Source organism: uncultured Azonexus sp. (assembly GCF_937982035.1).
GTDB lineage: Bacteria > Pseudomonadota > Gammaproteobacteria > Burkholderiales > Rhodocyclaceae > Azonexus.
Map to the genome: position 1 here is coordinate 1 of NZ_CALJNI010000004.1, position 56973 is coordinate 56973.

Here is a 56973-nt window from a genome sequence, read left to right on the forward strand (position 1 = left end):
CTCGATCGCCTCGACCTCGCCGCCGGGCGCTTCTGCGCCGCGAGTGTCCTCTTCCAGGGAGGGAGTGCGGGTCGCGGAGGGTGGCGGGAGTGGACTCGCTCCGTGGCACCGTTCCGCACAGGCCTGCATCTGCACGATTCCGCAAACGTCTGCTATTGTCGCGAGCCGCGTGCGCGGACCCCCAGAGGTCGACGCCACGTCGGATCATCCGTCTCGAACCATTGAATCCTAGGGGGCCCCCGTGGCAACGGACTCGATTCCTTCCCGCCTGCTCGAACAAGCCAACCTTCGCCCTTCGGCGCCTGCCTACTACGTCCGCGAGAGCGGTGTGTGGCGGGCCACCAGCTGGGGCACCTATTCCGACCTGGTCAAGCAGGCCGGCCGCGCGCTGATCACCCTCGGCTTCGAGTCGGGGCAGCATGACGAGGTTGAGGCGGTGGATCGGGCCGAGGCGGCTGCCGCCAACGGCGAGCCATTCGATGTGATTCTGCTGGACATGCAGATGCCGGTGATGGACGGCTACGAGGCCACCCGGCGCATCCGCGAGGAGCTCGGCCGGAATGAACTGCCGATCATCGCCATGACCGCCAATGCCCTCGCCGCCGACCGGGAGCGCTGCCTGGCCTGCGGCATGAACGACCACATCGCCAAGCCGATCGACATCGCCAACCTGCGCAGCACCCTGGACCACTGGCTGGGCCAGTTGCCGCCGGTCGCCGAGACCGAAACCGGCGATCCAACCCCATTCACCGACGACGAACATATCGACAGCGCCACCGCCATCGCCCGCCTGGGCGGTAATCAGGGGCTGCATACCCGCCTGTTGGGACGCTTCGTCGAGGATCAGGGCAATTTCATCGCCCGCCTGCAATCCGCCCGGGCGCGGGCTGCGGTCGACGAGATGATCTTGCTCAGCCATACCATGCGCGGCCTGGCCGGCAACATTGGCGCCGACAAGCTCGGCCGCCTGGCCGGCGAACTGGAACAGACACTGAAGCAGCAGCCCGGCAATGGCGAACGCATCGAGCAGCTCTGCCAGGCCCTGAGCGTCGCCCTCGACGGCGTCCTCGCCACCATTGCCCGGCACACCGGCACGCCAATCCCGAAACCCGCCGCCGGAGCCGAACTCGACCCCGCCGAACTGGCCCGCCTGCGCGAACTGCTCAGGGACGACGACGCCAGCGCGGTTCAGGTCTTCGACGACCTGGCCGACGCCCTGCGCAACCGTCTCGATCCGCAGGCCATCGACGACCTGACACGGGCCATCGGCAGCTATGATTTCGAAGCCGCCATCACCCTCCTCGACACGCTTGTCGCAACACTCCCGCCCCGAGCGCAACAAACATGACTCCACTGCTGCCCAAGCAAAGCATCCTGGTCGTCGACGACAGTCCGGAAAACATCACCATCCTCAGTGACGTGCTGTCCCACGACTACCGCATCCGCGTCGCCACCTCCGGCGAGAAGGCGTTGAAGATCGTCTATTCCGACGAACCGCCCGACCTGATCCTGCTCGACATCATGATGCCCGGCCTGTCCGGCCTGGAAATCTGCCGCCGGCTCAAGGCCAACCCCGACCGCCGCCGCATCCCGATCATCTTCGTCACCGCCATGAGCAGCACCGAGGACGAGCAGCGCGGCCTCGAACTGGGCGCCGTCGACTACATCACCAAGCCGATCAGCCCGCCCATCGTCAAAGCCCGCGTACGCACCCACCTGGCGCTCTACGACCAGTCGCGCGAACTCGAACGCATGGTCCGCCAGCGCACCGCCGAACTGATGACCACCCGCCAGCAGATCATCCGCCGCCTGGGCCGCGCCGCCGAATTCAAGGACAACGAGACCGGCAACCACGTGCTGCGCATGAGCCACTACGCCCGCCTGATCGCCGAAGCCCACGGCCTGGGCGACGAAGCCGCCAGCATCATCTTCAACACGGCGCCGATGCACGATATCGGCAAGATCGGCATTCCCGACGCGATCCTGCTCAAACCCGGCAAACTCAATGCCGAGGAATGGAAGATCATGCACCAGCACCCGATCATGGGTGCCGAAATCATCGGCAAGCACGATAACGAGCTGCTCGAAACCGCCCGCATCATCGCCCTCTCCCACCACGAGAAATGGGACGGCAGCGGTTATCCGCGCCAGCTCAAGGGCGAGGAAATCCCGCTGGAAGGCCGCATCGTCGCCATCGCCGACGTTTTCGACGCCCTGGTCTCGGTCCGTCCGTACAAGCCGGCATTCGCGCTCGACGACGCGCTGCGCCTGATGGACGAGCAAACCGGCAAGCACTTCGATCCGGCGTTGATGGAAGCCTTTCGCAAGACGCTGCCGGAAATCCTGCGTATCCGGGAAATCTACGCCGACGAAAACGGCGCCCTCACCGATCTCGAATTCCAGATCCGCGAGATCTACGACCACCGGAACGATCCGGCCGGTTATCCGGGTGTCCTGACCAGCCAGAAGGAAGGCAACTGATCGGCTATTCCGGCTGGCGCGAGTCGATGCTCAGCGTCACCGGCCCGTCATTGACCAGCGAAACCTGCATGTCGGCGCCGAACACCCCGGTCGGCACCGGCTTGCCCAGCGCCGCCGCCAGTTTGTCGACAAAGGCGGCGAACAGCGGCCCGGACACATCGCCGCGGGCAGCCCGGCCCCACGACGGCCGGTTGCCCTTCTTCACCGACGCGTAGAGCGTGAATTGCGACACCGCCAGGATATCGCCGCCGGCCTCGGCAACGCTGCGGTTCATCACCCCTTCTTCATCGGAAAACAAGCGCAGGCGCACCAGCTTGCCGGCCATCCAGTCGAGGTCGGCCGCACCGTCGCCCTCCTCGAAGCCGGCCAGCACCAGCAGACCCGGCCCGATGCGGCCGGTGACGGCGCCATCGACGGCCACTTCGGCCGACTTCACGCGTTGAACGACGACCCGCATCGCCTCACTCCGCGGCGATGGCGGCGCGCAACTTCGCCGCGTACTGTTCCAGCACCTCGCGTGCCGGGTCCTTGCGCGGCCACGACAGGCCGATGCCGTCGTCGCCCCAGCGCGGCAGCACGTGCATGTGGAAATGGAACACCGTCTGGTCGCCTTCCTTGCCGTTGCACTGCAACAGCGTCAGCCCGGGCGGGTTGTACGCCTTGCGGATCGCGTGCGCCACCCGGTGCGCCGTGCGCATCGCCGCGGCGGCCTCGTCCGGCGTCAGTTCGAGCAGGTTGTCGGCGTGGCGCTTGACGGCGACCAGCGTGTGCCCCGGGTTCAACTGGCCGAGATCGAGGAAGGCAATCGTCTGCTCGTCCTCGTACACCTTCGACGAGGGAATCTCGCCGGCCACCAGTTTGCAGAAAATGCACTGTCCCGGCGGGGAGGTATCGACGAACATGGGCATGGCGGTCTCCTGAAGCAAAAGGTCCGATTGTATGCGAGCCACTGGCGTCCGCCGCCCATTCGGACTACCTTCGTCATCTGTCGAGAATTCAACCCCCGCAAATGAAGACGCTCATCCTGCACACCGGCGGCACCATCGGCATGGTCGCCGCCGCCGACGGCTACCGGCCGACGCCCGGTTTCCCCGCCCGCCTGCGCACCGCGCTCGCCGCCCGCGACGGCAAGCGCCTGCCCGACGTCGACATCGTCGAACTGCCGCCGATCGACAGCGCCGACCTGCGCCCCGGCCACTGGCCGACCATCGCCCGCGCCCTGCTCGACCGCTGGGACGACTACACCGGCTTCGTCATCCTGCACGGCACCGACACCATGGCCTGGAGCGCCTCGGCGCTGTCCTTCATGCTGCGCGGCACCGACAAGCCGGTGATCCTGACCGGCGCCCAGATTCCGCTGGGCGAGGCCGGCAGCGATGCCCTGGCCAACGTCGACGGCGCGCTGCACTTTGCCGCCGTCGACCCGGTGCCCGAGGTCGCCATCCACTTCGGCGGCCGACTGCTGCGCGGCAATCGCAGCCGCAAGCTCGCCGCCACCGAATTCGCCGCCTTCGACTCGCCCAACTATCCCCCGCTGGCCGAAGCCAACGGCCCCGCCCACCGCGACCGCATCCTCAGCCCCGGCGAAAAGTGCTTCGTCGTGCCTGAATTCGACGACCAGGCCGTCGCCGTCCTCACGCTCCACCCCGGCATCGCTGCCGGCACGGTCGATGCCGTCACCGCCAATCCCCGCGTCCGCGGCCTGATCCTGCAAACCTACGGCGTCGGCAACGCGCCGCAAGGCGACCGCGAGCTGATGGCCGCGCTCGAACGCGCCGCCGCCCGCGGCATCGTCCTGGTCAACACCACCCAATGCCTGGTCGGCGGCGTCAGCCAGGAAACCTACGCCACCGGCTCCGCCCTCGCCCGCATCGGCGTCGTTGCCGTCGGCGACATGACGCTGGAAGCCGCTTTCGCCAAGCTGCATTGCCTGCTCGCCAGCGAAAACGACGCCGCCAAGGTGCGCCAGGGGCTAAGTCAGCGCTGGTGCGGCGAGAAAAGCTGAGGTTTCACGTGGAACCTGAGGTCTGGCCTCAATCGCCCCGCCAGGCAATCAGGCGCTGCCTGAATGCGTGGTCGGCCCCCTGGTAGTAGGCAATCGCCCGGCGCACCAGCGGATCGTCGCCAGCAACTTCACGTTCATCCTCGCCGACGCTGCGCATCTGCCGGCGCGGGCTGAGGATGGCCAGGCGCTCGCCGTCGTACAAGCCGAGATGCTGGTAGTTGCCGATCAGCGCCCGCCCCTGCCAGTCGCCGTCACGCAGCATGTCGCGGCCGTAGAAGGTCGAAGTGTAGTCAAAGCCGAGCAGGCCAAGCAGCGTCGGCGCGATGTCGATCTGGCTGGCCAGGCGGTCGATGCGGCGGGGCTCGATCAAGGCCGGCGCATGGATGAACAAGGGAATCCGGTAGTTTTCGACCGGCAGGTCCTGCTGGCCGGCGCTGCCGGCGTTGTGGTCGGCGACGAAGACGAAAACTGTCTGGTCGAACCACGGCTTCTGCCGGGCCGCCTCGAGGAAGCGGCCGATGGCGTAGTCGGTGTACTTGACCGCGCCGGCACGGCCCTCGCCCGACGGAATGTCGATCCGTCCTTCCGGATAGGTGTAGGGGCGGTGGTTCGAGGTCGTCATCAGCTGCAGGAAGAACGGCTTGCCGGCGGCATGCTCGGCATCGGCCAGCTTGACCGCCTGGCGGTAGAGATCCTCGTCGGACATCCCCCAGGCATTCTCGAATTCCATCTCGGCCTTGGGCAACGCGGCCTGGTCGACGATGCGGTAGCCGTTGCCGCTGAAGAAGGCGTTCATGTTGTCGAAGTAACCGCGCCCGCCGTAGAGGAAGGCCGGGTCGTAGCCCTGCGCCCGGAACTGGCGGCCGAGGCTGGCATAGCCCGATTCGCGGCCGACCCGCTTGACCACCGAGCGGCCCGGCGTCGGCGGCAGCGACAAGGTGATCGCTTCCAGGCCGCGGTCGGTGCGCGTGCCGGTGGCGTAGAAATTGGTGAAGAACAGGCTGTCGCGGCTCAGCCGATCGAGGTTCGGCGTCAAGCCGCGCGGGTCGCCGAAGGCGCCGAGGTACTTGGCGCTCAGGCTTTCGATGGTGACCAGAACGACATTGAGCCGGCGCGGTTCGCCCGGATTGTCGATGCGCCGGCGGATGTCCTGCGCCTCACTGCCGACGAAAGCGGCGACCGGTTCGGCGACCTCGCCGTGCAGCAGGCTGGCGACATCGGCGGCGGGCAACGTCGCGTAGAACTCGCCGTACTTGATCTCGTTGTTACGAAAGGCGGCGAAGAACTGGTACGGCCCGTTGGCTGCCAACTCACGCTGGTAGGTATTGCCCTCGCGGGGCCGCGGAAAGTCCTGGCCGACCGTTGCCGCGACCAGCGCCGCAACCACACCGCCAACCGCCAGCAGCAGCCCGCGCCGACGCCAGCCGAGCGCCGGCGCCGGTACCGACAACACCCGCCGCAACCGGTACACGACCAGCAACGCCAGCGCGCCGATGGCGCCAAGCAACGGCCAGACCGGATAGGACTGGAGGATGTTGTCGACGACTTCCTTCGAATAGACCAGGTAATCGACGGCGATGAAATTGAAGCGGACGCCGAATTCGTCCCAGAAAATCCATTCCGACAGCGCGACAAACAACATCGCGAAACAGGCGGCGAACAGCAGCAGTTGCGGCACCCGGCGCGCCGGGCCGCTGCCCCAGCACGATTGCGGCAGCAGGAAGACGACCGCGGCCAGGGCCAACCCGGCATAGGCGAGGAAGGCCAGGTCATAGACCAGGCCGCCGGCGAAGATGCCGAGGATCGCAGCCGGCGTCGCCTCGGCCTGGGCAAAGCTGGCAGCCAGCAGCACCAACCGTGTCGCGGCAAACACCACCAGCCAGCTGCCGAGCAGCCAGAGCAGGAAACGGGTCTGAGCGTATTGAAGCCAGGGTGAAAGCTTGGGCGAGGCTGTTTTCTGATTGTCGTCGGGCATGAAGAAATGGCGCAGATGCGGGAAAATCCCGCGAACGGGCGCCATTCTTCAGCTTCCGGGTTAACCGGAGATTAACGGTCCCACCAGCCTGGCGACTGTTGCCTGGCAAATACCTCGTCAGGCGGGTTTTTTCAGCGTCCCAAGCAGCCAGTGGCCCAGCGAAGCGACGATCAGCAGCACCAGCGCACCCAGGCCCCAGATGACCCAGATCAACGGGCTGAGCCAATTGATCGCGGAAGCCAGGAAAGGCGCGCTCTGCGAAACAACCTCGATGAAATTGCCGAACCCGGCCTGGAAAATCTGCGCCCAGGCAGGATCAACCCAGACCGCCAACCAGGCCGGCAAGGGAATGGCTTCGGCGACTGCGCCAAGTTCCTGGGCGGTCGGCAAGGTGTTGCCGAAAGTCTGGACCGTCCAATCGACAAAATGCACCGCAACCAGCGCCGTGCCTGTCCAGAGAAGCATAACCAGGGCAAACAGGGACCAGATGATCATTCTCATGTTGGGGTTTCCTTTTCTAGACGACGGGAAAGTGGATCGGTTTTTTTCCGTGCAGGATAGTGGGAAAGTCGCGCGCATCCTTCCGGAAAAACCAGATACATGGCCCCTGAAATCAAGAAGGCCGCTCTTTCGAGCGGCCTTCTTGTTCTACGTGACGAACAGCGATAAAGACATCGCCATAAAATCCCGTGTAGGATCCCATCGAACCGGTCAAATACTACCCTATAAAAACAGCACCTTACTGAACACAAATGGGAACAGCCACTACCTTTATCCCATCTGACGCGACAATCCTACGAAGCGTCACTGAGTCCGAGGCAGCTGACCAGCTTAAATGAGACCGGCGACGACCCCGTTACCTGAGCAAGAAAGTGCTGGAGTTCTTCGCTGTGCGCATAAATGAGTTGGCGGCTCGCCTGGCAACCATGCGCGCGCAGCGGATAAATTCCTTGCTCCGCTAGCATCCGCATCGCCTTCGGCGATGACGTGCCGATGATCGCCGCGACATCCCGTCCGAAAACATGAGACTGCCGGAAGCGCTCCAGTTCCTCCCGACGTACTCGAGAGCCGATACCTTTGAGGGTCCCCAATCGCTCAGCCCGGACAAAACCATGCTGGGTCAGCCAATAGGCTACCTGCTGCTTCACCCCGAGGATTTTTGCCATCTCGGGGATGCTTACCCAGTTCGAGCGACCGCTATTCATGCCTTTTTGCAGCGCACGCAACTGCGCCACATCGAAGATCCAGCGGCCGATACCCCGCGCGTTGTCGAGCATGGCCTGCAACGCGATGGTGCCAGCCTTGGTGGCCTCGATCAGCGCCACGATCTCGTCGCCGGTCCAGTTCCAGTATTTTAGAAGGTGCCCCAACGAAACCTGGTGCTCCTCTGGAATACAGACGACCGGAACATGGCTGCCCAAGAGCAACAGTGCATCCACCTCTCGTCGCGGTACACACCACGGTAGATACGGCAGATCGTTGATCCTCCGAGCCGACGGGAAAAGTAGGCGCAAAATCCTCTGCATCCGCACCTTGCCGATGCCCAGGAGCTCCATAGCTTCCGACATCGTCAGTTCACCTGCAAGTTGGGCGCGTATCTGATCCAACGGGTCACGCCGAACGATGGTGAAGCGCCGACCGGAGGTACTGAAGGATTCTTGGCCTTCAAGCGTCCCCTCATGAATGAGGAATCGAAGCCGAGCCATCGAAATGCCCAAGGTCTCGGCTGCCACATTACCTGGAATCCATTGGACCTTTTCCAGCAACTCGGCACTCAAGCGTCGATTGCGCCGAGCGACTCCACCTTTCCAGTGGGCAGCCAACCACGTCTCAAACGTCTCTCGAATTGGAGCAAAGGCACTCTCGCTGAAGCCTTTGTACAGGTAACTGTAGGCCTGTTTGAATACCCCTTTGAGCCCAGCTTTTCCGTCGACCGATGCCGCCTGTAGGCAGTCCAAAGTGCGATGGAGTGCAATTGGCCAATCAAAGACTATTTCAGCCGCCAACGACGATATCGGCCAAGAGACTTCCAGCCGGCCAGCGTTGCGCAGCTTCAACGGTTTAGGGTTCGAACCCGGATCCATATAGCCGCCCAAGTATCGGATCAGGCGTTGAACCTGATCGACATTCAAGCCCACGAAAGGCGGCAAAGCGTTGGCTTCAGGGCGACATAGCAGTTTGTCTTCGAGGACCGCCGACAGTCGCCGTACATTGTCTGGGGCATAGCCGGGCAACTCTTCGCGCAAGTCGGAGCCACACTGACAACGCAACAAGGATTCCCGGCTCCAGCGTACCGATTCACCGCAGGAACTGCATATATCCACAAGCCAGACCCCATGGCGCGGGCAGGCATCGTGAAAATACAGCTCCCAACTCGCTCGCCAGGTCGAGTCCTCGGCTAGGCACTGCGGACAGAAACGGGCATAACGCTGATTCCATATTCGGCCACTGGTTTCGAGCAAGAAATCCAAGCGAGCGACATGGGCGTGGAGATCAGGATCCAGCGCTACGTCGGGTAGTAGGCGCTGCCGCGTCAGGCAGCCCAAGTCGTAGCGGACTCCAAGTCCGGATAGCTCATGCAGCGTCATGCAATTGGCTTCCGCAAGACGCAGCAAGTAACCGAGGGGGCCTTCGGACCGTTCTGGAGGAGGCCGTACCAGCAGGTCTGGTTCCGAAATTGGTGCAAGGAGGGAAGCGTAGTCGGCCATGTCATTTTCCTCCCCGCGACAGGTTCATGCCCAGCTTGCGGGCCACAGGGGAGCCAACCGGATCCTGACGGTTGTGCAGGAAAAACACCTCCCCCGCTCGATCCAGCGGCCGAAGGGGGGACTCCGGATGAAACGGATTCAGGCGATCCGGCACATCGCGCCACACCCGCTGCCGGAAGCCGGCCGCGAGCGTATCCAGAACGAGGCTTTCCCTTCCAGCCGAGGCGGCGACGAAAACTGCCCCTTCCAGGGTTTTGACGACATAGTCGAGCAGACCGTAGCTGGCGACATGGAGGCGCCGCGCGAGGTTCGCTTCGTAGAGGGGCGTTTCGACCGGCAAGGGTAACCGGCCCTCAAACACTCTCAAGATGCCGCGGAATTCCCGAAAATCATCTTCGTCATCCATGGAAAACGGCGTCAGATGCAGCCGCTCTGAAAACCGCCGCCGCAACTGCTCGTTGCTATCGACCACCATTTCCGCAGCCGGCAGCCCACACGCCACCAGGCAAACCTTCGTTTCCTCCAGGAAGTTCTTAAGCCAATCGGTCAAATCCCGAAAAGCGCTGACAGTCGGCGAGTAGAACAGGTGCTGAGCCTCATCGAGGATGACCATTTCCACACCGCATTTAGTAAACAACTCGCAGATGACGGCAGTTTTCTCCGGCGCGCTGCCCCGGTGGACCTTCCGGAGAGCCAGCGCTTCCAGAATGGCACCGGCCAGGCTGCGAGACGTGGGCGACGACGGCACCGAGACGAGCAACACCGGAATGTAGGTCCGCTCGGCCTGCGCCTCTCGCGGAAAACTGCTGTGGTAAGCCCGGCCCAAGGTACTCTTGCCTGCCCCGGAAGCCGCCTTGATCAGCAAGCCTGCCCCAACCCCATACTTCCGGCGCCGGAGATGGAGTTCGGCGATGCTGAACATCGCCTCCTTGTAGCGCCGATGCGGGATCGGGTCGGCCACCAATTTGAACCCGATCACCGACTCGTCACGCATTTGAGCCACCGACGGCGCAAACTGCGCCATGATTGATCGCGGATCCATGCTTAGGCCTCCCCAACGTCGAAATCGGGCAAGTCGTCGTCGAGACCGCCCGGCAACTCCGACGGAGGGTTTTCCTTTGTGAGTTTCCGAGGACGCATAGCAGCCTGTAGAGGATCCTCGCCCCTCAGAACCGACTCGCTGTCATGCATCAGGTAGCCTGCACCGGCCTTACGCGACCCCATTCGCTTATCTTTGAGGGCTTGCTTGACCAAGGCTTCGATCTCAGCGCGGGCTTCGAGCAACTGCGGCGACAGACAATGATCCCCGTAGCGCTTACGCGCATGTTCCCGCACCAGCCGGTGGATGTCCCGAGGTAGGCTCTCGGCGTACTCCATCAGTTTTGCCGGAACGTTGATGTACTCTTCGGCGTACGGGTCAAAAACGTGAATGTGTTCGACCGTGTTCTCGTAGTATTTGAGCTGCACCGGGCGGTTTTCGCCGGCACGTCGACGAATGGCTTGCAGCAAATCCGAGTTGTATTGCAGGCCATCCAGTTCAATTCCATAGTGGAACAGCGTACGTTTCGCTGGGATGCCCGTGATCACCTCTAGTTGCTGCGGATATACCGGCAGCTCAATGATTCGGCGGGCCGCCGACTCGCTCCAGTGATCAATCGGCCGGGCGCCGATACCGCGATGCACGCTGACGTTATAGACATCGACGATCCATTTGGTCAGCAAGTGAACCAACGTCGCCATGTCGATGACGGCCTTGTCCTCGGAAGGGTAGTCCCCACGCTGATCGACGTTTGAAAATACGGTCCCCGGCAATCGATGGATCAGGCCCATGTTCATGGTCCGGAAAAACCGCTCAATGGCTCCTTTGTGCTGAGGCGTCTTGGCACCGCAAAAGAGAATCTGAATCCCCATTTCCATACAGGCGGCTTCCAGTGCACCTGAATGGAGATCAGTACCGTTATCCACGGCAATCAAATCCGGGATGCCGTAGGCAGGCCACGTTCCCTTTATATCGGGGAAGCGAGCCAGCCATGCTTCCTTCGGCAGGATGGCCCGACGCAGGCATTGCAGGACACCATGTCCCGATGGCGCGTTAAAACTCACGTAGAAGCCAACCACCATCCGGGAATGCACATCGATGGCCATGGTGAGCCAGGGCCGCCCCAAAGGAAGCTTGGTGAGCGTGTCGATCACGATCAGATCCAGTGGTGTATGGTCGATTTCTATGCGTTCGAGGACACAGGCCACCTTCACGTTGCCGATGGCTGCCCGGTACTTGATACGGGCAGCTTCGGCCCCTTCGCGGGAGGCATCGACCAGATCCTGCTGGAGGCTTTCCAGCCATCGATAAATGGTGGATCGTGCAGGCCGCTTGATTTGCTCTTCGGCCGGTAGTCCGCGGTTAAACCCGTCGATACGCCGGAATACCTCTTCCGCTACCGCCAGCTTGGGCAATTGCTGATTGGAGAGGTAGACCGACGCGATCACCTCTTCAAATACTTGATATCGCCGCTTGGCCTTTGGTCCGCTCGAAGGCTTGTTGTGTGGAATTAGACAGCTGATACTTTTGGTGAGGCGGTAGCGGCGCCACCAAGATTGCACCGTGGATGGACATGGCGGGTAGCGATCCTCCAGTTTTGTCGCAACCTCGGCGATGCGCTCACGCCATACGTCAGGTTTGTATGGGGAGCTATCCGGATCTACAGCCTGAAGATAGTGCCGGCGACGGATCGCCTCCGATTGTTGGGATTCTGGATATGTCCCCAGATCGCGCGGCACGGCGAGATAGATCGCGTTGGCCAACGAACCGAGTGAAGATTCGTCGATGACCCACTCACCCGATTGCCAGCGTTGTAGCAACTCGGCGTCGGTGAGGTTAATCAGTTCGCCAGTATCGGACTCAAGCTGGAGCTTTCCAGTAACCAGCCGCCGGCGAATCATGTAACGGATCGCCGCCGCGATGAAAATCAATCCGATCTTAAAGGAGATACGTCGCATCACAACCTCCTTGGTCGATCAGTTGAACCTTCGCATCGGCCGCCAAGAGGAGCCGGAGATCTCCATGGGCCAAACCCCAGGCGATCAAGCGCAGCACCTCGGCGTGGCCCAATACATCAGCCACGACTGAAAACTGGACAAGATCTCGCCCAAAGCGCGCCAGCCATTCCAACTTGGACATCTCGGCAGGTTTTACGTGTAGAAATGACCTTAGCAACGACAGGTTTTCGTATAGGGTTCCTTGCCGTATTTCTTCGTCGGTGAGGATTCGGAATCCGTGTTGTCGGCGAGTGTAATCGGCAGCAATTGCCCGGTACTTGGCTTGGACAATCGGTTTGGTCAATTCCTTGGCTGTTTTGATTTCCAGATGGATGACTTCCCCGCTGATCAAGACCACCTCGAAGTCCGGGTAATACTCCCGCACGGATTCGCCATCGCAGTAGCGTATTAACGCAGGCTGCTCACGGTATGAGGCAACCCCAGGAGAAAACTCCAACAAGAGAATTCCATCGAGCTCGGTGATCGACTCGCCGGCCACCATACGGCCAAGTTTTCGTGAGGGGAATTTCCCCCGAAATCCCCGCCCACGGCGAGTAATTACATTTCGTGAAAACATTGCTTACTCCTTTCAGTGGGCAACAGGAGCCCCTGCGCCCACCACACATATCGAAAAATCACCAGAGCGCAGGACGAAAATGTCCTCCGGTCAGTACAAAACTGACCAGTTGTTTGGTGAATCAATGGGATATGGCTTGACGCCCTGAGAGAGGAAAGCAGATACTTGGCTTGTCGAGAGCGGTATCTGCAGCACGTTCAGGGGCAAGCCTTTGTGCTTGCCCTTTGTCGTTTACATTTTCAACTCCTCTCTAATAGTCGGAATCGGAAAAAAATCAATGCTCTCAAGTGCGCCGGGTGGAATTGAGAGTGCGCATTGGATGAGATGTACTTGCAAGGGGTGAAGCTGCCCGACTTTTTTGGATAGCTGATGCATCAATCTGAACTCTTCACTGCTGGCGTTGCGCGGGATCGCGATCTGGCGCGCGGAAACCTCGATCGCTTGTCGCAGAAGGGTTTGCTCTTCCTCGGTAAGCTCAAGGCAATGAATCAGTTTGTTGATGAACTCGGGCTTAGGAGGCCCTTTATCGCCACGTTCTAAGGCTGACAAATAGCTTGGTTCATACCCGAGTTCGAAAGCCAAAGCATTTTGAGCTTTAGCCCGACTCAATCGGGCCTGGCGTAAAAAAATGGCGAATGGATTCATTGTTTCGGGAATGATGGCATGGTTCTCGAAACTATCACTCAAGCACAATACAGTCAACTTAACTTGTTGATTTTATTTATATTTATATGCAACAGTAGCAGCTATCCATCTCTCCTGCCACGGATATTCCTTTGAGTAGCGAAGAAGGATCATCATGTTGGATTTCGATGGATCTCGACAAATTTTTTTACATGGATTAAGGATACAATTAGACCTTAGGCATAATATTGGCAGTCCAATTTCTGATAGGGGCGAGTATGTCTGGATCTGGATCGAGAGGATGGGCGCCAACGCCTCCGAATAGTCCTTGTGGGAGCATTTCGTTCCGAGCAGTTATCAACTCTCCTCAGCCGGCGGTAATTGCAATTCTGCAGCCTGGAGCGATGCTCCAAGTTAAGCATCGGACACTCCCAACCAACGCTGTGGTTGTGGAATATTCAGGCCAGCTAGTCGGGGCTCTGACTGGCACAAAGATCACCCAATTAATCAACTGTCTCCTTGATGGCTTCAGTTTCGAGGCAGAAGTCGTTGAAGTACGTGGTGGGACCTGCATCGTTGACGTTCGCTCAGCATGAATACCATCCCAATTACGGTAGTCGGCGGCGCTTACCGCGAGCACTGCGCTTTCCCTGAGCGGAACTTGTTTCGCGGAAGCGGTGGGCGTGCTGCCGCTGTTCTGTCGAGCCTTGGTTTGCCGGTTACTTTTGTAACGTATCTGGGGCCAACTCTCCGTCCAAGCTTTGAGGATATTGCGAAGAAATTTGGGTATAGGCTGGATGCCAGAGAGGGCCTCGACGACATCTGCTTTCGATATCGATATCCCTTGGGACAGCCACTGATATATCCGAACAGCCCAAGGGGCTTGGCGGATTCAGTTCCAATTGAGGCAGAAAATGTGTTGGTTTTTGGCATGTTGGAAGGCCGGCCCCCGGTATATGCCAAGCGTGTAGTTTACGACCCTCAAGATGGTGCAAGTGCAGCGCACTTTTCATCGAATGGTTCGACAGCACAGGAATTAGCACTTGTGGTGTCCTACTCGGAAGGTCGACGGCTCGCCGATCAAAAGGCCCCCGAGGCCATCGCCCTTAAGCTTCTCGGTAGCAGAGAGGTATCCGCCGTCGTCGTAAAGTGTGGCCCTCAGGGCGCACTTGTTCAAACACAGCATGAGAAAACCTGGATTCGCCCGTTTCCAACTACGGTAGTCTACAAAATTGGATCCGGGGATGTCTTTTCGGCGGCATTCGCATATGCGTGGTTAGCTGAAGGGCGTGATGCCGTTGCAGCAGCCTGGTTTGCGTCAAGGATCGTGGCAGCTTACGTCGAAACGTCATCTGACCGAATTGAAACATCATTCCTTCCTAGCTACTGGTCAGATGCTGACAATGCTCGTCGGCTATTGGCTTCAACTTCTGCACGCCCTCTACCAGAGACGCAAATCTACCTTGCGGGACCTTTCTTTACGACTTCGCAAAGATGGTTGATAGATGAGGTTAGGGACGCCCTTCGTGATATGGGGTTTAAAGTATTCTCACCGGTGCACGATGTTGGCTTTGGCCCCGCAAACGAGGTGGCACCACAAGATCTTTTTGGTCTCGAGCAATCCGGGATGGTGCTAGCCCTACTCGACGGACTGGATGCCGGAACTTTGTATGAAGTTGGTTATGCGCGGTCCAGAGAGATTCCAGTCGTGGCAGTTGCAGAATCGGTGGATGCCAATGATCTGACGATGCTGCTTGGTTCTGGTTGCATTATTACCAATGACCTGACGACCGGGATATATAGAGCCTGCTGGGCATTAATGGGTGATGTCTAAGTTACTTCTGCTGTCCGGGGGTATAGATTCGCTAGCATTGGCCGCATGGAAGAAGCCAGCCAGATGCCTGACTATTGACTATGGTCAGCGTGCAGCACGCGCCGAAATCCAGGCATCCAATGAAATTTGTAAGGCGCTTGGGTTACGCCACTACACCATCAGCGCACCGATACCGACGCTTGGGATGGGTGATATGTCTGACCAAGCAGTGTCCCCGTACTCAAAGTATCCGGAATTTTGGCCATTTCGAAATCAATACTTGATCACATTGGGTGCAATGTACGCGCTAAACCATGAATGTTCAGAGGTGATGATCGGCGCAGTTGCAACTGATCTGCATGTTGATGGTAGTCAGCCGTTTGTAGAATTAGCTTCCCAGCTGCTTTCGATGCAGGAGGGTGCCGTCAGACTTACTGCGCCGGCGATTGGAATGACATCTGCTGATTTGGTCAGGATTTCCGGGGCGCCTTCGGAAATCCTTGGCTGGGCCCATTCATGCCACTGCAGTAATCTGGCCTGTGGCCATTGTAGTGGCTGCAGGAAGCACTCAGAAGTAATGGCAGGTTTCGGGTGGCACCGTTAAACGCTAAGTTGTAACTGCAATTGCGTTGTCTTGGAGCGTTGCTTTGAGGGAAGCTGCTTGGCGCCAAATTTTCGGTCAAGTGCCTCTAATGCAACTTTCCCGAAACTTCGCATCTGATCCCAAATCAGGCAGTCAAGAACAGCTGGCCTGACGTTTAGGGCGTTGCAAAACTCGACAAATTTCGTCTCCATTGACTCGTAGTCACGTTCGACCCGTTCTTGAACGGAAAATAGATCACAAAGCTGACCAGCTCGTATCAAATGGATGTCCAAAATGGCCACGTCGTCTGCATCGAGAAAATTGCGTGCAACCCAGCCTGCCGTCTTATAGCCAACTCCATCGATGCGAAGCAGTTCGTCACGTAATGACTTTCCACGGCATTGGTCAAGTGAGTTGGCATGTAGAAATGCCATTGCTTTAGCCAGGTAACGAGCTTTTTGATTTGGGTATCGGTAGTGATGGAGTCGGCCATTCAATTGCAGTGGTTCCTGCAATTGGCGTTGCCAGATTTCTGCAGAAGTCTCGAGTCTTTCTACCAAGCCTGCATTGCAGCAAGCCTCGAATGCAGCTGTGCTTAGCTCAGCTGTGATTCCGAACCCGCCAAGAAGGCAAAAGGTGATCTCCTCGGCAAGTGATCCTCGTGCTTTGTAAGGCGAATGTACCGCATCCTCAAGTCCATACATCCAATACTGGGACAGCCAGTAAGCAGGGCTGAAAAGGGTCCAGTGCTCTCCCCACAGAACACCCGGCAGCACCGACTCAGCGGCGTCGGGCAGCGTTCGTTGGTATTCCTGACCTTCTAACCAGTAATGAACGACTTGGCCCATGATCGAATAAACCTGCGTGGCTCTGATTTGCAACAAACAAAAATCGCTGACCGCCTTTGTGAAGGCTTTAAGCACGTATTGGCGACATTGCAGTCGTGCGCTATATTTTGCAACATGGGTAGAAAATTGCAACTTCCTGATGAGCCATTGGCGCTTGGTGCCGCAATTGAAAGTGCGCGCCATACTAATGGCTATACCATGGAGACGCTAGGAAAGCTCGCAGGGGTCAATAGAAGCCAGATATCACTGATGGCTTCTGGAAAAATTAAAACAGTATCGTCGAACGTGCGCAAAGTCTGCAACGTGTTGCAAATTGACCCGGATCAGTTGCTGTCGCGCAAACTTGAATTGCCTTCTGAAGTCTTGCAAGAGATATACGGTGGCTGGCTCCAAGCTGGGGATCGGCGTAATGCTTATGAGAAGGCGCTTGTTGCGTTGTCCCGCTTGTTTTCGTAACGCATCCATTCGGTTTCCATCTCCCGGAGGCAGAAACACATATGATTCGTGAATAATGGGGTAAGAGTATGTTTTTTGTGTGATTGCTGCCTTAGCGTTCGCTATGTGACCTGAGTAGGTGTAGGTTTGTGGGGAGAATGCCATCATGACCAAGGTATTACCTATTGCCGCCTGCATGAGCCCGTAGTTCGGCTAGAGCAGACAGTGCGCAGCACTTCATGAAGAGCGCTGTGCAGCGATTGTGGCCCATGGACGTCAATGCCAGCGACACAGTGTCGGCCGCAAAGCAGCCTCACCCCAATGTCTAAATCAACGACCTGGCAAGAGACACGTCCCAATGCTGAGCATTGATGGAAACTATCCGCATGGATGCAGGACTAGGCCGTCACCCTTGGATAAAGGCATAGAGTACGTCGGACCAGCGCATGAGGTCCTTGTACAAATGGACTCAATGCAGCTCGAACAGATTCTGGACAATCTACTCGAGAACGCTGAGCGCTTTCGGGTTCCTGGCAGCAACATAGAACTTCGGTTGACCGAGTCCGGTAGCCTAATCGAGCTAGCCGTCTTTAAGTGCGGCCAGCCTATCCCAGAAACTGACATCGAGAGAATCTTTGACCTTGGGGTCACCGACAGTGATGCACCTGGCAACAGCGGCCTCGGGCTATTTGCGTCGCGCATTTATGCATTAGCCATGGATGCAACCTAAACGCGCGTAACGAGGTCGATGGCGTCTCATTGGTCCTGCAGTTCCCGCGACTCGTCTTGGATTGAATGGCTGGCCCAAGACATCTTCGCTCTGTCCCCCTCTTCGTCGGGCAACGGGCAGCAGATCGGCCAAAGCGGCCATCCAGTCGCACTCTTCGTCTGGCGGCTTTTCGTTGTGGTATAGACGTTCAACGCAGCCCACAAAACTTCGGCCGATTTGGATCGGCATGTGGAGCCCCTTCGATATTGCTGTTCATTCGATTAACATGATCCCTTTCCAAACGATTTTGCAGGCGAACGGGTATCCCAATGCGTCAGAGCGACATAGTCAGCAAGCTAAGCCATGAGCAAATCTGAGGCGCAAACCCGCTCGGAGCTTATCGACCAGCAACTGGCCCAGTCTGGCTGGGACGTGAAAGACCCTACACAAGTTGTTGAAGAGTACGACATTCTGACCTCGCTTCCCGAAGGTGTGGCCGAACCTCGCACCCACTACGAAGGTCATCAGTTCAGTGATTACGTTCTGCTAGGCAAAGATCGCAAGCCACTTGCCGTTGTCGAAGCCAAGAAGTCCAGCCGTGATCCCGCCATCGGCCGGGAACAAGCAAAGCAATACTGCTACAACATTCAGAAGCAACTCGGTGGCGAATTGCCGTTCTGTTTCTACTCCAATGGCCTGGAAACCTATTTCTGGGATCTGGAAAATGCACCACCCCGCAAGGTCGTCGGCTTTCCTACGCGCGACGATTTGGAACGTTTTGTCTATATCCGGCGCAATCGCAAGCCACTGACACAAGAATTTATTAACACCTCGATTGCGGGGCGCGATTACCAGATTCGCGCCATTCGCTCGGTACTCGAAGGCATCGAGCAAAAAAAACGTAATTTCCTGCTGGTCATGGCTACCGGCACGGGCAAGACCCGCACCTGCATCGCCCTGATCGATGCGCTGATGCGTGCCGGCCATGCTGAAAAGGTATTGTTCCTAGTCGATCGCATTGCCCTGCGGGAACAGGCGCTAGGCGCTTTCAAGGAGCACATGCCCAACGAGCCGCGCTGGCCGAACCTGGGCGAAAAACTGATCTCCAAGGACAGACGTATCTATGTCGCCACCTACCCAACGATGCTCAATATCATCCGGGATGAGGTGCAGCACCTTTCGCCACACTTTTTCGATTTCATCGTGGTCGATGAAAGCCATCGCTCGATCTACAACACCTACGGCGACGTGCTCGACTATTTCAAGACCGTCACCCTGGGTTTGACGGCAACACCGACCGATATCATCGACCACAACACCTTCCAGCTATTCCATTGTGAAGATGGCCTGCCAACCTTCGCATATACCTTCGAAGAAGCCGTCAACAACCAACCTCCCTACCTCTGCAACTTCCAGGTCATGAAAATCCAGACCAAGTTCCAGATGGAAGGCATCAGCAAGCGCACCATTTCACTGGAAGACCAGAAAAAGTTGATACTGCAAGGCAAGGAAGTCGAGGAAATCAACTTTGAAGGCTCGCAGCTCGAAAAGCAGGTGATCAACAAGGGCACTAACACCCTGATCGTCCGCGAATTTATGGAAGAGTCGATTAAGGACGCCAACGGCGTGCTACCGGGCAAAACCATCTTCTTCTGCGCCACCAAGGCGCATGCCCGGAGGATGGAAGAAATTTTCGACAAGCTCTACCCGCAATACCACGGTGAACTAGCCAAGGTGCTGGTCTCAGACGATCCACGCGTCTACGGCAAAGGCGGTCTGCTCGACCAATTCACCAACAACGACATGCCACGTATTGCGATCAGCGTGGACATGCTCGATACCGGCATCGACGTGCGCGAGATCGTCAATCTCGTCTTCGCGAAGCCGGTCTATTCCTACACCAAGTTCTGGCAGATGGTCGGGCGCGGCACGCGCTTGCTGGAAAGCAACAAACCCAAACCCTGGTGCTCCGAGAAGGATGTTTTCCTGATCCTCGATTGCTGGGACAACTTCGAATATTTCAAACTCAATCCCAAAGGCAAGGAACTCAAACCGCAGTTACCCTTGCCGGTCCGGTTGGTTGGCCTGCGCATCGACAAAATCGAGAAGGCCGTCGACAGCGGCCTAGCCGACATCGCCGAACGTGAAATCGCCAAACTGCGCCTGCAGATTGCTGCCTTGCCCAAAACCTCAGTCATCATCAAGGAGGCCGCCGCTGCGCTGTCACGACTCGAAGAAGAAAACTTCTGGATCAGCCTCACCCACCAGAAGCTCGAATTCCTGCGCACAGAGATCAAACCGCTGTTCCGCACTGTTTCTGAGGCCGACTTCAAGGCCATGCGTTTCGAGCGCGACCTGCTTGAATACTCGCTGGCCTTGCTCAACGAAGAGAAGGAACAAGCCGCAACCATCAAAGATGGCATCGTCGAACAAATCAGTGAACTACCGCTCTCGGTCGGCTTCATAAAACCACAAGAGGCCCTGATTCGTGCCGCGCAAACCAGCCATTACTGGGCCAAGGCCGATGAAGACGCCTTTGACGAGCTGGTCAGCAAACTTGGCCCCTTGATGAGATTCCGCGAGCAGCCTACGAGCGAAGGTCAGACCCACCTCGACCTGATTGATGAACTGCACAAGAAGGAATGGGTGGAATTCGGCCCACAACACGAAGCGGTCAACATCGCCCGTTACAGGGAAATGGTCGAAACCCTGATTGCCGAGCTAACCGAGCACAACCCAGTGTTACAGAAAATCAAGAACGGTGAAACAGTGAGCGCCGACGAGGCTGAGCAACTGGCCGAGCTACTGCACGAAGAACACCCGCACATCACCGAAGACCTGTTGCGCCAGGTTTATAAAAACCGCAAGGCACGTTTTATCCAGTTCATCCGCCACATCCTCGGTATCGAGCCTCTAAAAAGCTTCCCGGACGAGGTCAGTGCTGCCTTCAATCAATTCATCCGCGCCCACACTACCCTGAGCAGCCGTCAGATGGAGTTCCTCAAGCTGCTCAAAGACTTCCTTATCGAGCGCGAAAAAGTTGAGAAGAAAGATCTGATCAGCGCACCATTTACTGTCCTTCATCCGCAAGGTATTCGCGGTGTATTCAGTCCAGCCGAAATCCGCGAAATTTTGCAGCTCACCGAGCGCCTGGCCGCTTAACAACGAACCGGAATATAAAGGAGTCACTATGCAATCCGGAGCGATTCAATTACTCACAAATCAGTTCGATGCTCTGGGCCAGCGCACCCCGGATGAAGGTGTCGAATTCTGGTTTGCTCGTGATCTCATGGAACCCCTCGGGTACGCCCGCTGGGAGAATTTTCAAAGCGCCATCAACCGCGCAATCGAGTCCTGTGAAACAAGTGGTTTCAAGGCGGATGATCATTTTCGTAACGTCACGAAAATGATCGAAATCGGCAAGGGTGGCCAACGCCCCGTCGACGACTTCATGCTCACTCGCTACGCCTGCTACCTGATCGCCCAGAACGGCGACCCGCGCAAGGAACCCATCGCTTTTGCCCAAAGCTACTTTGCCATCCAGACCCGCAAGCAGGAACTGATCGAAGATCGCATGCGCCTGCAAGCCCGGCTGGATGCCCGCGAGCGCCTGCGCGAATCGGAAAAGACGCTCTCCCAGAACATCTACGAACGCGGCGTCGACGATGCCGGCTTCGGACGCATCCGCTCGCAAGGCGATGCTGCGCTCTTCGGCGGCCATTCTACCCAGGCCATGAAAGACCGTTTCGGCATCACCAAGACCCGCCCGCTGGCCGACTTTCTGCCGACCCTGACCATCGCCGCCAAGAACCTGGCGACCGAAATCACCAATCACAACGTCAGCCAGGACAACCTGCAAGGTGAACGCGCCATCACTCGCGAGCATGTGCAGAACAACGAAAGCGTGCGCGACATGTTGGGCCAGCGCGGCATCAAGCCGGAACAGCTACCGCCGGAAGAAGACATCAAGAAGCTGGAGCGGCGCGTCAAGGCGGAAGAAAAGAAGCTCGTCCAACAGTCGGGTACACTGCCGGCCCCGAAAGAATAAGTCGCTCGCGCGCCATCTGCCGGTCAGCGGTCACGCTGCCGGCCAAGGATCATCACCATGCTGCAAAACAACCCCGAACTCAGAGGTAAGATCGAACAACTCTGGAACAAATTCTGGAGCGGCGGCATCAGCAACCCGCTGACCGCCATTGAGCAGATCACCTACCTGCTGTTCATGAAGCGGCTTGACGAATTCGACTTGAAGCGCCAGGCCGATGCCGAATTTACCGGTGAGCCCTATCGATCAAAATTCGTTGGCAGCTGGATCCCGCCTGAATATCGTGCGCGGCGCGAAGAAACGGATAGCGATGCCGACTGGGCCAGGAAACTGGAAGACGAAAAGCGCTACGCCATCGACAGGCGCCGCCTGCGCTGGAGCGAATTCAAGCGCATGCAGGCCGAGGAAATGCTGCAACACGTCCAGAGCAGGGTTTTCCCCTTCCTCAAGGACCTGAACGGCGCCGAATCCAACTTCACCCACCACATGAAGAATGCGGTGTTCATCATCCCCAAGCCGATGCTGCTGGTGGAAGCGGTGAAGACCATCGACGAAATCTTCGAGGTCATGGAGCGCGACTCGCGGATCAATGGGCAGGCCTTTCAGGACATCCAGGGCGATGTCTATGAAATGCTGCTTTCCGAAATTGCCACCGCCGGCAAGAACGGCCAGTTCCGTACGCCGCGCCATATCATCAAGCTGATGGCCGACCTGGTACAGCCGCAACTCGGCCACAAGATCGCCGATCCGGCCTGCGGCTCCGGCGGCTTTCTGCTCGGCGCCTACCAATACATCGTTACCCAGCTCGCCATCCGGGCTGGCAGCAAAAACCTCGTCCCCGACGAAGACGGTTTTGTCCGCACCTCGGTCGCCGCCAGCCTCACCGCCAGCGCCCAGAAAACCCTGCAAGAATCGCTCTACGGCTACGACATCGACGCCACCATGGTGCGCCTGGGGCTGATGAACCTGATGATGCACGGCATCGACGAGCCGCATGTCGATTACCAGGACACGCTCTCCAAGGGCTACACCGAAGAAGCCGCGTACGACATCGTGATGGCCAATCCGCCCTTCACCGGCAGCATCGACAAGGGCGACATCAACGAAAACCTGCAACTCGCCACCACCAAGACCGAACTGCTCTTCGTCGAGAACATCTACCGCCTGCTCAAGAAAGGCGGCACCGCCTGCGTCATCGTCCCGCAAGGCGTACTCTTCGGCTCCGGCAGCGCCTTCAAGAGCCTGCGCCAGTTGCTCGTCGAACGCTGCGACCTCAAGGCCGTCATCACCCTGCCCAGCGGCGTCTTCAAGCCCTATGCCGGGGTCAGCACCGCCATTCTGCTATTCACCAAGGTGTATGGCGCGAAAGACAAGGTCGACCGGCCAGCCACTGAGCACGTCTGGTTCTACGAAATGCAGGCCGACGGCTATAGCCTCGACGACAAGCGCAGCAAGCAGGAAGGCTATGGCGACCTTCAGGATATTGTCGCCAAATACCATGCCCGTCATGCCGCGACCGACACCGAGCGCACGGCCCAATACTTCATGGTGCCGCGTAGCGAAATCGGGGCCGAAGGCTACGATCTCTCGCTTTCGCGCTACAAGGAAGATGTGTTTGAGGAAATGCAGTACGACGCGCCCGGCGTGATTCTAGATCGGCTAATTCGGGCTGAGGTGGGGGATGTGGACGAGATTGAACTTGCCAAGGTGCAGAGCGGAATTGTTCGGGAACTGCTGGAACTGAGGGGGATGATCGGGTGATCATGCTCCCGCTTACACAATTCGTACAGCTAAATCCTCGTCCTCCGAAGGGGCTTAACGACTCTCAAGAGGTTTCGTTTCTTTCGATGGCGTCTATTTCCGAGGATGGCGTGATAGTTCATCAGGAAACCCGTTTACTCAGTGACGTAAAAAAGGGATTCACATATTTTCAGCGTGGGGATGTGTTGCTGGCAAAGATAACTCCCTGCTTTGAGAATGGAAAATCGGCATCAACTGAAAGTCTTGAGCATGAAATAGGTTTTGGCTCGACCGAATTTCACGTACTCCGTGCGATTCCGGAGAAGCTTGACTCAAGATTTCTTTTTCATCTTGTACGGAGTAGTCGGCTTCGATTCCTCGGTAAAAAATCGATGAAAGGCGCAGCGGGACACAAGCGTGTTCCAGTTGATTTTCTAGAAAAGTTTGAAATTCCAGCTTGGCCTCGCCACGACCAAACCCGCATCGCCCATCTGCTCGGCAAAGTGGAAGAACTGATCGCCCAGCGCCAGCAACACCTGCAACAACTCGACGGCTTGCTCAAGAGCGTGTTTCTTGAGATGTTTGGCGACCCTGTCGTTAATCCACGAGGATTTCCCATAAGGCGCTTATCGGAGTTCTACGTTAATCCCAAAGAAGGCACGAAATGCGGCCCCTTCGGTAGCGCCTTGAAGAAGGAAGAGCTTGTCGAATCGGGCATCCCCGTATGGAACATGGACAACATTGGTCCCTCTGGACAAATGGCTTTGCCTTTCCGCATGTGGATTACCCCAGACAAGTACAACGAGCTCGCTGCGTACTCTGTACAGGATAACGACATTGTTATTTCTCGCGCCGGAACTGTTGGAAAAATGTGCGTGGTACGCATGCAGGGAAAACCGGCCATCATCAGCACCAATCTGATCCGACTTCGTCTTGGTCCTGAACTTCTTCCTCTACATTTCGTTTCACTGATGCGTTACTGCAAGGGCCGGGTGGGGCGCTTAAAGACAGGGGCTGATGGGGCGTTCACCCATATGAATACCGGGGTTCTGGATTCTCTCGAATTCCCGTATCCGCCCATCGAGCTGCAAAAACAATTTGCTGAAGTTGCCCACAAAGTTGAGGAGATTAAATCCAGCTACCAGCAAAGCCTCGACGACCTTGAAGCCCTCTACGGTGTCTTGAGCCACAAGGCTTTCAAGGGGGAACTGGATTTGTCGCGTGTACCGCTGCCGGCAGATCAAACACAACAAGCTGATCAATCGGCACGACCTGAAGACATCGTCACCCCGACCAAGATGCTCAGCCACGTTGTGCAATTCGCCCCCCCCGAAAGCCGTAGCGAATTGCTTGCCCACTGGTTTAATCGCTATCTTGCAAATACCTCACCGGGTGCCAGCCTGAATTCTCGTGCATTCCTTGAGTCGGCCTGGCAGACCCTGCAGGAAACAAGGCTCGAAAACGAAGGAAAATCCCCTGCACTGACCCTAACCGATTACGACGCGTTGAAGGATCTTGTGTTTGCTGCTTTGAAAGGTGGCACGCTGATGCAGACTTTTGCTGAAGAGGGCAACCGCGTGTCGCTGCGCAGACGCCCCGCCGACAGGGGCTCGTTCTAGTCCATGAAGCTGCTCCGCCTCAAAATCACCGACCCCAAAGGCTTTCGCAGCCTGCCCTGTGGCTTTGAGCATCATTTTCGCAGCGAATGGGCGCTACAGGATGAGTTGGCCCAGCCCGCCAGTTTTGCCCCTTTCGTCTGCGCCGGCCCCAATGGCAGTGGCAAATCCAATCTACTCGAAGCCCTGGCGGCGATCTTCTACCAGCTCGAAGTGCTGCGCGTACGCAGCAGCTTTCTGCCCGAAATTTTGCAGAACGCTGCGCCAGATTTTTCGCCGACCGCATTCGAGTTGGACTATCTGATCCAGGTGCCTCTCGAATATCGACACCCGAATGGACAACGGTGGGCCAGCGTCACTGTCTGGAAAAAACCCGGCGAAACAGTACGATTTTTGTGGACTAACCAAGGCGATTTCGACACCGACGTCAATGAGCTCTTCAAAGGCGGGTACGGCGATATTCTCCTGCCTGAGTACGTGCTGGGCTATTCATCGGGCGAAAACGAAATCCTCAGCCTGCCCTTCTTCAAGATGCGTTTCGTGCAGTACGACGAATACTGGCAGGCGCTTGCGCAGCAACTGTCTTACCCCGGCCACCCGGAAACGCGTCTGGCCTATCTCGACAACGGTTTCAGCCAGGCCATCCTGCTCTGCAACCTGTTGTTCCACGATGAAGCGAGCTTGCAGCCTTTCCGCGAGGATGTCGGTGTCGAGGCGCTGAAGGAATTCCGCATCATCATCCGGCGCCGTATCGAAGTCACGGCCAAGCAGGCGGCGCAATTGACTTCCGGCGATTATGTTTCGCCAGGTTATGCCGAAGACAGCTATTTTTCGGACAACCCAGCGATATCCTTAAGCCCGGAAACGGGTGGCTATGTTGTCCATCTTACTCAGCGACTGGAAAGCGATGAGCGCACCTCCATCATCGAGAAGTTCAAGCGTTGCGCAACCTTGAGCTACGAGGATGAACAAACCGATTCCCTGATCCTCGACTACTGGGTAAACGACGCCACCAAGGCAGCATTTCGCAACAATTTCGATGACTCGGCCCTGTCCCTGTTCCAGGCCTTTCAGGTATTGCTGACGCTGAACCTCTATGCGGTCAGCGAACAGCTCAAGGCCGACATCTACCAGTCCAACAGCCATTACGTCAGCGAAACGGTGATGCTCAAGGAACTGTCGGACGGTGAGCATCAGTTACTGCACAGCCTCGGGTTGTGCCTGTTGTTCCGCAACACCAACTGCCTGTTCCTGCTCGACGAGCCGGAAACCCATTTCAACCCGGACTGGCGGGCCAACTTCATCAGTCAGTTGCGCCAGTGCCTGCCGGGTGATGGCAATGTCGGGCAGGAAATGCTGATCACCACCCACACGCCGTTTTTGATCTCAGACAGCAAGCCGGACAAGGTGCTGATATTCAAGAAGGACAAGACCAGCGGCGCGGTCAGCATCAGCCAGCCCGACTACAACACCCTGGGCGCCTCGATCAACAAGATCACCATGAGCACCTTCGGCAAACGGGAAACCATCGGCGGGCACGCGCAAGCCTTGCTAGAGGCCTTGCGCGCCCGCTTTGAACAAGGCGGCGAGAACGAAGAAGAACTGATTACCGAAATTCAGCGTGAACTGGGTGACTCGGTTGAAAAGGTGCTGTTGATCAATGCCATTCTCGACCGGCAGGAGAGAAAAGGCGGAGCGGAGCAAGGCTGATGCTGTTTCCCTACACCTATGTGCCGCACCAGATGGAGAAGATGCAGAAGTTCATCGATTTCATCTTCTTTGAGGTGTGGAGCAAGGCGCAACCCAATATCCCATTTGGTCTGGACCTGTTCGATGCCGAACCGGAGCTGCGCGAGGTGATGGAGGCATTCTTCTACTCGGATGCCCAGGGTGCAGATTTCTTTTTTAGACACGTGGAGCGGATTTATGAGTTCTTTTCCGCGTTGACGCCGCCGCAAATTGCACAATTTCAAGGGTGGTATCGGGGCAATAACGATTTGGAGAAAGTCTGCGCCAACGATCCTGCTGCCGATTTGGCCCGTTACGTTGATGTTGCCGCAACCTATCCAGAACTGGAAAATCTGCTGGCAACTTTCTTCAAGGGGCTATATTCAAAATCGCTGCTGGACCTGGCACCGCTACGCGCCAAGATTGGCGAAATTGATGATCACTACCAGGCTTTTGTTTCCGCCAACAACTCGGGAAGATGTCCGTTTTGCGGCATCAGTCCTTTATTGGGCGAGTACACCACCAAGCGCGACGCCTACGACCATTATTTGCCGAAAGCGCTCTACCCCTTCAACTCCATCAATTTCAGGAACCTTGTTCCGGCCTGCCATCACTGCAACAGCAGTTATAAGACGAGCAAGAACCCGGCATACGTGCAAAAAGACCCCGCAGGTGAAGCCGTTCGGCGCAAGGTTTTTTACCCATTTTCAACGACACCCTATGCCATCGATGTGCAGGTGACGTTCGATCACGCGGATATCGAAAAACTGATGCCTGCGGAGATCAAGCTTACCTTCGGTCCGACTAATCTCTCCGAACAAATTGAGACATGGAAAGACGTTTATGGCATCGACGAACGGTATCGCGAAAAGCTATTGAACGGTGATGGCAAGGCCTGGCTGGTAGAAATTCGGGACGAGTGGCGCTGGCATGATGAATCGGCAGGGGAAGATGGACGAACGCCTGACGAATACCTGCGAGCCGTGCAGCGCCATACGGAGCGGTCGCCCTATGCCAATGAAAACTTTCTCAAGAATGGTTTTCTTCAGGCCTGCAAAAATGCGGGGGTATTCGCACCGATTGCGAAACTGGAAGCTGCGCCTCCAATACCCTGACGTGATACCAGTCAGATGGTGCGATGGGACATTCGATCAAGTTATCCGGCGCGGTATTCGATTCCCATATCACGAGGTCAAAGGGCAGAAATCCAACCGATTTCCGTCATTTTCCTGGACACCGGCCACCGGCAGCTTTGGCCGAATTGTAGCCAGTTGAACTTGACCTATAAAATCAAAAAGGCCACTCTAAACGAGCAGCCTCTTTGTTAGAACAATTCCCACGAAATCTAGACTTTTGGGAAAAATCTAGACAATCGTGGGATCCTACATCCCGTCAGATGTCGATCCTGGCATTCAGCGCATTGGTCTCGATGAATGCCCTTCTCGGCTCGACCAGTTCGCCCATCAGCGTGGTGAAGATCTCGTCGGCGGCAATCGCGTCGTCGATCTGCACGCGCAGCAGACGGCGGACCTTCGGGTCCATGGTGGTTTCCCAGAGTTGTTCCGGGTTCATTTCGCCGAGACCTTTGTAGCGCTGCTTGGCGATGCCGCGTTCGACTTCGTTGAGCAGCCACTTCATGGCTTCGCCGAAGTTGGCGGCAACGTGTTTCTTCTCGCCGCGGGCCATGATGCCGCCGTTACCGAACAGGTCGGCAAGGGTTTCAGCGGTGCGCTTGAGTTGCATGAAATCGCCGGAGAGCAGCAGGTCTTCGTCGATCAGGCCGACCTTGAGGTTGCCGTGGTGCATGCGCTCGACGCGCAGCGTCCAGCGTTCCTGGATGTCGTCGAATTTGGGCACCATGCGGGTGCCGGCCGGGATGTGGCGGGCGATCAGCTCGGCGCTGGCGCGGGCCTGGTCTTCGCTGGAAAGATCGACGGTCAGGTTGTGACGGACGATGGCCTGCAGGACTTCCGGATTGATCAGGTGCGACAGGCGCTCGATGATCGCTTCGGTGGCCAGCCAGGAACGGGCCAGGCCTTCCAGGGCCGGACCGGTGATCGGCGCGCCGCCGGTCGGCGACAGGACGGCTTCGTCGAGGGCCATGTTGAGCAGGAACTGGTGATATTCCTGGTCGTCCTTGAGGTAGCGCTCGGTCTTGCCGTGCTTGACCTTGTACAGCGGCGGCTGGGCGATGTAGACGTAGCCGCGGTCGATCAGCTCGGGCATCTGGCGGTAGAGCAAGGTCAGCAGCAGGGTGCGGATGTGGGCGCCGTCGACGTCCGCGTCGGTCATGATGATGACGCGGTGGTAGCGTAGCTTCTCGACGTTGAAATCGTCCTTGCCGATGCCGGTGCCGAGCGCGGTGATCAGGGTGACGATCTGCTCGGAGGAAATCAGCTTGTCGAAACGCGCCTTCTCGACGTTGAGCACCTTGCCGCGCAGCGGCAGGATTGCCTGGAACTTGCGGTCGCGGCCCTGTTTGGCGGAGCCGCCGGCGGAGTCACCCTCGACGATGTAGATTTCGCACTGCGCCGGGTCTTTTTCCTGGCAATCGGCGAGCTTCCCGGGCAGGCCGACGCCGTCGAGCACGCCTTTACGGCGCGTCATTTCGCGGGCTTTACGGGCCGCTTCGCGGGCGCGGGAGGCTTCGACGATCTTGCCGCAGATGGTCTTGGCGTCGATTGGATTCTCAAGCAGGAAGTCGGCGAGTTTCTGGGCGACGACCTCTTCGACCGCCGGGCGCGCTTCGCTGGAAACCAGCTTCATCTTGGTCTGCGAGGCGAACTTGGGATCGGGCATCTTCACCGACAGCACGCAGGCCAGGCCTTCGCGCATGTCGTCGCCACTGATGTCGACCTTGGCCTTCTTGGCGATCTCGTTTTCGTCGATGTACTTGTTGATGACCCGGGTCATCGCCGCGCGTAGGCCGGTCAGGTGTGTACCGCCATCCGACTGCGGGATGTTGTTGGTGAAGCACAGCACCTGTTCCTGGTAGGAATCGTTCCATTGCATCGCGACTTCGACGCCGATGGTGACCCCGGTGTCGCCAACCTTGGCTTCACCGGCCGAATAGAAGATCTTCGGGTGCAGGACCGACTTGGTGCGATTGACGTACTCGACGAAACTCTGGACGCCACCGGCGAAGGCGAACAGTTCTTCCTTCCCGGAACGCTGGTCGACCAGCTTGATGCTGACGCCGTTGTTCAGGAAGGACAGTTCGCGCAAGCGCTTGGCCAGGATTTCGTAATGGAATTCGACGTGGCCGAAGATTTCCTCGTCGGCCAGGAAATGGACTTCGGTACCGCGCTTTTCGGTGTCGCCAAGCACTTTCAGCGGCGAGATTTCAAAACCGTCGCGGGTTTCGATACAGCGGTCGACCGGCACGCCACGGCAGAACTCCATGAAGTGCTTCTTGCCGTCGCGGCGGATGGTCAGGCGCAACCACTTGGACAGCGCATTGACGCAGGAAACGCCGACGCCGTGCAGGCCGCCCGAGACCTTGTACGAGTTCTGGTTGAACTTGCCGCCGGCGTGCAGTTCGGTCAGCGCGATTTCGGCGGCCGAGCGCTTCGGCTCGTGCTTGTCGTCCATCTTGACGCCGGTCGGGATGCCGCGGCCGTTGTCGATGACCGAAATCGAGTTGTCCGGATGAATGGTGACGATGATGTCGTCGCAATGCCCGGCCAGCGCTTCGTCGATCGAGTTGTCGACGACTTCGAAAACCAGGTGGTGCAGACCGGTGCCGTCGGAGGTATCGCCGATGTACATGCCCGGCCGCTTGCGCACGGCCTCCAGGCCTTCGAGGATCTGGATGCTGGATTCGCCATAGGCTGGCGCCGCGCTTTGCGGGACGTTCTCTTCACTCATTGTTCTTGGTTCCACGTGAAACTTGGCCCGTCCGTGTGGACGGGCCTGAAGCGGTGCTTAAACTGCGATTCAGATGCGCATCGGCATGACGACGTATTTGAAGCGGTCGTTGCCGGGTACGGTAATCAATGCGCTCGAATTGGCGTCGTTGAAGCTCCACTGGATTTCGTCCGAGTGCACGTTGTTGAGCACGTCGAGCAGATATCCGACATTGAAGCCGACATCGATGGGTTCGCCCGTGTACTGTACCTCGATTTCTTCCTGGGCTTCTTCCTGTTCGGCATTGGCGGCAATCAGCTTGAGGCTGTTTTCGCCGAGCACGACGCGGACGCCGCGGAATTTTTCGTTGGTCAGGATGGCCGCGCGCTGCATGGCCTGCATCAGCATCTGACGGCCGACGGTCATGTGGTTGCGCAGGCTGGGCGGGATGACGCGTTCGTAATCCGGGAACTTGCCGTCGATCAGCTTGGACACCAGGACGATGTTGCCGAAGGCGAAACGCACCTGGTTGGACGACAGGGTGATGTTCAGCGCGTCGTCGCTATCGACCAGCAGACGGTTCAGTTCGAGCACGGTCTTGCGCGGCAGGATCATTTCCTGGCGCGGCAGTTCGGTTTCGATCTCGACGCTGGCGTAGGCCAGACGGTGACCGTCGGTGGCCACGGCGCGCAGTTCCTTGCCTTCGACCAGCAGCAGCAGACCGTTCAGGTAGTAGCGCACGTCCTGGGCAGCCATACCGTACTGGGTCTTGGCGATCAGCTGGCGGAAAGCCTTCTGGCTGATCGTGAACTGCTTGGTGTCGCCTTCGCTCAGCGTCATCCGCGGGAAGTCGTCGGCCGGCAGGGTTTGCAGGTTGAAACGGCTTTTGCCGCCCTTGACCTGCAGACGTTTGTCTTCGAGGTTGACGGTGATTTCGGTGCTGTCCGGCAGCGAGCGCAGGATTTCCTGCAGCTTGCGCGCGCCGACGGTCACCGCGCCATCGCCTTCACCGCCGGTACAGGTGGTGCTGGTGGTGATCTGGATTTCGATGTCGGTGGCCAGCAGGGTCAGTTGATCGCCCTTCTTTTCCAGCAGCACGTTCGACAGGATGGGCAGGGTATGGCGACGCTCGACGATTCCCGACACTGACTGCAACGGGGCCAGAAGCGTGTCTCTTTGGCTTTTAATAAGAACCATAAATTAAATTCCTTAATAGACTATATCGGGAACAGTTCTGTGGATAAACAAATATTTATTATTAATTTCAACAACTTGAAGCAGATTTTTGCATCCTCGAAAGTCTCTGAATTGCCTGTGGATGAAAACTGGACAATTTTCCCACAAAGCGGAAAAGCACAGCATGTCCACATTCGCCCGACAATTTATGCACAGACTTGTCTACAGCATCATCCTTTCAGCACCTGAAGCAGGACGTGCAGATCGTGATTGAGCTCACTTTCCTTGGCCCGCAGCGAATCGATGGTCTTGACCGCGTGGATCACCGTGGTGTGGTCGCGGCCGCCGAAGGCATCGCCGATTTCCGGGAAGCTGTGCGAGGTGACTTCGCGGCATAGCCACATCGCCACCTGGCGCGGCCGGGCGATGGCCCGCGTGCGCTTCTTGGAGAAGAATTCGGCAACCTTGATCTTGTAATAGTCGGCAACGGTCTTCTGAATGTTGTCGATGCCGACATTGCGCACCGAACCGATCAGGTCCTTGAGCGCTTCCTTGGCCAGGTCGAGCGCGATGGCGCGACCGTGGAAGGACGAATAGGCGAGCACCTTCTTTAACGCGCCTTCGAGTTCGCGGACGTTGGAGCGCAGATGTTTGGCAATGAAGAAGGCGACTTCGTCGTCGAGGCGGATGCCTTCGGCTTCGGCCTTCTTCTGCAGGATGGCGACGCGCATTTCCAGCTCGGGCGGCTCGATCTGCACCGTCAGACCCCAGTCGAAGCGGGTCACCAGCCGGTCGTCGAGGCCGTTGATGTCCTTCGGATAGGTGTCGCAGGTGATGATGATCTGCTTGCGCGCCTCGATCAGTGCGTTGAACAGGAAGAAGAACTCTTCCTGCGAACGGTTCTTGCCGTTGAAGAACTGGACGTCGTCGAGCAGCAGCACGTCGAGCGAGCGATAGGTGCGCTTGAAGGTGTCGAAGGATTTCTGCTGGTAGGCGCGGACCACGTCGGAGTAGTAATCCTCGGCATGGACGTAGCGGACAATCTTGTCCGGGTTGTCCTTGACGATGTGATTGCCGATGGCGTGGATCAGGTGGGTCTTGCCGAGGCCGGCGCCGCCGTAGATGAACAGCGGGTTGTAGGCACCGCCGGGATTGCTGCCGACCTGCAGCGCGGCCGCGCGGGCCAGGTCGTTGGCCTTGCCGACGACGAGGTTGTCGAAGGTGAAGTTGGAAAACAGGCGCGACTTTTCATAGACCGAGGCGGTTTTGGCCCGGGGTTTTTCCTGGGCGGGCGCTGGGGCCGGCTTGCTGTCCGGGCTGGCTTCACTGGCGACGGGCTTGGCAGCTTCGCTGCGCGGACTGCTGGCCTTGCCGCTGCCGATGACCAGGGCGATGCTGACCGGGGCGGCGAAGAAGGTGTTGCCGTAATCCTCGATGCGCGCCAGATAGCGGTCGCGTACCCATTTCAGGATGAAGCCGTTCGGCGCGACCAGGCGCAGGCCCTCTTCCAGCGCCTTGCTTTCACCTTCCAGGCGCAGCGGCTTGATCCAGGTGTTGAACTGCTGCGCGGGCAGCTCCTGTTCGAATCTTTGCAAACAGGATTCCCAAAAACCGGTCATTGAAACTTTGGCTCCATACCGTACCATCGCCAACAGCGATGGAGGATTTATTATTTATCTGATTTGAAAACGAATTTTCAATGAAATCGGCGGCTTCGCGGCCGCCGACCAAAGCGCAATTCTACCCTGCGATGCACAAGTTATCCACAGCTTGTGGAAATAATTCAGGTTGACAGCAGGGGGGCAAACAAGGTGTAATCACGCGTTTTTCTCCGCTCACTCAAGGAATTACGACATGAAACGCACGTATCAACCGTCGGTCGTGCGCCGCAAGCGCACCCATGGCTTCCTGGTCCGTTCGCGCACCAAGGGCGGCCGTGCCGTCCTCGCTGCTCGCCGCGCCAAGGGTCGCAAGCGTCTGGCCGTTTAAGCCGGACGCCTGGCGAAGTGGAAGCAAGCTTCGCCCGACGCTATCGCCTGACCAAAACGGATGAATTTTCATCCGTTTTTGGTTTCCGGAAGGCCATTCGCGGCACCTGGCTGATGTTGCACTATCAGCCGCGTGCCGAAGGTCATACCGATGCCAGACTGGGCTTGGTCGTCGGGAAGAAACTGCTCAAGCGCGCCGTTGATCGCAACCGGCTCAAGCGCATCGTGCGCGAACGATTCCGGCTTCGGCGCGCGGGTCTGCCGGCTTACGATCTGATCGTCAGGCTGGCGGTCAAGCAAAAGCCCTTTGATGGCAGGGTGATCGGCGAGGATTTCGGCAATTTGCTGGATCGCCTGTCACGTCCCCGTCCGAAAAGGGAAGCACAATGAAGCATCTGCTGATTGCCCTGGTACGTTTCTACCAGTACGCCATCAGTCCGATGTTCGGGAGGCGTTGCCGCTATTTTCCGACCTGTTCGGAATATACGGTCGACGCCATTCGCAAGTACGGCGCCCTCAAGGGCGGCTGGCTGGGGGCAAAACGCATTTGCCGCTGTCACCCGTGGCACCCGGGCGGGTATGATCCCGTTCCCTGAACACCATTAACTACGTAGGCAGCTCATGGATACTCGTCGCCTGATTCTGGTCATGATTTTCGCTTTCTCCAGCTTCATGCTGTGGGAAAACTGGCAGGAGTACAACCGGCCCAAGCCCGTCGCCGAAGTGGCGACCAACTCGCCGCAGGCCGTTGCCGACGGCAGCACGCCGACGCCTTCGGTCAGCCTGCAGGCCGCCGGTTCCGCCATCGCCGCGGTGACCGAAACGCCCGCCGCCACCGGCGAAACCTTCACTGTCGAGACCGACCTGATGAAGGTCACGATTTCCACCCAGGGTGGCGATCTGGTCGGTCTGGAACTGCTGAATTACAAGGAAAGCGACGACAAGGATCACAACTTCGTCCTGTTTGACGCCAAGCACCAGTATTTCGCCCAGAGCGGCCTGATCGGCGACGGTCTGCCGACGCACCGTTCGCTGTTCCGCCGCGTCGATGGCCCGCTGCAATTGCAGGACGGCAGCGATGAGCTGAAGGTGCGCCTGGAAGCCGACGGTCCGGAAGGCGTGCGCATTGCCCGCATCCTGACCTTCAAGCGTTCTTCGTACGTGGTCGATGTAGCCTGGGAAATCGTCAACGGTTCCGACAAGCCGCTGGCGCCGCATGCCTACTTCCAGGTTCAGCGCGACGATGGCGAACCGGCTGGCGGCAACTTCATGATGCACACCTTCACCGGCCCGGCGGTCTATACCGAGGCCGAGAAGTATCAAAAGATCAGCTTCGGCGATGTCGCCGACAAGAGCGCCAAGTTCGTCAAGACGGCCGACAATGGCTGGCTGGCCATGGTCCAGCACTATTTCGTCGCTGCCTGGGTGCCGGAACAAGGTGTTCAGCGCGAGTACTACATGCGCAAGCTGGACAACAGCAAGCTCTACCAGATGGGCGTGATCGTTCCGGTGGCCGAAGTCGGCCCGGGCACCAGCGCGGTGAGCTCGGTTTCGCTGTTTGCCGGTCCGCAGGAACAGGCTGCACTGAAGGCGCTGGCACCGGGGCTGGATCTGGTTGTCGACTACGGCTGGCTGACCGTCATCGCCGCCCCGATCTTCTGGGCGCTGCAGTTCATCCACGGCCTGGTGGGTAACTGGGGCTGGGCCATCGTTGTCCTGACCATCGCCATCAAGCTCGCCTTCTTCCCGCTGTCGGCCGCTTCGTACAAGTCGATGGCCAAGATGCGCCTGGTCACGCCGCGCCTGGTGCAGTTGAAGGAGCGCTACGGTGACGACAAGGCCCGTCTGAACCAGGAAATGATGAAGCTGTACCAGACCGAGAAGATCAACCCGCTCGGCGGCTGCCTGCCCATCCTGATCCAGATTCCGGTCTTCATCGCCCTCTACTGGGTGCTGCTCGGCGCCGTCGAAATGCGCGACGCACCGTGGATCCTGTGGATCACCGACCTGGCCGCACCCGATCCCTGGTACATCCTGCCGGTGATCATGGTTGTCTCGATGTTCATCCAGATCAAGCTCAACCCGACCCCGCCGGATCCGATCCAGGCCAAGGTGATGATGGCCATGCCTTTCGTCTTCGGCATCATGTTCTTCTTCTTCCCGGCTGGTCTGGTGCTCTACTGGGTGGTGAACAACATCCTGTCGATCGCCCAGCAATGGCAGATCACCCGCATGATGGAAGCTGGCGGCAAGGCTGCCAACGATGCGAAAGCCTAAGGTGTGAAGAACGACACCATCGCCGCCATCGCCACGGCTCCCGGCCGTGGCGGGGTCGGCGTGATCCGGGTCTCGGGCAGCAATTTGCTGCCCTTTGCTTTTGCACTGACCGGCAAGACGCCGAAACCGCGCTACGCCACGCTCGCCGATTTCCGTGCCGCCGACGGCACGACCATCGACACCGGCCTGCTGCTGTATTTTCCCGGCCCCAATTCCTTTACCGGCGAGGACGTGCTCGAACTGCAGGGTCATGGCGGCCCGGTGGTCATGCAGATGCTGCTTGCCCGCTGTCTCGATCTCGGTGCGCGCCTGGCCGAACCGGGTGAGTTTTCCCGCCGCGCCTTCCTCAACGGCAAGATGGACCTGGCCCAGGCCGAGGCCGTGGCCGACCTGATCGACGCCGCTACCGCCAGCGCCGCCCGTTCCGCGGTGCGTTCGCTGCAGGGCGAATTCTCGCGCGCGATCGGCGAACTCAATGAGGAACTGATCAACCTGCGCATGCTGGTCGAGGCGACGCTGGATTTTCCCGAGGAAGACATCGATTTCCTGCACGCGGCCAATGCCTTCGGCCGGCTGGAACGCCTGCAATTGAAGCTGGCCGAGATCTTCGACCGCGCCGGCCAGGGCAAACTGCTGCAATCCGGCCTGCACGTGGTCCTTGCCGGCCAGCCCAATGTCGGCAAATCGTCCCTGCTCAACCGCCTGGCCGGCGACGATCTGGCCATCGTCACGCCGATTGCCGGTACCACGCGCGATGCCTTGCGCTCGACCATACAGATCGAGGGCATCCCCCTGCACATCATCGATACCGCCGGCCTGCGCGATACCGAGGACGTCGTCGAGAAGATCGGCATCGAACGCAGCTGGCAGGAAATCGAGCGCGCCGACGTGGTCGTCCTGCTGGTCGATGCGAATACCGGCGTGTCGGCGCTGGACCGCGACATTCTCGAACGCATGCCCGAGCGTCTGCAGCGCATCACCGTCTATAACAAGATCGACCTCGCCGGCCGCGAGCCGGAGCGTCATGACGAAGCCGACGGCGTCGCCATCTCGCTGTCGGCCAAGGCCAATCGCGGGATCGAGCTGCTGCGCCAGGAATTGCTGCGGATCGCCGGCTGGCATCAGGCGGAAGATGTATTCATCGCCCGCGAACGGCATCTGCGGGCGCTGGCGGCGGCCCAGGAACACATTGCGGCGGCCCGCAAGGTCGTCGAAGGCGCCCTGCCGGCGCTCGAACTGTTTGCCGAAGAACTGCGTCTGGCCCAGCAGTCACTGGGTCAGATCACCGGCGAATTCACTGCCGACGACCTGCTGGGCGTTATTTTCAGCCGCTTCTGCATCGGCAAGTAAGGCCTGTGCACAACACCGCGAACGAGCTGTTCGCAGTTTGTGGATGAATCTGCGTTTACGCGATCGTGGAAAAACTGTCCCCATTCGATCAACAGGCACTTCAGGCACTTGCCAAGACGGTTAAATAGCTTTTATATCTCTGATTTTGTTGTTTTTTTATTAGTTATCCACAGAACTGTTGTTCAGGTTGTTAACATAGTTCTTTTATTTAAGGTTCTATATAAAACCGTAAACAAATTCAGCGGCCGGCGCCAAGTACCCGCTCGATACGGCGCCTGATCGCTTCGCTACCGCTCGGGTCGCCTGCCCGTTCCAGTCTTTCCCGCTCCAGACTCAGCCAGGCCAGCAGCGGCCGGCGCCAGCCCTGGCCGGCAGCAGTATCGATGGCCAGGGTGATGCCTTCCGGCGGCAAGCGGCCGGCTTCGAGCAAGGCTGCCGCGGCGACCAGGCGAGCCAGCGGATCGTTGATGTTGTTCAAGGCTTGTGGGTTCTGCCAGGCCAGGCGCTGGCTTTCCGGCAACAGCTGGCGGTCGGCGGCGGGCAACGTACCGGACAGATAGGCGGCGTAGGCGTTCTCGGCCCGGCCGGCATCGCTGGCCAGGGTATCGAAAGCCGGACATTGACCGCCCTGCAGGCTGGCCAGGCGCACCGCGCAGGCGTGCAGTTCGACACGCGCCTGCTGGTCGGCGTCGCCGGTACGGGAAACCGCTTCGCGCGCCGCATTGAGCTGGATTTCGGCCAGTTTGTCGCGTCCTTCCAGCCACAGACGGGCATGGTTGCCGGTGGCGCTCTCGGCAGTCAGCAACCAGTCGGGCGGCGGCGGATGATTGGCACAGCCAACCAGCACCAGGGCAATCAGCGGGGTGAAGTAGTTCATGGCAGTTTCAACTCGCGTTCGCGGGCAAACGGCCATTTGCGGTTGAGGTCGTCGACCAGGCCGGAAACCTTGCGCAGGTTGAGATCGATTTCGGCGCGCAGGGCGTCGAGATCTTCGGTTGCCGCGCGCGTATTGCCGGTGATGGCCTTGACGTCGACCAGCGCCGCATCGACCTTGGCCAGACTGGCCCGGGCTTCGGTCAGCAACAGCCGGGTCTGTTCGAGTGAATCGATTACCTTGGCCACATCCGCGTCGTTGCCGAGCAAGGCGCCGAGCGCCCCGTGGCGACCGTTGAGGGTGGCGGTGAATTGGCGCATGTTGTTCAGGCTGCCGGCCAGCGCCGACTGTTCGGCAGTCATGCGCTGTAGGTTGTCCATGCTGGCCACCAGGGCCGATTGTTCGTTGGTCAGTCGTTCCAGATTGCCGACCAGGCGGGTGACCGTCGCCACCAGTTCAGGCACGCCGGAGGTCGCGTCGCCCATCAGCACTTCGCGGCGAGCACCGTCGGCTAGCGGTTCATCGTCGAGCATGCCGGTGAAGGCCCGCAGCCGGCTGCCGCCGACCACACCCTTTTCCAGCGTGAATACCGACGATGCCCGCAGCCAGCGCGCATCCTTTAGCGGTACCGAGACATGGAGATGGGCCTTGCCGTCGTCGCCGAGTTCGATGCGGTTGACCCGGCCGATGGGAAAACCGGAAAAGGTCAGGTCCATGCCGACCGCGACACCTTCCGAATTTTCCGCGACCAGCAGCAATTGCTGGTTTTCCTCGAACACGCCGCGGGCAGTCATGACGAAGATCACGAAGGCGACGATCAGTGCCAGCGTGACCAACAACAACGCGGCGGCCTTGCTTTCCGGGTGCTTGATGTTCGGCAGGTGGCTCGGGGATTCGTTCATGGTTCTCAGAAGCGTCGCAACATCAGGAAACTACCCTCGATCACTACCAGGATCAACAGCAGGCGGACCATCACCCGCATCTCACGCTGGCCGGTGTCGTACTTGCGTGGGTCGAGTACCACGGTGGCCGGGGCAATGCCGACGGCGATACCAAAGAACAGGATCTTGGCCGAGAAGGCAATGGCCAGGATCGGGTCGAAGACCTGGCCGATCAGCCGGGTGTACGCCGGCAAGCCCCACTGGTTGAAGCCATGGACCACGGGATAGGCGACCAGTAGCGAGACGATGCCGCCGACAATGGCCAGGATGACCACGGCCGCCGCATTGCCGACCGCGTACGGCAGCGCGTCGCGCAGGCCGGCACCGGGTTGGCCGGGCAGTGCCGCCAGGTGCAGCATGGCCATGGGCACGGCGCGCATGGCAACGAACAGCGTCGAGGCCAGCGGCAACAGTTCGACGACGAAGACCCGCAGGATGGCTTCCAGCGCCAGATGCGACAGACCGTAGCTGTCGGCACTGACGGCGACGATGCGGGTGAGGATGGCGCTGAGCAGCACGCAGGCCAGCAGGTAGCCGGGCAAAGTCTGCCAGGCGGCGCAGCAGAGGACGCTGGCCGAACGGCGACGGGTCGCCTGATCGTGGATGCGTGGCGAGAAGCTGGCAATCAGCAGCAAGGCGGCAAAGCCGAGGTAACGGTATTGTCCGGCCAGCCAGCCGGCCAGGCCGCTGCGCCGGATCAGCGGGAAAAGCTGTTGCAGTGGCTGGGCCATGCGCCAGACCGCCTAGCCGCGTTCTGCCTCCAGCCGGTTGCGGCGCAGGATGGCGTCGGCAATTTCGCGGCTGATGGTGTCGGCGTCGGGCAGTTTGTTCGGCCGGAAGACGATCATCGGAATCCCCAGGCTCTGCAGGGCAACGCGTTTGACTTCCTCGGCGTTGTCGATTTCCTGGCCGGTCGTCGGCCAGGCCAGCTCGATCGCGGCGACAATCGAAAAATCGGCGTCACAGACCACGAAATCGACGCCGCGGCCGGCCATCCGGCTCAGCCGCAGGGCTTCCTGGCGACCCCGGGCCAGCGCCAGCTGGGAGACGCCGACCTGGGTAAACACCCGCATGTTGGGCATGGCCTCGCACAGACGGTGGTAAAGTTCCTGCTCGCTGCTGTTGAGCAGCCGGTATTGCTTGGGTTTGCCGGTTTCGACGAAACGTGTCTGGGGATCGGCATCGGCCGGCGGTCGGACGGGTTCCCGATGAGCCCCGGCATAGCGCCGGTGGCTGGCGGTTTCGACGGCTGCCTGCCGCGCCGGGCGCCGGTTGATGAAAAACAGGATGCCGGCGACGGCCACTGCGGCGAGCGCGATAACCAGGGTCAGATTGTCCATTTCACTACCTCGCTCAGCACTTCGTCTTGAAGCCTCATTATAGCGACATGCATTACCGCCTAATTCCCCTTCGTCCGACCAGCGGTCAGTCCTGAGGCATCGATGGAAATCATTGCCCCTTTCGGCTGGTTGATCCTGGCTGCCTTCATCGCCGGTCTGGTCGATGCCGTCGTCGGCGGCGGCGGCCTGGTCCAGATTCCCGCACTGTTCGCCGCCCAGCCGGGCGTTGCGCCGGCCACCTTGTTCGGCACCAACAAGTTCGCCAGCGTCTTCGGTACCGCCAACGCCGCCTGGCGTTATGCCCGCCGGGTCGAGATGCCGTGGCGCACCATCCTGCCGGCTGCCCTCGCCGCCTTCGCGCTGTCCTACGCCGGTGCGGCGGCGGTGGCCTGGCTGCCCAAGGATGCGGTACGCCCGCTGATCCTGTTCCTGCTCATTTTCGCCGCCGGCTACACCTTGTTGAAGAAGGATTTCGGGCAATTGCACCGGCCCGCCCACAGCGGTCGGCGCGAACTGGCCTACGCCGTCCTGCTCGGCGGCGTGATCGGCTTCTATGACGGCTTCTTCGGCCCGGGCACCGGCAGCTTCCTGATCTTCCTGTTCATCCGCTTCTTCGGATTCGATTTCCTGCATGCCTCGGCCGGCGCCAAGGTCGTCAATGTCGCCACCAACCTGGCGGCGCTGGCCTTCTTCCTGCCCGCCGGCCACATCATCGCCGCGCTCGCCGGCGCCATGGCCGTCGCCAACATCGCCGGCTCGGTGGCCGGTACCTGGCTGGCGCTGAGGCATGGCAGCGGCTTCATCCGCATCGTCTTCCTGGTGGTGGTCGGGGTACTGATCGTCAAATTTGCCTGGGATACCTTTGCCGGCGTCTGAAGCCGGTTTTTCGCCTAAAATCGGGCGACTTCCCCGAGGTTTCCGATGCGCGTCACGCTAGTCCATCCCGCCGGTTTCAATTTCGTTCCCGGCCAGCCCGATTTTTCGGTGCTGGCCAACCGCATGCCGCCGATCGGCATCATGCAGCTGGCGTCGTGGCTGGAGAAATTCGGCCATCAGGTGGCCCTGCACGACTGCCTGGGACCCTATGCGCCGCCGGGAATTGCCGCCAACGCCGAAATCGTCCTGGCCAGCGAGCCGGAAATGGTCGGTTTCTCGGCGACCACCTCGGGTTTCATGGACGCCGTGGACATGGCGCTGTACATCCGCGAGAAGCGGCCGGACATCCGCATCGTTTTCGGCAATGTCCATGTCTCCTCGCTCGGTGCGCCGATTCTCGAACACTTCCCGGAAATCGACTACCTGGTCATCGGCGAGGGCGAAGGCGCCCTGCTCGACCTGGCCGACGGCAAGCCGCTGGCCGACATCGGCAACCTGATCTGGCGCGACCCGGCCGGGCGCATCGTCGTCAATCCGCGCCGTGACCGCATCCTCGATCTCGATGAGTTGCCGTTCCCGGCCTACGAGAAGCTGGCCGGCTTTCCGCACGCCTATCACCTGCCGCTGTTCGCCTACGAAAAGCGCTATGGCGCGACCATGATCACCTCGCGCGGCTGTCCCTATACCTGCTCGTTCTGCGACCGCACGGTGTTCGAGCGCCTGTACAAGACCAATTCGGCGCAATACACCTACGACCACATGAAGTACTTGCGGGACAACTTCGGGGTCTACCACATCAACATGTACGACGACTTGTTCACCGCCAAGAAGCAGCGCGTGATGGACCTGTGCGACCTGTTGATCGAGAAGCCGCTCGGCGTGCAGTGGAATTGCGCGATCCGCACCGGCCATACCTCGGACGAAATGCTGGCCAAGCTCAAGCAGGCCGGCGCGCTGATGGTGTCGATGGGCGTCGAGTCGGCCGATCCGGGGATGATGGAACGGCACAAGGCCGGGGTCACGCTCGACGCGGTGCGCGATACGGTGCGTCAGATCCACGCCGCCGGTTTGCGCGCCAAGGGCCTGTTCATTTTCGGCATGCCGGGCGAGACGCCGGAGACGGTGAAGGTGACCAGCGACTTTATCCTCTCGCTCGATCTCGACGAGATGAACATGACCAAGTTCAGCCCGCTGCATGGCGCCCCGATCTGGGAGGAATGCGTCAGCGGCGAGTCCGGCGATTTCATCGAGGACTGGCGGCTGATGAACTGCCTGAACTTCGTTTTCCTGCCCAAGGGCTTTTCCTCGCGCGACGAGATGGACGCGCTGTACAACTGGCATGTCAAGCGCTTCTACGACAGCAAGGCTTACCGCCGCCGCTTCGCCGGCCGGCTGTGGCAGCATCGCTGGAGCCTGTGGCATGTGTTGAAGCACCTGCCGGAAACCATTGCCGCGGCCCGTTACTTCAGCGCCAACAAGGCGCAGATCGAACAGGCGCGGCGCGACTTTGCCCTGCACCCGCGTCAGCCGCTCGGGCTCAAGCCGATGCTGTCGACCGACCTGCAGGTGGACAACATTGTTGCCATGTCGCCGGTGAAGCTGTCGCGACGCGAGGCGATGAAGCAGATCATTCCATTGGTTTACGAAAGTCAGTCGGCGTGTTCGTCCCCGGTACCGGGGGCAGCGCTATAATCTCCCCCCTGCCCGCGGGGGCTTGCGCATGCCGGCCCGGCACAAAAAGATAATTTCTGCCCGCCACAGAGAACAGGGGAATGTCCGATGGAACAGCAAACACAGCAGCCTGAACGCAGCCAGTGCGACGTGCTGGTGATCGGCGGTGGCCCGGCCGGGACGACGGTGGCGCCGCTGCTGGCGGAAAAGGGTTACAAGGTGGTGATTCTCGAGAAGTCGCATCATCCGCGCTTCCATATCGGCGAGTCGCTGTTGCCAGCCAACCTGCCGTTGTTCGAGCGCCTGGGTGTGGCCGACGAAGTCCGCGCCATCGGCATGGAAAAGCGCGGCGCCGAATTCGTTTCGCCCAGTCACGATACGCCGCAGGTCTTCCACTTTGCCGACGCCTGGGACAAATCCATGCCCTACGCCTATCAGGTGCGGCGTTCGGAATTCGATACCGTGCTGATCCGCAACGCGGCGAACAAGGGCGTCGAGGTGCACGAGGGCTGCCGCGCCCGCACCGTCGACTTCCAGGCCGACGACAGCGTGCTGATCAGTGCGGTCCACGACGACGGTCGCGAACAGGTGTGGCAGGCGCGCTTTGTCGTCGATGCTTCCGGTCGCGATACCTTCCTCGCCAACCGCTTCCAGATCAAGCACCGCAATCCCAGGCACAACAGTTCGGCGGTCTATGGCCATTTCTCGCAGGCGCGCCGGCATCCGGGCAGCGAGGCCGGGAACATCACCATCTACTGGTTCGAGCACGGCTGGTTCTGGTTCATTCCGATGATCAACGACGTCACCAGCGTCGGCATGGTGACCTGGCCCTACTACATGAAGACGCGCGGCGAGCGCAGCCTGGAGCAGTTCCTGCGCGACGGCATCGCCATGTGTCCGCCGCTGGCCGAGCGGCTGAAGGATTCGACCCTGGTGCACGAGGTCGAGGCGACCGGCAATTTCTCCTACGTGTCCGAGCGCAACCACGGGCGTAATTACCTGCTCCTCGGCGATGCCTATGCCTTCATCGACCCGGTGTTTTCCTCCGGCGTCTGGCTGGCGATGAACAGCGGCGTCATCGGCGCCGAGGCCATCGATGCCTGCCTGAAGAACCCGGCCGCGGCACCGGCGGCGCTTAAGCGCTTCGACCGCCTGATGAAGCACGGACCGAAGGAATTCTCCTGGTTCATCTACCGGGTGACCAATCCGATCATGCGCGACTTCTTCATGTTTCCGAAGAACATTTTCCGCGTCAAGGAAGCCCTGCTGTCGGTACTGGCCGGCGACATCTTCGGCAAGACGCCGATCTGGCGCTCGATCTGGATGTTCAAGGCGCTCTATTACGGTGCCAACCTGCTGCAGCCGAAGCGTGCCTTCATGGGGTGGAAGCGGCGACGTTTCAATATCCGGCGGGTGGAAGACCCGGCGATGAATACGCTCTGACGTGGCGGGTCTGGTATTCCTGACGACCGCCGACGATGCAGGCGTTCCACGTGAAACCGCGCGCATCCTCGGTGGCGCCCGTCTGGGCGGCGGCCTGCCGGCGGCCGGCTGGCCGGAACAGGGCATTGCTGCCGCCCTGCCCGGCATTGCGCCGCCGGCGCTGCGCGAACTCTGGCTGAGTCCGGTCGACTGCCAGCAGGGCGTTGACGAAGGCATCGCCTGGCGCCGCACCGGCGATGTCCTGTATGGCGTCATCGAAGTGGATGAGGCCGATTTTGCCGGCGATGCGCGGACACCCCTGCAGGCGGCGAGCGAGACGGCCTACCGGCGCATCTTCCGCCTGCTCGATGCGCAGGGTCTGCCCGAGTTGTGGCGGGTGTGGAACTACCTCGCCGCGATCAACGAGGAAAGCCACGGGCTGGAGCGTTACCGCCAGTTCAACCTCGGTCGCCAGGATGCCTTCCTCGCCTGCCACCGCGGGGCCACCGGCAACGTGCCGGCGGCCTGCGCCCTCGGCCTGCGCGACGGTCCGCTGTCGATCGCCTTCCTGGCCGGCAAGCAGCCGGCGGTGGCGGTGGAAAACCCGCGCCAGGTCAGCGCTTACCATTACCCGGCCGATTACGGCCCGCGCAGCCCGACCTTCTCGCGGGCGGCGCTGGCTTATCCGCCGGGCCAGGAAATCCTGTTCATTTCCGGCACGGCCAGCATCGTCGGCCATCGCAGCATGCATGTCGGTGATGTGGCCGCGCAGACGCGGGAAACGCTGACCAACATCCTGGCGGTGCTCGGCGAAGCCAATCGTCTGTCGCAGCAGGCCGGTTTCCGGCCCGATCAACTGCTGTGCCGCGCCTACCTGCGCCATGCCGACGACTGGCCGACGGTCGCCGCGGTGATCGAGGAAATGCTCGGGCCGGTCGAAGTCTGTCCGGTCGTCGCCGATGTCTGTCGCGCCGATCTGCTGGTCGAGATCGAAGCCATGGCGATGGCGGCCCGATGAGCGGAACGCGTTCGGGCCTGCTCTGGCGGACCTATGAATTCCTGGCCATGTTGCTGGGGCTGGGCGCCCTGGCCCTGATCTGCCTGCTCTGGCTACCCTTTGCCCTGCTGCTGAAGCCCCTGTTGCCGCGGCGTCTCGGGCAGCGCCTGGGGCGCTTTGCCATCCGCAACGGCTTTCGCGTCTATCTCGCTTTCCTTGAAACGGTGTGTGCCTGTCGTTTCGACCTGCGCGAACTCGATCAACTGCGCGATGCCGGCCCGTTGATCGTGGTTGCCAACCACCCTTCCCTGCTCGATGCGGTGATGATCCTGTCGCGCCTGCCGAATGCCGTCTGCGTGATGAAGGCGGCCTTGCTCGACAACATCCTGTTCGGTGCCGCCGCGCGGATGGCGCGTTACATCCGCAACGATGTGCCGCTCAAGATGATCATCGATGCCCGCGAGGAACTGCAGGCCGGTGCCCAGTTGGTGATCTTTCCCGAAGGCAGCCGCACCCAGGCATTTCCGCTCGACCCCTGCATGCCGACCGCCGGACTGATCGCCCAGCGCGCCGGGGTGCCGGTGCAGGCGCTGTTGATCGAATTTTCCACGCCCTATCTCGGCAAGGCCTGGCCGTTGTTCCGCCGGCCGCAGTTGCCGTTGCATTGCCGGATTCGTCTTGGTCAGCGCTTTGCGCCGCCGGCCAGCGTCACCGCCTTCACCGGCGAACTCGAAGCCGCGTTGCGCCAGGCGCTGGCCGCATCGCCATCTCCGCTACCCCGTGCCTGAATGCCCATGCCCAGCCCCTCGACCCGCCACCTCGTCCTGATTCCGAGTTACAACCCCGGCCCTGCCGTGGTCGATACGGTGCGTGCCGCGCGCGCCCAGTGGACGCCGGTTTGGGTGGTGGTGGACGGCAGCACCGACGGTTCGACGGAACGTCTGAAGGCCCTGGCGGCGGACGATCCCGGCCTGCGCGTGATCGTCCTGCCGGAAAACCGCGGCAAGGGCGCGGCGGTGCTCGAAGGCATCACGCTGGCCGCGGCCGAGGGCTACACCCACGCCTTGACCATGGATTCCGACGGCCAGCATCCGGCGGCGCTGATCCCCGATTTCATGGCCGCATCGCAGGCCGAGCCGGCGACGATGGTGCTCGGCCGGCCGGTGTTCGACGCCGACGCGCCGGCGCTGCGGGTCAACGGGCGCAAGGTCTCGAACTGGTGGGCTAATCTGGAAACCTTGTGGATGGGCATCGGCGATTCGCTCTACGGTTTTCGCGTCTATCCGGTGCAGCCGCTGATCCGCGTCATGCGTGCCAACCGCTGGATGCGCCGTTTCGATTTCGATCCCGAGGCGGTGGTCCGCCTGTGCTGGGCCGGCGTGATGCCGCGCAACCTGGATGCACCGGTCCGTTACTTCCGTGCCGACGAAGGCGGTGTCTCGCATTTCCGTTACCTGCGCGACAACGTGCTGCTGACCTGGATGCACAGCCGTCTCTTCCTCGGTTTTTTGTGGCGCCTGCCGGCTCTGGCCTGGCGTCGTCTGAATACTCGCTGAACACAGGATCATGCCCAAGAACTCCGCCCTCAAGGATGACCGCCGCCTCGACACCTATTTTGCCGGGGAGGACCAGCGCCGGGCGGTGACCCGCGACATGTTCAACGAGGCCGCACCGGGTTACGACAACGCCGAACGCATCACCGCGCTGGGCAGCGGCAGCTGGTACCGTCGCGAGGTCCTGCGGCGCTGCGGCGTGAAACCCGGGATGGCGGTGCTCGACGTTGCCGCCGGTACCGGTCTGGTCACGGCCGAGGCGCAGGCGCTGGTCGGGCCCGGCGGCCGGGTGGTGGCGCTCGACCCGTCGCCGGGCATGCTCGCCGAACTACAGAAGAAGCTGGCCGTGGAAACCCTGGTCGCCTACGCCGAGTCGATTCCCCTGCCCGAAGCCTGCGTCGATTTCGTTTCCATGGGCTATGCCTTGCGCCACGTCGGCGACATGGATGCGGCGTTTGCCGAATACTTCCGCGTGCTGCGTCCGGGCGGACGCGCCTGCATCATGGAAATCAGCCGCCCGGCCGGACGTTTCGGCCGCCTCGCGCTACGCGCCTACATCGGCGGCGTGGTGCCGCTGCTGGCCCGGCTGTCCGGTCGGCATGCCGACGTCCGCCGCCTGTGGGCCTACTACGGCGACACCATCGAGGCGGCCATCGACCCGGCGACCATCCTCGCCGCCATGCGCCGCGCCGGTTTCGTCGATGTCGATTGCGCGGTGACCTTTGGCGTTTTCCGCGAGTACGTCGGTCGCAAACCATGAACACCACCGAACTTTTCCTGATCGCGATGATGCTGATCTTCGCGCTGCCCTGGCTGATCTGGCGGATCGGCCGTACCGAGTATTACGCGCCGCTGGTCGTCGTGCAGATCCTGACCGGCATTCTGCTCGGTCCGGGGGTGCTCGGCCAGGCCTTCCCCGACTACTACCGCTTCGTGTTCACGCCGGGGGTCATCCAGTCGCTCAATGGCATTGCCTGGTGGGCGGTGATGATCTTCGTGATGATCGCCGGGATCGAACTCGATCTCAAACAGGCCTGGCAGCATCGCCGGGAAAGCGGCATCACCGCCGGGCTGGCGCTGGGCACGCCGCTGTTGTTCGGCGCCGCCGCCGCCGGCGTGATGTTGCTCAGCGACGGCTGGCTGGGCAGTCAGGGCCAGTCCTGGCAATTCGTCCTCGGCGTTGGCATGGCCTGCGCGGTGACGGCGCTGCCCATCCTGATCCTGTTCATGGAAAAACTGGCCGTGCTGCGCCAGCCCATCGGCCAGCGCATCCTGCGTTATGCCAGTATCGACGATATCGCCATCTGGGGCGTGCTGGCGCTGATCCTGATGGACTGGACCCGGGTCGGTCGGCAGTTCTTCTTCCTGCTGGCGTTCGCCTTGATCGCCTGGTTGTTCCGCAAGCTGATGGCCCGCCTGAGCGAAGGCGACCGCTGGTACGTGGCGCTGATCTGGCTGGCGGCCTGCGGTTTCGGCGCCGACTGGGCCGGCCTGCATTTCATGGTCGGTGCCTTCCTGGCCGGTGCGGTGATGGAAGCCGAATGGTTCGACCAGGAGAAGATGGACCAGTTGCGCCATCATGTCCTGCTCGTGGTGATGCCCGTTTTCTTCCTGTCCACGGGCCTGCGCACGACCTGGACGATGGGTGGCGAAGCGGTGTTCTTCGCGGCCGGCCTGCTGCTCGTCGCTTCCGTCGCCGGCAAGCTGATCGGCGTGCGCATCGCCGGCCGCGTGCTCGGCTGGGCGCCCGGCGAAGCCAGCATCATCGGCTGGTTGCTGCAGACCAAGGCGCTGATCATGATCATCTTCGCCAACATCCTGCTCGACCGCGAGATCATCAGCAGCGGTGCCTTTACCGCCTTGTTGCTGATGGCGGTCGCCAGCACCATGCTGACCGTGCCGATGGTGGCGCCCAAACTGGCGCGCCTGCGCGAATTGATCGGCCGTTCGGCCTAGCGGATCACCAGGCGGCCGTTCTCGCGCCGCACCGGCATGGCGAAGTCGAAAAGATCGGCTTGCGCGCACAGGTCGAGATCGGCCGCTGGCAGGTTGGGCCAGGTGCCGGCGCTGAAGCGGCGGCCGAAATCGGAAGCGCGGACCCGCTGTTCGTAATGCTCGGCAGCAGGCTGTTCGCCGAGCAGCAGCGCTTCCAGGTAATCGGCACAGGCGATGTCTTCGTCGCCGTCACGATCCACCCACTCGCCGGTGATCACGAAGCAGACTTCGTCCGGCTTGTCGGCGCGGATTGCCGCGGCCGTGGCGCGGGCGCAGACCAGTGCGCAGGCGTACAAGCGGCGGGCATGATGAAAGCGCTGCAGGCCGCGCACGCCGGCGGCGGTGCTCATGACCAGGCTGCGGCCGCTCAGGTCGAGGCCGGCCAGTTGCGCCGGCGAATTGCCGAAATCGAAACCGGGTACCGGATCGCCACCGCCGACGGCGCCGACCGACAGGGCATTTTCCATCTGTCCGGCCAGGCCGGCGGCGCTGCTGACGTTCTCGACCGGGTAGATGGCGCTGGCGCCGCGCGCCAACGCGACGGCGGCGGTGGTGAAGGAGCGCAGCACGTCGATGACGACGACCGTGTCGGCGTCGGTCGGTCGGGCCTGGACGCGGTTCAGGAAGACCCGGGAAAAGCGCATCGCCGCCTCAGAGCATGGCGCCGTTGATCGAGATGATCTGGCCCGAAATGTAGGCCGCCTTGTCGGAGGCGAGGAAGGCGACCAGTTCGGCGACCTCGTCCGGCCGGCCGGCCCGCTGCATCGGCACCAGCTTGCGCACGGCCTCGGCGTCGAAGGCACCGGCACTCATGTCGGTATCGATGATCCCCGGCGCCACGGCATTGACCGTGATGCCGCGGCTGGCGACTTCCAGCGCCAGCGACTTGGTCGCCGCGTGCAGCGCGCCCTTGGCCGCCGAGTAATTGACCTGGCCGCGATTGCCGGCCAACCCGGCGACCGAGGTGATGTTGATGATGCGGCCCCAGCGGGTACGGATCATCGGCAGGCTGAGCGGCTGGGTGACGTTGAAGAAGCCGTTGAGCGAGACGTCGAGCACGCTTTGCCACTGCTCGCCGCTCATCCCGGGAAAGACCGCGTCGGCGTGGATGCCGGCGTTGTTGACCAGGATCTGGATGCTGCCGGCTTCGAGCAGGCGCTCGATGGCGGCGGCGCTGGCGGCGCGTTCGCTGACGTCGAAGGCGATCGCTTCGGCGCTGCCGCCAGCAGCGACGATCTCGGCGACCAGGGTTTCGGCGCGGTCGACGTGGCGGTTGGCGTGGACGATGACGTGATGGCCGTCGGCGGCCAGGCGACGGCAGATGGCGGCGCCGATGCCGCCGCTGCCGCCGGTGACGAGGGCGCGTTTCATGGGGCTGACTCCGTGACCAGGCGGCCGGCGTCGAGGATCACCGCGGCGCGCCCGGCGAGCAGGGCTTGCCCGCGATGGGCGACGGCGAACTGGTAGAGGATGGTGTTGCCGTCGCCGGACAGGCGCTCGGCGTGGATGTCGAGATCGTCCGGCAGGTCGTCGAGCCGGGCGACATGCAGGTGCACGCCGCGCACACTGGTCAGGTAACCCTGGCGCGGCGTCTCGTCGGCGCCAGCCAACAGGGCGCCATGGACGGCCATCGCCTGGGCGGCGTACTCGATGCCGGCGGCGGAACCGAGTCGCTCACCGTCGCGCAGGGGGTTGTCGGCGGCACGGTGGCTGCTGGCCCGGCAGCGGATTTCCCCGGGCGACCAGTCGGTCACCGTGTCGAGCAGGCACATGCTGCCCTGGTGCGGGATGTGCGCGGCGATCCAGGCGCGGTCTAGCATGGCTGGACTTCGACCGCGAGCTGCATCGGCGGCAGGTAGTCGAGGCAGACGCGGCCGGCTTCGCCGCGCGCCAGCGTCTGCAGCATGGGCAGCGAACGCAGGGCGGGAATGCTGGTGCGCAGGCTTTCCAGCGCAGCGTCGGCGAGGTGTTCGGCGGGTTCGTCGGTCGGGGTCACGGTGATCATGCACTGCGAGCGCTCACTCTGCTGTGGGCTGAGCAATAGCGCCACCCCGCCGCAATCCGGCGTGTCGCGTTTGGCGTGCAGCGGTGCCGGATATTCACTGTCGTAGGCGATCAGCAGTACCGGCTGGCCGTCGACCAGCAACTGGCCGAGGGCGTCGAGCAGGCCGGCGCCGAAACTGGCGTCGTAGGCGCAGATGACCTGGCACGGCGCCATCGCGTGGGTGGCGATGCCCCAGTAGCCGGCGGCGGCGTTGTGCACCGAGTTGTGGAAGCGGGTCGGCGAGATCTGTCGGTCGTCGGTCGCCAGTTGCTCGCACAGCGCGTGGCAGTTGTGGCCGTCGGCGCCGGAAGCGGCAAAGACCGTGGTCAGCGTGGCTACGTCGGCGGCGGCATGGGCGGCGGCTTCGAGGCCGATGGCCAGGGTCAGCTTGACCACCCGGCTGGCCCGGCGTCGCTCGGCCGGCGGCAGGATGGCCGGCGCCGGCAACTGCGACGGGGCGGCGCCCAGCGCCTGTTCGCCGCGCAGCACGGCGCGGGCGGTCGGCCAGTCGGGAAGGCCGGGGGCGAGGAAGCCGATGCCGTCGATCCAGGCGTTCAGGGTCGGGTTCATGCGGCGGCTCCGAAAATCAGGCTGCAATTGCTGCCGCCGAAACCGAAGGAGTTGGACAGTGCGTAACGAACCTTGCCTGGGCGGGCTTGCAGCAGGTAGTCGATGGCAATTGCCGGATCGAGGTTTTCCGTCCCCGGGCTGCCCGGCAACAGGCTGTCGCCGATGGCCAGCGCGCAGATCACCGCTTCGACCGCGCCGGCGGCGCCGAGCGTGTGGCCGGTGGCGCCCTTGGTCGAACTGCCGGGAACGCGCCGGCCGAACAGCGCGGCCACGGCCTTGCCCTCGGCGGCGTCGTTGGCCGGCGTCGCCGTGCCATGCAGGTTGATGTAGTCGATCTCGTCGCTGCTCAGGCCGGCCGAGCGCAACGCTGCTTCCATTGCCAGGCGGGCGCCGAGGCCTTCGGGATGTGGCGACGACATGTGGTAGGCATCGCTCGATTCACCGGTGCCGAGCAGCAGGATGTCGCCGCGCTGTGCTCGGTCGGCGCGTTCGAGCAGGGCGAAGGCGGCACCCTCGCCGATCGAGATCCCGTCACGGCCCGCGTCGTACGGCCGGCAGGCCTGGGTCGAGGTCAGTTGTAACGAGGCAAAGCCGTACAGGGTGGTCAGGCACAGGCTGTCCACGCCGCCGACGATGGCGGCGTCGATGCTGCCCAGCGCCAGTTGGCGGGCGGCGGCGGCAAAGACCTTGGCGCTCGACGAGCAGGCGGTGGAAATGGCCATCGCCATGCCGGTGAGGCCGAAGTAGTCGCGGGTGAACTCGGCCAGCGAAAACGAGTTGTGCGTGGTCCGGTAGATGAAATCGTCGGGCAGCGCGCCGCTGTCGGGGTCGCGTCGGCGGTAGGCAAGTTCGGTCTGCAGGATGCCGGCGGTGCTGGTGCCCAGGAACACGCCGACCCGCGCCGGGCCGTAGCGGGCGACGGCGGCACGGACCTGATCGGCGAAGCCGTCGGCTTCCAGGCCCATCTGCGTCAGCCGGTTATTGCGGCAGTCGTAGGCGGCCAGCGCCGGCGGCAGCACCTGGGTGTCGACACCGGGCACTTCGCCGATCCAGGTCGGTAGGTCCACGCTTTCGAAACGGCAGGGCTGCAGTCCGCTGCCTCCGCTGGCCAGTGCCGCCCGGGTGGCGGCGAGGCCGCAGCCGAGGGCGGTGGTGGCGGTGAAGGAGGAAAGCAGCAGTGGCGTCACGTCGGCATCCGGTACGGGGTGGCGGGAATTCTAGCAGAGCCCTATTCCGCTGCTGCGGATTGCTCCAGTTCGGCGATCACCTGGGCACCGAGCAGGAGCAGCACGGCGGCCATTTCCATGAAGAACAACAGGACCACGGCGGTGGTCAGGGAACCGTAGACGACGCCGATTTTGGACACCGTTGTGAAGTACCAGATCAGGCCGTGGCGCAGTAACTCCCACAGCAGCGCACCGGCCAGTCCGCCGAGCAGGGCGTGGCGCAGACGGGTGCGGCCGACCGGGACGATCAGGTAGATGGCGGCCAACACCAGGCTGACCAGGGCGATGCCGAGCACGGGAAAAAGAAATCCGACGATGCCGCTGAGCGACCAGCGCTGGCCGAGCAGCACCAGATTCTCACCGGCAAGGGTCTGCAGCGCGAGCGTGCCCAGGGTGAGCAGCAGCAAGGCAATGCCCAGGACGACGACCAGGCAGTAAGGCAGGATGGCGGACACCAGCGCATGCCGTTCCTGGTCCTTGCCACGATGGGCGAAGATCACCGCCATCGCCTTCTCCAGCACCGAGAAGGCTTGCGAACTGAAGAACAGCAGCGTGCCGAGCATGACCAGGCTGATCGAGCGTCGCCGGTCGAGGAAGCGGGAAATGTCGGCGACCAGGTTGTCGGCCAGGCTGGGCAGCAGCCAGTCGAGGTAGAGTTCGATGGTGTCGAGCAGCAGGCCGCGCTCGACCAGATGCGACAGCCCCACGACTGACAGGATCAGCAGGGGCAGCAGCGACAACAGCGCGTAGTAGGCGATGGCACCGGCCAGCAACAGCCCCTGGTTGCGCCGGAAGCCACGCCCGGTGCGCAGGGCGAAGTCCAGCAGCGGCAGTTGCCTCAGCCAGCCAGCGGGCATTCTGCTTGGGCGGTCGGCGGCATACGGCAGACCAGCATGACGTTGGCGAAGGGTTTGCCCTCGTTCATTTCCATGGTGCTGACCGAGAAACCGAGGCTTTCGAGCAGCGCCACCCACTCGGCGAGCGGCCGGCAATAAAGCCGCGGCAGGCGGTGGCCGCGGACGAAGGTGACCGCATGATCCACCCAGTTGCACAGGTGGTAAGGCAGACCGGCCGAGGCGTCGCCGATGCGGGTCAGGAACAGCCCGCCCGGCGGCAGTGCGGCGCGGATGCGGGTGAGCACGTCCTGCTGGCCGGCGTGGTCGAAGTAATGAAGGGCGTCGAGGATGGTGACGACGTCGGCGTGGCCGAAATCGACCCGGCACATGTCGCCCTGGCGGATATCGACCAGCGGGTGGTCGCGGCCGAAAGCCCGGGCGGCGCGGTCGACGTCCTTCTGCATCAGTTCGTAGCCGCGCAGGCTCAGCGCCTTCGGTGCCGGCGCCCAGTCGGCCGGCCAGTTGCCCTGTTCGTGCAGCTTGCGGGCGGCGAGCAGCCAGCCGAACAGGCTGCCCTGGCCGCAGCCGAGGTCGAGGTAATGACCTTCGGCCGGGAAAATCCCCTGGCGCAGCAGTTCGCGGAAGATGCAATCGGACGACAGCTTGCCGCGGGCGTAGTGGTAGGCGAATTTGCCGCCGCCGCGGAAGGGCAAGGTGGCTTCGTCGAGCAGGGTGTTGAGGAAAGTTGCGTGGTTCATCGGCAGGCTTCGTCGAGGGTGACGGGGATGAGTTTGCGTTCGCCAAGCGTCGCCAGCAAGCGCGGCAGCACCGCCAGGATGACCGGCTGGCCGTCGGCCGTGCGGGCGGCGTTGCCGTCGTGCAGCAGCAGGATGTCGCCCGCGGCGAGTTGGCGGCTCAGTCGGCGCAGCACGGTGTCCGGGTCGCTGCAGCGGGTGTCGTAGGGGCGCCGCGTCCATGCCGCCAGTTGCAGGTCGAGGCTGGCCAGCACCGGGTCGAGGAAGGGATTGCGCAGGCCGGCGGTGGCGCGGAAGTAGCGCGGGCGCCGGCCGCAGACTTCGCCCAGCGTGACCTGGGCGGCACGGATGTCGGCGCGCATGCGGCCCGGGCCGAAGGTGGCGAAGGCTTTGGCGTGGGCATCGCCATGATTCTCGACCTGATGACCGCGGGCGACGATTTCCCGACACAGCGCCGGGTTCTCGCGCACGCGCCAGCCGATGCAGAAGAAGGTGGCGCGAGCCCCGGCGGCGTCGAGCAGGTCGAGCACCTGCGGCGTCACCTCGGGGTCGGGGCCGTCGTCGATGGTCAGGGCGATTTCCCGGCGGGCGGCGGCCGCAGCCGGCAGCCGGGTCAGATTGGGGCCGAGCAGGGTCGAGCGTGGCAACAGTCCGGCGACGGTGAGCACGGCATGGTTGGCGACCAGCAGTGCCAGCGCCCAGGGCCAGCTTGCCGGCGCCACGACGACCGCGAGCAGCGCCCCGGCGTGCAGGACGAAGCTGGCTTTCAGCGCGGGAGAAGGTTTCCAGGGACGGGCCATGGCTCAGGCGGAAAAATGGCCGGCGGCCAGGAAATCGTCCCACAGTCGCTGCCAGGCTGGCCAATCGTGGCCGCCGGGCACGGTGTGGCGGCAGGCTTCGGGAAAGCGTTCGGCGAGCTGTTGCATGCCGGCGGCGAAACGGTCGTCGCGGCCGTGGCCGATGAAGGCCGGCAGCGACGGCGGCGTCTTCAGCCAGTGCCAGACGCGGAATTCCGGGTCGCTCAGTTGTTCCGGCGTGGCCTGCCAGGCGTCGATACCGCCGGCCACCTGGATGGCATTGGTGGTCAGGCGACTGCCCGGATAAGGGGCGAGCAGGCACAGGCCGTCGATGCTGTCCGGCTGGTCGGCGGCCTGGCACAGGGCCAGCAGGCCGCCGAGCGAGATACCGCCGAGCCAGACCCGGCGGTAATCGCGGCGGGCTGGCGCGAGGATATCCCGGTGCACAGCTGGTAGCGCCTCGCCGCCGGAAATGCGTTCCAGGTCGAGGTCGACGGCGCACAGGTCGAGCCCGGGCTGGCGGGTTTCGGCACGGCTAAAGAAACCGGCGGCGACGAAATCCTCGGGCCGCATGTAGGCACCCGGCAGCAGCACCAGCAGGTCGCTGCCGCCCTGGTCGAGCCGGAGGGTGCGCAGTGCAGTGCTCATGTCCGCGTTCCACGTGGAACGAACATCGCCGCCAGGAGCAGCGCCAGGATGGCGCCGGGACCGACGGTCAGACCGATGGCCTTGAGTACCGGGACCGAGGACAGGGCCAGCGTGCCGAAGCCGATGGCAGTGGTCAGGTTGGCGACGCCCATCGAACTGAGCGTTTCCGGGTCGGGTCTTTCCTGGCTGGCGCTGCGGTCGAAGAACAGGGCGTAATTGGAGCCGACGGCGACGATCAGCAGCAGCCCGACCAGGTGCAGGAGATGCAGCCGCTGCCCCAGCAGGTGCAGGCCGGCGACGACGAAGACGACGGCGATCAGCAGCGGCAGCAGGACGCCGGTCAGGCGCAGTGGCGAACGCAGGCTGACGGCGAGCAGCAAGATGACCGCTCCGACCCCGGCCAGCGACAGGCGGATCGCTTCGCTCAGGTAGTCGCTGTAGAGAGCGTCGAATTCGGCCTTCATGTCGATGAACAGGGCGTCGCTGCCGGCCAGTGCGGCACGGACCTGTTCGGCCGGAATCGACAGTTCGTCGCCGTCGATGCGGGGATGCAGCGGCAACAGCACGCTCCAGCCGTCGGCGCGTTGCAGCATCAGGCTGTCGACGGCCAGCGCCAGGCTGCTGCCGGCCAGATTCTCGCGGCTGAGCGGTGGTGCCGTACGGGCCGCTTCGACATCGGCGACGAAAGCGTCCAGGCGGTGGGCGGAAAGCGGCAGGTCGACCAGAGCGACGGCCAGGCGTTGGCGCAGGACGGCGGATTCGGGCAAGGCGGCGCGGCGCTGGTCCTGGCTGGCCCGGCTGGGCAGGAAGCGGGCCGGACTGTCGTAGCCGCCGATGATGCCGGCGTCGACCAGGCGGTCGAGATGCC

Annotated in this window: 53 protein-coding genes (1 of these 53 only partly in view); 26 read left to right on the forward strand and 27 right to left on the reverse strand. The window is 61.2% G+C overall.

Annotated features, from left to right (window positions below; genetic code table 11):
• Positions 1-241: 241 nt before the first annotated feature.
• Positions 242-1348 carry a response regulator gene (locus Q0799_RS02625; RefSeq protein WP_298393874.1) on the forward strand — a complete coding sequence of 369 codons (1107 nt, stop codon included), beginning with the start codon at positions 242-244 and terminating at the stop codon, positions 1346-1348.
• Complete coding sequence (locus Q0799_RS02630; protein ID WP_298393876.1) at positions 1345-2481, forward strand: two-component system response regulator; 1137 nt, start codon at positions 1345-1347, stop codon at positions 2479-2481. The genes Q0799_RS02625 and Q0799_RS02630 overlap by 4 nt, the downstream gene beginning before the upstream one ends.
• 4 nt (positions 2482-2485) lie before the next feature.
• Here Q0799_RS02630 and dtd read toward each other — a convergent pair whose 3' ends face one another.
• Together dtd and Q0799_RS02640 are read right to left on the reverse strand one after the other, a co-directional pair.
• Entirely contained in the window at positions 2486-2938 is a 453-nt protein-coding gene (gene dtd / locus Q0799_RS02635; RefSeq protein ID WP_298393878.1) for a D-aminoacyl-tRNA deacylase, read from the reverse strand.
• Between the two features lie 4 nt (positions 2939-2942).
• Positions 2943-3389 (reverse strand): HIT family protein, encoded by a 447-nt coding sequence (locus Q0799_RS02640; protein ID WP_298393880.1) that lies wholly within the window; start codon positions 3387-3389, stop codon positions 2943-2945.
• A gap of 101 nt (positions 3390-3490) precedes the next feature.
• On the opposite strand from Q0799_RS02640, the gene Q0799_RS02645 reads away from it, so the two are divergent.
• On the forward strand, positions 3491-4486 hold the full coding sequence (locus tag Q0799_RS02645; protein WP_298393883.1) for an asparaginase: 996 nt from the start codon (positions 3491-3493) through the stop codon (positions 4484-4486).
• A gap of 28 nt (positions 4487-4514) precedes the next feature.
• Here Q0799_RS02645 and Q0799_RS02650 read toward each other — a convergent pair whose 3' ends face one another.
• The 7 genes from Q0799_RS02650 to Q0799_RS02680 all read right to left on the reverse strand — a co-directional run bounded on the left by Q0799_RS02650 (position 4515) and on the right by Q0799_RS02680 (position 13469).
• A complete protein-coding gene (locus tag Q0799_RS02650) occupies positions 4515-6506 on the reverse strand; it encodes an LTA synthase family protein (RefSeq protein ID WP_298393885.1) in 1992 nt (663 codons plus the stop codon).
• 72 nt (positions 6507-6578) lie between these two features.
• Positions 6579-6962, reverse strand: a complete 384-nt coding sequence (locus Q0799_RS02655) for a hypothetical protein (protein ID WP_298393886.1) — start codon at positions 6960-6962, stop codon at positions 6579-6581.
• Between the two features lie 293 nt (positions 6963-7255).
• The gene (locus Q0799_RS02660) at positions 7256-9169 is read right to left on the reverse strand and encodes a TniQ family protein (protein ID WP_298393888.1); all 1914 of its coding nucleotides are present in this window, start codon (positions 9167-9169) and stop codon (positions 7256-7258) included.
• Position 9170: 1 nt separating this feature from the next.
• On the reverse strand, positions 9171-10211 hold the full coding sequence (locus Q0799_RS02665; RefSeq protein WP_298393890.1) for a TniB family NTP-binding protein: 1041 nt from the start codon (positions 10209-10211) through the stop codon (positions 9171-9173).
• A 2-nt stretch (positions 10212-10213) separates the two neighbouring features.
• A complete protein-coding gene (locus tag Q0799_RS02670) occupies positions 10214-12166 on the reverse strand; it encodes a DDE-type integrase/transposase/recombinase (protein ID WP_298393892.1) in 1953 nt (650 codons plus the stop codon).
• Positions 12147-12782, reverse strand: a complete 636-nt coding sequence (locus Q0799_RS02675) for a TnsA endonuclease N-terminal domain-containing protein (RefSeq protein ID WP_298393894.1) — start codon at positions 12780-12782, stop codon at positions 12147-12149. Before Q0799_RS02675 ends, Q0799_RS02670 begins: the two co-directional genes overlap by 20 nt.
• 231 nt (positions 12783-13013) lie before the next feature.
• Positions 13014-13469: a helix-turn-helix transcriptional regulator gene (locus Q0799_RS02680; RefSeq protein ID WP_298393896.1), complete on the reverse strand. Its 456-nt coding sequence runs from the start codon at positions 13467-13469 to the stop codon at positions 13014-13016.
• A 529-nt stretch (positions 13470-13998) separates the two neighbouring features.
• On the opposite strand from Q0799_RS02680, the gene Q0799_RS02685 reads away from it, so the two are divergent.
• Both Q0799_RS02685 and Q0799_RS15170 read left to right on the forward strand, forming a co-directional pair.
• Complete coding sequence (locus Q0799_RS02685) at positions 13999-15240, forward strand: PfkB family carbohydrate kinase (protein WP_298393897.1); 1242 nt, start codon at positions 13999-14001, stop codon at positions 15238-15240.
• Positions 15233-15823: a 7-cyano-7-deazaguanine synthase gene (locus Q0799_RS15170; protein WP_366940762.1), complete on the forward strand. Its 591-nt coding sequence runs from the start codon at positions 15233-15235 to the stop codon at positions 15821-15823. The genes Q0799_RS02685 and Q0799_RS15170 overlap by 8 nt, the downstream gene beginning before the upstream one ends.
• Here the strand turns inward: Q0799_RS15170 and Q0799_RS02690 are convergent.
• Positions 15820-16650, reverse strand: a complete 831-nt coding sequence (locus Q0799_RS02690) for a hypothetical protein (RefSeq protein ID WP_298393899.1) — start codon at positions 16648-16650, stop codon at positions 15820-15822. The two genes, Q0799_RS15170 and Q0799_RS02690, sit on opposite strands and share 4 nt — an antisense overlap.
• Here Q0799_RS02690 and Q0799_RS02695 point away from each other — a divergent pair.
• The 8 genes from Q0799_RS02695 (at position 16633) to Q0799_RS02725 (ending at position 28038) form a co-directional block, all read left to right on the forward strand.
• Positions 16633-17106: a helix-turn-helix domain-containing protein gene (locus Q0799_RS02695; protein WP_298393901.1), complete on the forward strand. Its 474-nt coding sequence runs from the start codon at positions 16633-16635 to the stop codon at positions 17104-17106. The genes Q0799_RS02690 and Q0799_RS02695 overlap by 18 nt on opposite strands.
• 451 nt (positions 17107-17557) lie before the next feature.
• The gene (locus tag Q0799_RS15175) at positions 17558-17815 is read left to right on the forward strand and encodes an ATP-binding protein (RefSeq protein ID WP_366940763.1); all 258 of its coding nucleotides are present in this window, start codon (positions 17558-17560) and stop codon (positions 17813-17815) included.
• A gap of 342 nt (positions 17816-18157) precedes the next feature.
• Positions 18158-20956, forward strand: a complete 2799-nt coding sequence (locus Q0799_RS02700) for a DEAD/DEAH box helicase family protein (protein ID WP_298393903.1) — start codon at positions 18158-18160, stop codon at positions 20954-20956.
• A gap of 28 nt (positions 20957-20984) precedes the next feature.
• Complete coding sequence (dinD, locus tag Q0799_RS02705) at positions 20985-21842, forward strand: DNA damage-inducible protein D (RefSeq protein ID WP_298393905.1); 858 nt, start codon at positions 20985-20987, stop codon at positions 21840-21842.
• Positions 21843-21899: 57 nt separating this feature from the next.
• Positions 21900-23600 carry a type I restriction-modification system subunit M gene (locus Q0799_RS02710; protein ID WP_298393907.1) on the forward strand — a complete coding sequence of 567 codons (1701 nt, stop codon included), beginning with the start codon at positions 21900-21902 and terminating at the stop codon, positions 23598-23600.
• A gap of 2 nt (positions 23601-23602) precedes the next feature.
• Positions 23603-25198 carry a restriction endonuclease subunit S gene (locus Q0799_RS02715; RefSeq protein WP_298394990.1) on the forward strand — a complete coding sequence of 532 codons (1596 nt, stop codon included), beginning with the start codon at positions 23603-23605 and terminating at the stop codon, positions 25196-25198.
• 3 nt (positions 25199-25201) lie between these two features.
• The gene (locus tag Q0799_RS02720; RefSeq protein ID WP_298393909.1) at positions 25202-26905 is read left to right on the forward strand and encodes a restriction system-associated AAA family ATPase; all 1704 of its coding nucleotides are present in this window, start codon (positions 25202-25204) and stop codon (positions 26903-26905) included.
• Positions 26905-28038: an HNH endonuclease gene (locus tag Q0799_RS02725; protein WP_298393911.1), complete on the forward strand. Its 1134-nt coding sequence runs from the start codon at positions 26905-26907 to the stop codon at positions 28036-28038. The genes Q0799_RS02720 and Q0799_RS02725 overlap by 1 nt, the downstream gene beginning before the upstream one ends.
• A 277-nt stretch (positions 28039-28315) precedes the next feature.
• Here Q0799_RS02725 and gyrB read toward each other — a convergent pair whose 3' ends face one another.
• The 3 genes from gyrB to dnaA form a co-directional block, all read right to left on the reverse strand.
• On the reverse strand, positions 28316-30790 hold the full coding sequence (gene gyrB / locus Q0799_RS02730) for a DNA topoisomerase (ATP-hydrolyzing) subunit B (protein WP_298393913.1): 2475 nt from the start codon (positions 30788-30790) through the stop codon (positions 28316-28318).
• Between the two features lie 69 nt (positions 30791-30859).
• The gene (gene dnaN / locus Q0799_RS02735; RefSeq protein WP_298393915.1) at positions 30860-31966 is read right to left on the reverse strand and encodes a DNA polymerase III subunit beta; all 1107 of its coding nucleotides are present in this window, start codon (positions 31964-31966) and stop codon (positions 30860-30862) included.
• Positions 31967-32175: 209 nt separating this feature from the next.
• Positions 32176-33564: a chromosomal replication initiator protein DnaA gene (gene dnaA, locus Q0799_RS02740; protein ID WP_298393917.1), complete on the reverse strand. Its 1389-nt coding sequence runs from the start codon at positions 33562-33564 to the stop codon at positions 32176-32178.
• 235 nt (positions 33565-33799) lie between these two features.
• On the opposite strand from dnaA, the gene rpmH reads away from it, so the two are divergent.
• Genes rpmH through mnmE form a run of 5 tightly spaced genes read left to right on the forward strand, consistent with a single transcriptional unit; the run spans position 33800 to position 37560 of the window.
• Positions 33800-33934: a 50S ribosomal protein L34 gene (gene rpmH / locus Q0799_RS02745; protein WP_027457001.1), complete on the forward strand. Its 135-nt coding sequence runs from the start codon at positions 33800-33802 to the stop codon at positions 33932-33934.
• Between the two features lie 17 nt (positions 33935-33951).
• Complete coding sequence (gene rnpA / locus Q0799_RS02750; RefSeq protein ID WP_028993881.1) at positions 33952-34323, forward strand: ribonuclease P protein component; 372 nt, start codon at positions 33952-33954, stop codon at positions 34321-34323.
• The gene (gene yidD / locus Q0799_RS02755) at positions 34320-34529 is read left to right on the forward strand and encodes a membrane protein insertion efficiency factor YidD (protein WP_298393921.1); all 210 of its coding nucleotides are present in this window, start codon (positions 34320-34322) and stop codon (positions 34527-34529) included. The genes rnpA and yidD overlap by 4 nt, the downstream gene beginning before the upstream one ends.
• A gap of 25 nt (positions 34530-34554) precedes the next feature.
• The gene (gene yidC / locus Q0799_RS02760) at positions 34555-36210 is read left to right on the forward strand and encodes a membrane protein insertase YidC (RefSeq protein ID WP_298393923.1); all 1656 of its coding nucleotides are present in this window, start codon (positions 34555-34557) and stop codon (positions 36208-36210) included.
• Positions 36211-36213: 3 nt separating this feature from the next.
• On the forward strand, positions 36214-37560 hold the full coding sequence (gene mnmE, locus Q0799_RS02765) for a tRNA uridine-5-carboxymethylaminomethyl(34) synthesis GTPase MnmE (protein WP_298393925.1): 1347 nt from the start codon (positions 36214-36216) through the stop codon (positions 37558-37560).
• A 238-nt stretch (positions 37561-37798) separates the two neighbouring features.
• Here the strand turns inward: mnmE and Q0799_RS02770 are convergent, their stop codons facing one another.
• Genes Q0799_RS02770 through Q0799_RS02785 form a run of 4 tightly spaced genes read right to left on the reverse strand, consistent with a single transcriptional unit; the run spans position 37799 to position 40715 of the window.
• Positions 37799-38437 (reverse strand): hypothetical protein, encoded by a 639-nt coding sequence (locus tag Q0799_RS02770; protein WP_298393927.1) that lies wholly within the window; start codon positions 38435-38437, stop codon positions 37799-37801.
• The gene (locus tag Q0799_RS02775; protein ID WP_298393929.1) at positions 38434-39336 is read right to left on the reverse strand and encodes an MlaD family protein; all 903 of its coding nucleotides are present in this window, start codon (positions 39334-39336) and stop codon (positions 38434-38436) included. The genes Q0799_RS02770 and Q0799_RS02775 overlap by 4 nt, the downstream gene beginning before the upstream one ends.
• A 5-nt stretch (positions 39337-39341) precedes the next feature.
• The gene (locus Q0799_RS02780) at positions 39342-40106 is read right to left on the reverse strand and encodes a hypothetical protein (protein WP_298393931.1); all 765 of its coding nucleotides are present in this window, start codon (positions 40104-40106) and stop codon (positions 39342-39344) included.
• Positions 40107-40118: 12 nt separating this feature from the next.
• Positions 40119-40715: a DUF2726 domain-containing protein gene (locus Q0799_RS02785; protein ID WP_298393933.1), complete on the reverse strand. Its 597-nt coding sequence runs from the start codon at positions 40713-40715 to the stop codon at positions 40119-40121.
• Positions 40716-40817: 102 nt separating this feature from the next.
• Between Q0799_RS02785 and Q0799_RS02790 the strand changes: the two genes are divergently transcribed.
• From Q0799_RS02790 to Q0799_RS02825, 8 genes are all read left to right on the forward strand, one after another.
• Positions 40818-41591, forward strand: a complete 774-nt coding sequence (locus tag Q0799_RS02790; RefSeq protein ID WP_298393935.1) for a TSUP family transporter — start codon at positions 40818-40820, stop codon at positions 41589-41591.
• Between the two features lie 45 nt (positions 41592-41636).
• Complete coding sequence (locus Q0799_RS02795; RefSeq protein ID WP_298393937.1) at positions 41637-43283, forward strand: radical SAM protein; 1647 nt, start codon at positions 41637-41639, stop codon at positions 43281-43283.
• An 87-nt stretch (positions 43284-43370) separates the two neighbouring features.
• Positions 43371-44705, forward strand: coding sequence for an NAD(P)/FAD-dependent oxidoreductase (locus tag Q0799_RS02800; protein WP_298393939.1), 1335 nt, complete (start codon positions 43371-43373; stop codon positions 44703-44705).
• Position 44706: 1 nt separating this feature from the next.
• Positions 44707-45702: a hypothetical protein gene (locus tag Q0799_RS02805; RefSeq protein WP_298393941.1), complete on the forward strand. Its 996-nt coding sequence runs from the start codon at positions 44707-44709 to the stop codon at positions 45700-45702.
• Positions 45699-46469 carry a 1-acyl-sn-glycerol-3-phosphate acyltransferase gene (locus tag Q0799_RS02810; RefSeq protein WP_298393943.1) on the forward strand — a complete coding sequence of 257 codons (771 nt, stop codon included), beginning with the start codon at positions 45699-45701 and terminating at the stop codon, positions 46467-46469. The genes Q0799_RS02805 and Q0799_RS02810 overlap by 4 nt, the downstream gene beginning before the upstream one ends.
• Before the next feature lie 6 nt (positions 46470-46475).
• A complete protein-coding gene (locus Q0799_RS02815; RefSeq protein WP_298393945.1) occupies positions 46476-47237 on the forward strand; it encodes a glycosyltransferase family 2 protein in 762 nt (253 codons plus the stop codon).
• A 10-nt stretch (positions 47238-47247) separates the two neighbouring features.
• Positions 47248-47994: a class I SAM-dependent methyltransferase gene (locus tag Q0799_RS02820; protein WP_298393947.1), complete on the forward strand. Its 747-nt coding sequence runs from the start codon at positions 47248-47250 to the stop codon at positions 47992-47994.
• Complete coding sequence (locus Q0799_RS02825) at positions 47991-49190, forward strand: cation:proton antiporter (protein WP_298393949.1); 1200 nt, start codon at positions 47991-47993, stop codon at positions 49188-49190. Before Q0799_RS02820 ends, Q0799_RS02825 begins: the two co-directional genes overlap by 4 nt.
• Here the strand turns inward: Q0799_RS02825 and Q0799_RS02830 are convergent.
• The 10 genes in view from Q0799_RS02830 to Q0799_RS02875 are tightly spaced (at most 41 nt apart) and all read right to left on the reverse strand, a layout consistent with a single transcriptional unit that may run on beyond the window.
• Positions 49187-49873, reverse strand: a complete 687-nt coding sequence (locus Q0799_RS02830; protein ID WP_298393951.1) for a 2-phosphosulfolactate phosphatase — start codon at positions 49871-49873, stop codon at positions 49187-49189. The genes Q0799_RS02825 and Q0799_RS02830 overlap by 4 nt on opposite strands.
• Before the next feature lie 7 nt (positions 49874-49880).
• Positions 49881-50600 (reverse strand): 3-oxoacyl-ACP reductase FabG, encoded by a 720-nt coding sequence (fabG, locus tag Q0799_RS02835; RefSeq protein WP_028993867.1) that lies wholly within the window; start codon positions 50598-50600, stop codon positions 49881-49883.
• Positions 50597-51049, reverse strand: coding sequence for a 3-hydroxylacyl-ACP dehydratase (locus Q0799_RS02840; RefSeq protein WP_298393954.1), 453 nt, complete (start codon positions 51047-51049; stop codon positions 50597-50599). Before Q0799_RS02840 ends, fabG begins: the two co-directional genes overlap by 4 nt.
• Positions 51043-51843 carry a beta-ketoacyl synthase chain length factor gene (locus Q0799_RS02845; RefSeq protein WP_298393956.1) on the reverse strand — a complete coding sequence of 267 codons (801 nt, stop codon included), beginning with the start codon at positions 51841-51843 and terminating at the stop codon, positions 51043-51045. The genes Q0799_RS02840 and Q0799_RS02845 overlap by 7 nt, the downstream gene beginning before the upstream one ends.
• Positions 51840-53030 carry a beta-ketoacyl-[acyl-carrier-protein] synthase family protein gene (locus Q0799_RS02850; RefSeq protein WP_298393958.1) on the reverse strand — a complete coding sequence of 397 codons (1191 nt, stop codon included), beginning with the start codon at positions 53028-53030 and terminating at the stop codon, positions 51840-51842. The genes Q0799_RS02845 and Q0799_RS02850 overlap by 4 nt, the downstream gene beginning before the upstream one ends.
• 41 nt (positions 53031-53071) lie before the next feature.
• Positions 53072-53926, reverse strand: a complete 855-nt coding sequence (locus Q0799_RS02855; RefSeq protein ID WP_298393960.1) for a YihY/virulence factor BrkB family protein — start codon at positions 53924-53926, stop codon at positions 53072-53074.
• The gene (locus Q0799_RS02860; protein WP_298393962.1) at positions 53908-54663 is read right to left on the reverse strand and encodes a class I SAM-dependent methyltransferase; all 756 of its coding nucleotides are present in this window, start codon (positions 54661-54663) and stop codon (positions 53908-53910) included. The genes Q0799_RS02855 and Q0799_RS02860 overlap by 19 nt, the downstream gene beginning before the upstream one ends.
• The gene (locus tag Q0799_RS02865; RefSeq protein WP_298393963.1) at positions 54660-55460 is read right to left on the reverse strand and encodes a polysaccharide deacetylase family protein; all 801 of its coding nucleotides are present in this window, start codon (positions 55458-55460) and stop codon (positions 54660-54662) included. Before Q0799_RS02865 ends, Q0799_RS02860 begins: the two co-directional genes overlap by 4 nt.
• A 3-nt stretch (positions 55461-55463) precedes the next feature.
• Positions 55464-56105: a hypothetical protein gene (locus Q0799_RS02870; protein WP_298393965.1), complete on the reverse strand. Its 642-nt coding sequence runs from the start codon at positions 56103-56105 to the stop codon at positions 55464-55466.
• Positions 56102-56973 carry the 3' end of an MMPL family transporter gene (locus Q0799_RS02875; protein ID WP_298393967.1) on the reverse strand. Its footprint extends 1468 nt past the window's final position, so only the last 872 of its 2340 coding nucleotides appear in the window; its start codon lies off the right edge, out of view; it ends in the stop codon at positions 56102-56104. The genes Q0799_RS02870 and Q0799_RS02875 overlap by 4 nt, the downstream gene beginning before the upstream one ends.

Excerpts from the sequence above, each read along its gene's own strand:
- dtd (WP_298393878.1), bottom strand. The coding sequence starts at position 2,938 with ATGCGGGTCGTCGTTCAACGCGTGAAGTCGGCCGAAGTGGCCGTCGAT.
- dinD (WP_298393905.1), top strand. The coding sequence starts at position 20,985 with ATGCAATCCGGAGCGATTCAATTACTCACAAATCAGTTCGATGCTCTG.
- Q0799_RS02725 (WP_298393911.1), top strand. The coding sequence starts at position 26,905 with ATGCTGTTTCCCTACACCTATGTGCCGCACCAGATGGAGAAGATGCAG.
- Q0799_RS02640 (WP_298393880.1), bottom strand. The coding sequence starts at position 3,389 with ATGCCCATGTTCGTCGATACCTCCCCGCCGGGACAGTGCATTTTCTGC.
- Q0799_RS02785 (WP_298393933.1), bottom strand. The coding sequence starts at position 40,715 with ATGGACAATCTGACCCTGGTTATCGCGCTCGCCGCAGTGGCCGTCGCC.
- Q0799_RS02810 (WP_298393943.1), top strand. The coding sequence starts at position 45,699 with ATGAGCGGAACGCGTTCGGGCCTGCTCTGGCGGACCTATGAATTCCTG.
- fabG (WP_028993867.1), bottom strand. The coding sequence starts at position 50,600 with ATGAAACGCGCCCTCGTCACCGGCGGCAGCGGCGGCATCGGCGCCGCC.
- Q0799_RS02700 (WP_298393903.1), top strand. The coding sequence starts at position 18,158 with ATGAGCAAATCTGAGGCGCAAACCCGCTCGGAGCTTATCGACCAGCAA.
- Q0799_RS02860 (WP_298393962.1), bottom strand. The coding sequence starts at position 54,663 with ATGAACCACGCAACTTTCCTCAACACCCTGCTCGACGAAGCCACCTTG.
- Q0799_RS02650 (WP_298393885.1), bottom strand. The coding sequence starts at position 6,506 with ATGGCGCCCGTTCGCGGGATTTTCCCGCATCTGCGCCATTTCTTCATG.
- Q0799_RS02795 (WP_298393937.1), top strand. The coding sequence starts at position 41,637 with ATGCGCGTCACGCTAGTCCATCCCGCCGGTTTCAATTTCGTTCCCGGC.
- Q0799_RS02770 (WP_298393927.1), bottom strand. The coding sequence starts at position 38,437 with ATGAACTACTTCACCCCGCTGATTGCCCTGGTGCTGGTTGGCTGTGCC.
- Q0799_RS15175 (WP_366940763.1), top strand. The coding sequence starts at position 17,558 with ATGCAGCTCGAACAGATTCTGGACAATCTACTCGAGAACGCTGAGCGC.
- yidD (WP_298393921.1), top strand. The coding sequence starts at position 34,320 with ATGAAGCATCTGCTGATTGCCCTGGTACGTTTCTACCAGTACGCCATC.
- Q0799_RS02695 (WP_298393901.1), top strand. The coding sequence starts at position 16,633 with ATGAACGACTTGGCCCATGATCGAATAAACCTGCGTGGCTCTGATTTG.
- Q0799_RS02655 (WP_298393886.1), bottom strand. The coding sequence starts at position 6,962 with ATGAGAATGATCATCTGGTCCCTGTTTGCCCTGGTTATGCTTCTCTGG.
- Q0799_RS02710 (WP_298393907.1), top strand. The coding sequence starts at position 21,900 with ATGCTGCAAAACAACCCCGAACTCAGAGGTAAGATCGAACAACTCTGG.
- Q0799_RS02780 (WP_298393931.1), bottom strand. The coding sequence starts at position 40,106 with ATGGCCCAGCCACTGCAACAGCTTTTCCCGCTGATCCGGCGCAGCGGC.
- rpmH (WP_027457001.1), top strand. The coding sequence starts at position 33,800 with ATGAAACGCACGTATCAACCGTCGGTCGTGCGCCGCAAGCGCACCCAT.
- dnaA (WP_298393917.1), bottom strand. The coding sequence starts at position 33,564 with ATGACCGGTTTTTGGGAATCCTGTTTGCAAAGATTCGAACAGGAGCTG.
- Q0799_RS02800 (WP_298393939.1), top strand. The coding sequence starts at position 43,371 with ATGGAACAGCAAACACAGCAGCCTGAACGCAGCCAGTGCGACGTGCTG.
- Q0799_RS02685 (WP_298393897.1), top strand. The coding sequence starts at position 13,999 with ATGAATACCATCCCAATTACGGTAGTCGGCGGCGCTTACCGCGAGCAC.
- Q0799_RS02825 (WP_298393949.1), top strand. The coding sequence starts at position 47,991 with ATGAACACCACCGAACTTTTCCTGATCGCGATGATGCTGATCTTCGCG.
- Q0799_RS02865 (WP_298393963.1), bottom strand. The coding sequence starts at position 55,460 with ATGGCCCGTCCCTGGAAACCTTCTCCCGCGCTGAAAGCCAGCTTCGTC.
- Q0799_RS02790 (WP_298393935.1), top strand. The coding sequence starts at position 40,818 with ATGGAAATCATTGCCCCTTTCGGCTGGTTGATCCTGGCTGCCTTCATC.
- Q0799_RS02815 (WP_298393945.1), top strand. The coding sequence starts at position 46,476 with ATGCCCAGCCCCTCGACCCGCCACCTCGTCCTGATTCCGAGTTACAAC.
- Q0799_RS15170 (WP_366940762.1), top strand. The coding sequence starts at position 15,233 with ATGTCTAAGTTACTTCTGCTGTCCGGGGGTATAGATTCGCTAGCATTG.
- dnaN (WP_298393915.1), bottom strand. The coding sequence starts at position 31,966 with ATGGTTCTTATTAAAAGCCAAAGAGACACGCTTCTGGCCCCGTTGCAG.
- Q0799_RS02645 (WP_298393883.1), top strand. The coding sequence starts at position 3,491 with ATGAAGACGCTCATCCTGCACACCGGCGGCACCATCGGCATGGTCGCC.
- Q0799_RS02715 (WP_298394990.1), top strand. The coding sequence starts at position 23,603 with ATGCTCCCGCTTACACAATTCGTACAGCTAAATCCTCGTCCTCCGAAG.
- Q0799_RS02820 (WP_298393947.1), top strand. The coding sequence starts at position 47,248 with ATGCCCAAGAACTCCGCCCTCAAGGATGACCGCCGCCTCGACACCTAT.
- Q0799_RS02670 (WP_298393892.1), bottom strand. The coding sequence starts at position 12,166 with ATGCGACGTATCTCCTTTAAGATCGGATTGATTTTCATCGCGGCGGCG.
- Q0799_RS02830 (WP_298393951.1), bottom strand. The coding sequence starts at position 49,873 with ATGCGCTTTTCCCGGGTCTTCCTGAACCGCGTCCAGGCCCGACCGACC.
- Q0799_RS02690 (WP_298393899.1), bottom strand. The coding sequence starts at position 16,650 with ATGGGCCAAGTCGTTCATTACTGGTTAGAAGGTCAGGAATACCAACGA.
- Q0799_RS02660 (WP_298393888.1), bottom strand. The coding sequence starts at position 9,169 with ATGGCCGACTACGCTTCCCTCCTTGCACCAATTTCGGAACCAGACCTG.
- Q0799_RS02840 (WP_298393954.1), bottom strand. The coding sequence starts at position 51,049 with ATGCTAGACCGCGCCTGGATCGCCGCGCACATCCCGCACCAGGGCAGC.
- Q0799_RS02665 (WP_298393890.1), bottom strand. The coding sequence starts at position 10,211 with ATGGATCCGCGATCAATCATGGCGCAGTTTGCGCCGTCGGTGGCTCAA.
- Q0799_RS02720 (WP_298393909.1), top strand. The coding sequence starts at position 25,202 with ATGAAGCTGCTCCGCCTCAAAATCACCGACCCCAAAGGCTTTCGCAGC.
- Q0799_RS02675 (WP_298393894.1), bottom strand. The coding sequence starts at position 12,782 with ATGTTTTCACGAAATGTAATTACTCGCCGTGGGCGGGGATTTCGGGGG.
- Q0799_RS02775 (WP_298393929.1), bottom strand. The coding sequence starts at position 39,336 with ATGAACGAATCCCCGAGCCACCTGCCGAACATCAAGCACCCGGAAAGC.
- gyrB (WP_298393913.1), bottom strand. The coding sequence starts at position 30,790 with ATGAGTGAAGAGAACGTCCCGCAAAGCGCGGCGCCAGCCTATGGCGAA.
- Q0799_RS02855 (WP_298393960.1), bottom strand. The coding sequence starts at position 53,926 with ATGCCCGCTGGCTGGCTGAGGCAACTGCCGCTGCTGGACTTCGCCCTG.
- Q0799_RS02870 (WP_298393965.1), bottom strand. The coding sequence starts at position 56,105 with ATGAGCACTGCACTGCGCACCCTCCGGCTCGACCAGGGCGGCAGCGAC.
- Q0799_RS02630 (WP_298393876.1), top strand. The coding sequence starts at position 1,345 with ATGACTCCACTGCTGCCCAAGCAAAGCATCCTGGTCGTCGACGACAGT.
- Q0799_RS02845 (WP_298393956.1), bottom strand. The coding sequence starts at position 51,843 with ATGAACCCGACCCTGAACGCCTGGATCGACGGCATCGGCTTCCTCGCC.
- yidC (WP_298393923.1), top strand. The coding sequence starts at position 34,555 with ATGGATACTCGTCGCCTGATTCTGGTCATGATTTTCGCTTTCTCCAGC.